Consider the following 57671-nt stretch of genomic DNA (forward strand, 5'->3'; position numbering starts at 1 on the left):
TCTCCAGCGGCAGACCAAAAAGAAAACCCGAACCCTAAACGAGGGTTCGGGCTATTCCTATGTCCTGAGACATCACAAAGTAGCCCCGATGGGATTCGAACCCACGCTACCGCCGTGAGAGGGCGGCGTCCTAGGCCGCTAGACGACGGGGCCAGAACCGATCCGAGCTGCCAGCATAGCTCACAGAGGTATGCCCACCTAATTGCTTGCGGTGGGCAAACTTTGCTGGGGTACCAGGACTCGAACCTAGAACGGCTGAACCAGAATCAGCTGTGTTGCCAATTACACCATACCCCATTGGCTGGCTAAAACAGCTGGTCAGACAGGGTGAGCCCGCTGCTGCCAGCTGCCCGAGGGCCGACGTGCAGACTACCAAAGATCCGCACCACCATGCTCACGGCTGCCAGTTCCTGGCCGCCCGCAGCCGCTGCAGACTGCGCTCGCGTCCGAGCAGCTCCAGTGATTCGAACAACGGCGGGCTGACGGATGATCCCGTAACCGCGACCCGAATCGGGCCGAAGGCCTTGCGTGGTTTGAGCCCGAGGCCGTCGAGCAGTGCGGCTTTGAGGGCAGCCTCGATATCGGCCACCGCCCACTCGGCCAAGCCATCCAGCGCCGCGACGGCGGCATCGAGCACGCCGCCGCCTTCCGCACCCAGCTCCTTGGCGGCGGCCTTTGGGTCGATCGTGTACTCGTCGTCGTTGAGAAACTTCAGCAGACCCCACGCGTCACCCAGCACGACGATGCGCGTCTGCACGAGTCGGGCCGCCGCCCCGAACTGCGTGTCGTCAAGCCCGATGCGATGGCCGTGCGCATCGAAGTAATCCCGCAATCTGGCGGTGAAATCCTCGGCGTCGAGGAGCCGGATGTGCTCAGCGTTGATCGCGTCTGCCTTCTTCTGGTCGAACCTGGCGGGGTTGGCGTTGACGTCGACGACATCGAACGCCGCCACCATCTCCTCGAGACTGAACACGTCGCGGTCGCCGGCAATCGACCAGCCCAGCAACGCAAGGTAATTCAGCAGCCCTTCGGGGATAAAGCCCCGGTCGCGGTGGGCGAAAAGATTCGACTGCGGGTCACGCTTCGACAGCTTCTTTGTGCCTTCACCCAATACCGTTGGCAGATGGGCGAATTCCGGCACACGCTCAGCCACGCCGATGCGGATCAGCGCCTGATACAACGCGATCTGACGCGGAGTCGACGGCAGCAGGTCCTCACCGCGCAGTACGTGGGTGATCTTCATGAGCGCATCGTCGACCGGGTTGACCAAGGTGTACAACGGATCTCCGCTTGCCCGGGTCAACGCGAAATCGGGCACGGCCCCCGCTGCGAACGCGGTCGGCCCGCGCACCAGATCGTCCCAGCCGAGTTCGGTGTCGGGCATCCGTAACCGCACCACGGGGATTCGACCCTCGGCCAGGTACGCGGCCCGCTGCTCGGCGGTCAGATCACGGTCGAAGTTGTCGTAGCCCAGTTTGGGACTGCGGCCGGCCGCGAGGTGGCGCGCCTCGACCTCTTGGGCCGTCGAAAAGGCCTGGTACGCCTCGCCCGCGGCAAGCAGCCGATCCACCACGTCGCGGTAAATGTCGCTGCGCTGCGATTGGCGGTATGGGCCGTACGGGCCGCCCACCTCGGGGCCCTCGTCCCAGTTCAGTCCCAGCCAGCGCAGCGCATCGAGCAGCGCGAGATAGCTTTCCTCGCTGTCACGTTCGGGATCGGTGTCTTCCACCCGGAAAACAAAAGTCCCGCCGGTGTGCCGGGCATAGGCCCAGTTGAACAGTGCGGTGCGGATCAATCCGACGTGCGGTACGCCGGTTGGCGACGGACAGAACCTGACCCGAACGTCACTAGTCACGACTTTCCTTTGCGGACAACGGGATTGGTCAATGTGCCGATTCCCTCGACGGTGACGCTGACGGTGTCGCCGTCATCGATCGGTCCGACGCCTTCGGGTGTGCCGGTGAGAATGAGATCACCCGGCAGCAGGGTCATCACCGCGGAGATCCATTCCACGATCGCACCGACATCGTGAATCATCGACGACGTGCGGCTGCGTTGTTTGACTTCGCCGTTGACGTCGGTGCGCAGCTCCAGGTCGGCCGGGTCGACGTCGGTGACGATCCACGGTCCGACCGGGCAGAAGGTGTCGTGGCCCTTCGCGCGTGTCCACTGCCCGTCGGAGCGTTGTTGATCGCGGGCAGTCACGTCGTTGGCGATGGTGTAGCCCAGGATGCTCCCGGCGGCCTGGTCGGCGGTGACGTCCTTGCAGGGCCGACTGATGACCGCCGCGAGCTCACCCTCGAAATGCACCGGCGATGCGTTGGCCGGCAACCGAATCGGCACATTCGGCCCGATGATCGCGGTATTGGGTTTGAGGAAGATCACCGGGTCGGCTGCCGCCGAGCCCTTGTCGCCGCCCATCTCGGCGATGTGCGCCGCGTAGTTCTTTCCGACGCAGACCACCTTGCTGGCCAGCATCGGGGCCAGTAATCGGACATCGGCGAGCGGCCAGGAGCGGCCGGTGAAGGTCGGTGTGCCGAACGGGTGCTCGGCGATCTCCCGAGCAGTCATCTCACCGGGCACACCTTCGATGCTGACGAACGCAACGCCGTCGGGGCTGGCGATTCGGCCAAGGCGCATTCGCCAGAGCCTAATGAATCGGTACCGTCGTCGCGGTGACCGATATCGCCAACCTCGATCTTCGAGCTCCCACGGTGACCGACGGGCCGGCGCTGTGGCGAATGGCCGCAGACAGCAAAGCGCTCGACGTCAATTCGCCATACGCCTACCTGCTGTGGTGTCGGGATTTCGCCGAGACGTCCGTGATCGCGCAGGTCGACCAACGTCCGGCCGGGTTCGTCACCGGCTATCTGCGTCCCGACGAGCCGACCACGGTGTTGATGTGGCAGGTGGCTGTCGACACCGCGCACCGCGCCGCCGGGATAGCAGGCCGCATGCTCGACCACCTGACCCATCGCCTGCTCTCTGCGGGCGTTACGCACGTGGAGGCGTCGACCACCCCCGACAACATCGCCAGCCAGCGGCTGTTCGGTACCTTCGCGCGGCGCTGGCACGCTCCTCTCGAGCGTCACGAACTCTTCGGCAACGAGCTGTTTCCCGACGGCCACGCCTCCGAGGAACTGCTACGAATCGGGCCACTACGAGCCGACTTGAGACGCGCGACGCATTCTCAGTAACGTAGCCAGGCGCGCGACGCGAGCCCCTACAGACCGTGTCGGGGGCCGTGCGAGCGGGATGATGAGCCGAGCGAGATCGATGAGCGCGATGAGTGTGCCCTGCTTGGTTCGCTGCTGGTGACCGCCGCAGCACCGGGTGCCCGTCCATGCTGACTCGACTGGTCGTTCCGTTTTGTTCTGTGGCACAGACAAACGGAGGAACACATGACGATTTTCGACGCGCTTGAATCCGAAGTTCGCAGCTATTGCCGATCGTGGCCGGTGCTGTTCGACCGGGCATCGGGCTGCCACATGTGGGATGTCGATGGGCGGCAGTATCTGGACTTCTTCGCTGGTGCGGGCGCGCTCAACTACGGCCACAATCATCCAGACCTCAAGGCGGCACTGCTGGATTACCTGACCGCTGACCGAGTGGTGCACAGCCTCGACATGAGCACCGTCGCAAAGGCCGCGTTCCTGGAGCGCTTCGACGAGGTGATCCTGAAGCCGCGAGGACTCGACTACAAAGTTCAGTTCCCCGGACCGACCGGCGCCAACTCGGTGGAGTCGGCATTGAAGCTGGCGCGCAAGGTCACCGGCCGGGAGAGTGTGATCAGTTTCACCAATGCCTTTCACGGCATGACGCTGGGCGCGCTGTCCGTCACCGGTAATTCGATGAAGAGGGGCGGCGCCGGCATCCCGTTGGTGCACGCCACCCCGATGCCCTACGACAACTACCTGGACGGCGCGCTGCCCGATTTCATGTGGTTCGAACGGCTGCTGGAAGACAACGGCAGTGGCCTCAACGAGCCGGCCGCCGTGATCGTCGAGACCGTGCAAGGCGAGGGCGGGATCAACGTGGCGCGCCTGGAATGGCTGCAGGGACTGGCCGAGCTGTGCCGCCGTCACGGCCTGCTGTTGATCGTCGACGACGTCCAAATGGGTTGCGGTCGAACCGGACCGTTCTTCAGCTTCGAGGCGGCCGGCATCGTTCCCGATATCGTCTGCTTGTCCAAGTCGATCAGCGGCTACGGCCTGCCGATGGCTCTCACTTTGTTCCGGCCCGAACTCGACCAGTGGGAGCCGGGTGAGCACAACGGCACCTTCCGTGGACACAACCCAGCGTTCGTCACCGCCACCGCCGCGCTCCAGTTCTGGACCGACAACCGGCTGGAGAAGGACGTGGTTCGCAAGGGCGAAGACGTCGAACGGGTGTTGACCGACATCGTCGGCGCGGTGGAGGGAGCCGAGGTCAGGGGCCGGGGACTGGCCCGCGGCGTGGCCTTCGAGAAACCCGAGTTAGCCACCGCGATATGCCGGGAAGCATTCGATCGCGGGTTGCTGATGGAGACGTCGGGCGCCAAAAGCGAAGTGGTCAAGCTGATGCCGCCACTGGTGATTGACGACGACGAACTCGCTCGCGGCTTGGCGGTGGCGGCCGAATCGATCGAAGCGGCCACCGCCCGCCAACTGATCGGGAGCGCGCAATGATCGTTCGTACCCTCACTGAGATCGAGGGCACCGACCGCGACGTCGAAGCCGCCACCTGGCGCAGCCGACGGCTGTTGTTGGCCCGCGACGGCCAGCCGTTTTCGTTGCACGACACCGTCCTTGCCGCCAACACCGAGACTGCGATGTGGTACGCCCACCACGTCGAGGCGGTGTACTGCATCGACGGCGAAGGCGAGCTCGTGAACGACGAGACCGGCGAGACGCATCCACTGCGCAACGGAACGCTCTACCTGCTCGACGGCCACGAGCGCCACCGGGTGCGGGCCCATACCGACTTGCGAACCGTGTGTGTGTTCACCCCGCCTGTTACCGGCCGTGAGGTGCACGACGACGACGGCGCATACCCGTTGGTCACGGAGGGTGAGCAAGCACCGTGACTGCCACCATGACAGACCGCTACCCGACCAGGAACACCTCCAAAAGCGACATGATGCCGCGCCCCGATCCGGTGGTGTGGACCAGCGACCGGTGCAGGGGCCCACTCGACCGGCATGCCGTCGACCGCTTCGAGACCGACGGCTTCCTGGCCGTCGATCAACTTCTCGACCCCGACGTCGTCGCCGACCTGTGTGCCGAGCCGCAAGCGCTGTTGAGCAACCCGGCGCTGGCCGACGACGAACGCTCCGTGCTCGAACCCGGCAGCCGGGAGATCCGCTCGATCTTCGAGGTCCACACAATAAGCCCGGTGTTCGCCGCGCTGGTCGCCGATCCCAGGCTGGTCGGCCCGGTCCGCCAGCTGCTCGGCTCCGACGTGTACGTGCACCAGAGCAGGATCAACTTCAAACCGGGCTTCAGCGGCGAGGGCTTCTACTGGCACTCCGACTTTGAAACCTGGCACGCCGAAGACGGCATGCCCGCGCCCCGGGCGGTCAGCGTCTCGATAGCGCTCACGGAAAACCGTGACTACAACGGGTCGCTGATGATCATGCCCGGCTCTCATCGGTGGTTTGTGCCCTGCCCGGGCGAGACGCCGGCCGACCACTATCGCTCGTCGCTGCGCCGCCAGGAGATCGGCACCCCGGACAAGGACAGCCTTGGCCGGTTGGCCGCGGAGAGGGGCATCCGCCAGTTCACCGGTCCGGCGGGTTCGGCGGTGTTCTTCGACAGCAACGCCATGCACGGATCGAACAGCAACATCACCCCGTATCCCCGCTCGAACGTGTTCATCGTCTATAACAGCGTCGAGAACACGCCCGTCGAACCATTCGGAGCTCCGGCGCGTCGGCCCGCATTCATCGCCAGCCGTCAGTTCGACCCGGTCTGAGCTGCGGACGAATCTCGTTGCGGCGCAGTCCTGTGGAACCATGGACAAAGTGGCCGCCGCGGAAATGGTATCGATCAGCAGCACGCGGCGCTGGTCGTTGCTCGTCATCTCGCTGACCGCGACGTTGTGCGCAACCGTCTTCGTCAACGGAATCGCGTTTCTCATCCCGGCGCTCGACGCCGAGCGCGGTATCAACCTCGCCGAGGCCGGTCTGCTGTCGTCGATGCCCAGCCTGGGCACCGTCGTCACTTTGATCGCCTGGGGCTACCTGCTGGACTTCGTCGGCGAGCGGATCGTGCTCGGGGTGGGCCTGGCGCTGACCTCGGCGGCGGCCTTCGCCGCGGCCTCGGTGCACTCCATGCTGGCGGTCGGGACGTTTCTGTTCGTCGGCGGCATGGCCGCCGCGAGCGCCAACACCGCCAGCGGCCGCCTGGTGACGGGCTGGTTCCCGCCGGGCCAGCGCGGCCTGGCGATGGGAATCCGCCAGACCGCCCAGCCATTGGGAATCGCGTTGGGCGCCTTGGTACTTCCCGAACTCGGCGAACGCGACTTCTCGGTGGCGTTGCTGTTCCCGGCGGCGGTGTGCGCGATGTCCGCGGTCATCAGCGCCGTCGGTGTCCTCGACCCGCCGCGCAACAAAAGGACCGCAGCCGGCGATGCCGAGCTGGCCAATCCCTATCGCGGAAAGCCGGTGCTGCTGCGAATCCACCTCGCATCGGCGCTGCTGATGGTCCCGCAGACCGTGGTCTTGACGTTCATGCTGGTCTGGCTGATCCGGGCGCACGGCTGGTCGACGGCGTCGGCCGGCGCCCTGGTGAGCGTCTCCCAGCTGCTCGGCGCCCTGGGCCGCGTCGCCGCCGGGCGGTGGTCGGACCGAGTCGGCTCGCGGATGCGGCCGATCCGGACGATCGCCGTCGCGGCCGCGCTCGTGATGGCGGGTCTGGCGTTCACCGACCACCTGCGATCGCCGCTTGCGGTGACGATGATGGTCGTCGCCTCGGTGATCACGGTGCTCGATAACGGGTTGGCGTTCACCGCCATTCCCGAATTCGCCGGACCGTTTTGGAGCGGACGTGCGATGGGTGCTCAGAACACCACCCAACGGTTGACCGCGGGCGCCGGGCCGCCGGTCTTCGGTGAGCTGATCGACGCGAGCGGTTATCCGCTGGCATTCGCGGTGTGTGCGCTGTTCCCGCTACTGGCAATACCGCTGGTGCCCGTGGGCGCGCGCCCGCGCGGAGAGGATCAGCCCCAGCGAGCCGACCGGTGAGTTCGTAAATGCCACCCTTGAGATCCGTATGGAAGCATGAGTAAATGGCGTCTGAGTCGATCAGTACGGCGGCACGCTGGTCGATGGTTGGCATCTCCCTGGCGGTGACGACAAGCGCCTTCGTCTTCATCAACGGTGTCGCGTTCTTGATCCCCGCCCTGGAAAACGAGCGCGGCACCCCGCTGGCCGAGGCCGGTTTGCTGTCGTCGATGCCGAGCTTCGGCATGGTGGTGACCCTGATCGCGTGGGGCTACCTGCTGGACCGCGTGGGTGAGCGGATCGTGTTGACGGCGGGCTCGGCGCTGACGGCGGCTGCCGCCTATGCCGCGACGACGGTTCACTCCCTGGTGGCGATCGGAGCGTTTCTATTTGTCGGCGGTATGGCGGCTGCCAGCTGCAACAGCGCAGGCGGCCGGCTGGTGTCCGGTTGGTTTCCGCCGCATCACCGCGGTTTGGCCATGGGTATCCGCCAGACCGCGCAGCCGATCGGAATTGCGATGGGCGCCTTGGTGATTCCCGAACTCGCCGAACGCGGGCCCGTCGCGGGCCTGATGTTCCCGGCGCTGTTGTGCGCGGTGTCGGCGGTGGCGAGTGCGCTCGGGGTGACCGACCCGCCGCGCAAGACCCGTGCGACGGCCAGCAAAGAGGAGTTGGCCAACCCGTACCGGGGGTCAAACGTGCTGCGGCGAATCCATGCGGTTTCGGCGCTGCTGATGGTGCCCCAGACGGTGACCGTGACGTTCATGCTGGTCTGGTTGATCAACGACCACCACTGGTCGATCACCGCGGCCGGGGCGCTGGTCACGGTTTCGCAGCTGCTCGGGGCCGTCGGCCGCGTCATCGCCGGCCGGTGGTCGGACCGCGTCGGTTCCCGACTGCGGCCGGTCCGCACCATCTGCATTGTGGGCGGTCTGGTGTTGATGGCCTTGGCGTTCACCGACCGCCTGGGCCCCTCGTATGTCGCCGTGGCCCTGATGGTCGCGGCGTCGGTGATCGCGGTGCTCGACAACGGGTTGGAATCCACTGCGATCACCGAATACGCCGGGCCGTTTTGGACCGGGCGGGCGCTTGGCCTGCAGAACACCTATCAGCGGTTGATGGCTGCCGGGGCGCCGGCGGTGTTCGGTGAGCTGATCACCGCGACCGGCTATCCGCTGGGGTTCGCAGTTTGCGCCCTGTTCCCCCTGCTCGCGGTGCCGGTAGTGCCGGCCGGCGTGCTGCCGCCCGGCCTGGAAACTAGAGCAAGGCTGCAATCCGTTCGCCGGCTTCGCCGGTGGAGATCGGTTGTGCCCCGCGAGTCGCCAGATGGGTCTCCACCGCCCGATCCACGCGCGCGGCGGCGGCGTCTTCGCCGAGATGGGACAGCAGCAGCGCCACCGACATGATCGCGGCGGTCGGGTCGGCAATACCCTGGCCGGCGATGTCCGGCGCGCTGCCATGCACGGGCTCGAACATCGACGGGTTGGCCCGGGTCGCGTCGATATTGCCGCTGGCGGCCAGCCCGATGCCGCCGGTTACGGCGGCTGCCAGGTCGGTGATGATGTCACCGAACAGGTTGTCGGTGACGATGACGTCGAAACGGCCCGGGTCGGTGACCAGGTGGATGGTCGCGGCGTCGACGTGCTGGTAGGCCACCTCGACCTCGGGGTACTGCTCGCCGATTTCCTGCACGGTCCGCCACCACAGAGCCCCGGCGAACGTCAGCACGTTGTTCTTGTGCACCAGCGTCAGGTGTTTGCGCCGCTGCTGGGCGCGTTCGAAGGCGTATTGGACGACTCGACGGACTCCGAACGCGGTGTTGACGCTGACCTCGGTGGCCACTTCGTTGGCCGTACCGACCCGGATCGCTCCCCCGGTGCCGGTGTAGGGCCCCTCGGTGCCCTCGCGGACGACGACGAAGTCGATCTCCGGGTTACCGGACAGCGGGCTGCTCACCCCGGGATACAGCCGGGACGGTCGCAGGTTGATGTGATGGTCGAGCTCGAAGCGCAGCCGAAGCAGCAGCCCCCGCTCGAGCACACCGCTGGGCACGGACGGGTCCCCGATCGCGCCGAGCAAGATCGCGTCGTGCGCCTGCAACTCGGTGAGCACCGAGTCGGGCAGCACCTCCCCGGTGGCGTGAAAGCGCCTCGCCCCGAGGTCGTAGCTGGTCTTCTCCACGCCGGGCAGCACCGCATCGAGAACCTTGACCGCTTCGGCCACCACCTCCGGGCCGATCCCGTCGCCGGCGACGACCGCCAATTTCACGACAGATCAACCACCTCAAGCTTGTTCGCCTCGACGGCCACGGCGATCTCCGACCGAACGTCGGCCGGGACGTCACGGTCCAGCCGCAGCAGAATCGTCGCGCCCGGACCCTCGGCGTCCTCGGACAGTTGGGCGGCGTGGATGTTCACCCCGGCCGCTCCGAGCAACGTGCCGATCTTGCCGAGCGCCCCGGGCCGATCGATGTAGTTGATCACCAGGTTGATGCCCTCAGCGCGCAGGTCGAAGTTGCGGCCGTTGATCTGCACGATCTTCTCCACCAACTGCGGTCCGGTCAGCGTCCCGGCCACGTTGACCACCGAGCCGTCGGAGGCCACCGCCCGCACGTCGACGACGCTGCGATGGTTGGGGCTTTCGGTGGCCGTGCTGATGTCGGCGGCCACCCCGCGTTCGGCGGCGAGCGCCGGCGCGTTGACGAACGTGACCGGATCCTCGATGACCGCCGAGAACAACCCACGCAGCGCCGAAAGCCGCAGTACCTCAACGTCTTCGGCGGCGAGCTCACCACGCACCTGCACCGACAGCGACACGGGCAGCTCGTCCGACATGGTGCCGGCCAGCAGACCGAGCTTGCGCACCAGATCCAGCCAGGGTGACACCTCCTCGCTGACCACCCCCGCGCCCACGTTGACGGCGTCGGGAACGAATTCGCCGGCCAGCGCCAGCTTCACGCTGGCCGCCACATCCGTGCCGGCCCGGTCCTGGGCCTCGGCGGTGGATGCCCCGAGGTGCGGGGTGACCACCACCTGCGGCAGGTCGAACAGCGGGCTGTCGGTGCACGGCTCGCTGGCGAACACGTCGATACCCGCGGCCCGAACATGTCCGCTCGTTATCGCCTCGGCCAGGGCCGCCTCGTCGACCAGCCCGCCGCGGGCGGCGTTCACGATGATCACCCCCGGCTTGGTCTTGGCCAACGCCTCCTTGTCGATCAGACCTGCAGTCTCGGGCGTCTTGGGCAGATGCACCGAGATGAAGTCGGCCCGATCCAGCAGCTCGTCAAGGCTCAGCAGCTCGATGCCCAGCTGAGCGGCCCGCGCCGGTGACACATACGGGTCGTAGGCGACGACGTGGGCGCCGAACGCGGTCAACCGCTGGGCGACCAGCTGCCCGATGCGGCCCAGGCCGACCACGCCGACGGTCTTGCCGAAGATCTCGGTCCCGGAGAACGACGAGCGTTTCCACTCGTGAGCGCGCAGAGAGGCGTCGGCGGCGGTGATTTGGCGGGCCGCGGCCAGCAGCAGCGCCAGCGCGTGTTCGGCGGCGCTGTGGATGTTCGATGTCGGGGCGTTGACAACCAGCACCCCGCGTTCGGTGGCGGCGTCGACGTCGACGTTGTCCAGTCCGACGCCGGCACGCGCGACGATCTTCAGCTTGGGCGCGGCGGCCAGCACCTCGGCGTCGACGGTGGTGGCCGAGCGCACCAGCAGCGCATCGGCTTCGGGGACCGCCGCCAGCAGTTTCTCCCGGTCGGGTCCGTTCACCCAGCGCACCTCGACCTGGTCGCCCAGCGCGGCCACGGTTGATTCGGCAAGTTTGTCAGCGATCAGAACAACGGGCAGGCTCACCCGGCCAGCCTAAGCGGCGATCGCGGAGGCGGCGGTGGGGGTACCACCCGCGTGCGGGGGACCGGGCGCGGCGGGTCGCCGCCATCAGCCCAGCGGCGATCGCTAGCGCGGCGGACTCGGGCGCGGGGAGTGTCGGTGCATGCGTGCATGGTGTCGGTAAATCCGACGAGAGAAGGGACGGCACCATGTGCTGGATGTGCGATCACCCCGACAGCACCGTTGACGAGTAGCTCGATGAGATTGAAAAAACAAAGTCAAAACACGGGTGGGCGATTCAATACGTGGAGAGCGAGCGCGCGCCTTACGCCTACACAGTCGGCTTGCATGAGCGCGGCCTGCCCGAGCTGGTGGTGACGGGCCTGCCGCCGCTGACGGCCGCGCGGCTGCTCAATACGGTCGCCGCGTATCTGGTGGATGGCGGACGACCGGTGCCCGGCGAATGGATTTCGATACCTGATGGGCCGATGCTGGCGGTCGTCCAGGTTGAGCATCCTGAAGCGCACATGAACGTGGCGGTGGCGTTCTACGGTCCTGAGCTGCGGGCGCTGCAGCTGGTATGGCCAGATGACCACGGCCACCGGCCGTGGTGCCCGGAATTCTCCAATGGCGGGGTGCGGCAACCGGTGCTCGGCGTGCGCCCTGACCTGACCGCCTAGCTGCGGGTCCCTACCATCGACCGATGGACATCACCGTCGTGGGCAGCGGGCCCAACGGGCTTACCGCCGCCGTCATCTGTGCCCGCGCGGGCCTTGCCGTACACGTCGTCGAGGCCCAACCGACCTTCGGCGGCGGCTCGCGCACCGCCGCCGACCCGGAGTTCCCGGGGGTGTCGCACGACATCTGCTCGGCGGTGCACCCGCTGGCGCTGGCCTCGCCGTTCCTGGCACAGTTCGATCTGCCCGCGCGCGGAGTGAGGCTGGCGGTGCCGGAGTTGGCCTACGCCAACCCGTTGCCCGACCGCCCCGCGGCGATCGCGTATCACGATCTGAAGCGCACCTGCGAGGGGTTGGAGCACGGCGCATCGTGGCGACGGCTGCTCGGTCCGTTGGTCGAGCATTCTGAGGCCGTGGTGGGATTGCTGCTCGGCGACAAACGCTCGGTGCCTCTCACCGTGCTGCCGGCGATGCAGCTGGGACTGCGGATGCTCGCGCAGGCGACACCGGCCTGGCGGACCCTGGCCGGCGAAGACGCCCGGGCGCTGTTCACCGGCGTTGCGGCCCATACTATTTCGCGTATGCCGTCGCTGGTGTCGGCCGCCGCGGGATTGATGCTGGCGACGCTGGCGCATTCGGTCGGCTGGCCGATCCCGGTGGGCGGCAGCCAGGCGATCGCCAACGCACTGATCGCCGACCTGCGTTCGCAGGGCGGCGAACTGACCGCAGGCGTCGAGATTACCGAGCCGCCGAGCGGTGTGGTGCTGTACGACACGGCTCCCACCGCGCTGTTGGGGATCTACGGCGATGCGCTGCCCGCGCGATACGCGAAAGCGTTGCACCGCTACCGATTCGGTCCCGGCGTCGCGAAAGTCGACTTTGTGCTCAGCGACGACATCCCGTGGTCGGACAACAGGCTGGCGCAAGTGCCGACCTTCCATCTGGGTGGCACACGTGACCAGGTGGCACATGCCGAGTCGGAGGTGGCAGCCGGGCGGCACGCGGAGTGGCCGATGGTGCTGGCGGCCTCGCCGCATGTCGCCGATCCCAGCCGTGTCGACCCAAGCGGTCGTCGACCACTATGGACCTACGCGCATGTGCCGTCTGGGTCGCCGATAGACCAAACAGAGGCGGTTACAACGGTATTCGAGCGATTTGCGCCCGGCTTTCGCGACATCGTGGTCGCTGTCCGCAGCGTGCCGGCGGCACGACTTGCCGACCACAACGCCAACTACGTCGGCGGCGACATCGGGATCGGCGGCAATTCCGCCTTGCGCGCGCTCATGGGGCCGACGCCGCGACTGGACCCGTGGACGACACCGATTCGGCAGGCATACCTGTGCTCGGCGGCGACTCCGCCCGGCGGCGGTGTGCACGGCATGTGCGGCTACTACGCCGCGCGCACCGTGCTCAAGCGCGAGTTCGGCATCCGCGAGCTGCCCGCGCTGGCGCCGGGCTAGGCCGTTTCCGTAATCGGGCGGTCCACCCAGCTCATCAAATCGCGCAGCTTCTTGCCGGTGACCTCGATGGGATGCTCGGCGTTTTCCTTGCGCAGCCGGGCAAGCTCCTTGCCGCCGCCCTCGACGTCGGCGACCAGTTTTTTGACGAAGCTGCCGTCTTGGATGTCACGCAGGATCGCGCGCATCCGGTCCTTGGTGTCGGCGTCGATCACTCGGGGACCCGATAGATACCCGCCGAACTCCGCGGTGTCGGACACCGAGTAATACATCCGGCCGATACCGCCCTCGTACATCAAGTCGACGATCAGCTTCAGCTCGTGCAGCACCTCGAAATACGCCAGCTCCGGCGGATAGCCCGCCTCGACCATCACGTCGAAGCCGGCCTTGACCAATTCCTCGGTGCCACCGCACAACACCGTCTGCTCGCCGAACAGGTCGGTTTCGGTCTCGTCTTTGAACGTCGTCTTGATCACGCCGGCACGGGCGCCGCCGATGGCCTTGGCGTAGGACAACGCCAGCGCCAATCCGTCACCGGACGGATCTTGGGCCACCGCAACCAGACACGGCACACCCTTGCCGTCGACGAACTGGCGCCGCACCAAATGCCCGGGGCCCTTCGGGGCGACCATCGCGACGGTGATCTCGGCGGCCGGCTTGATCAAACCGAAATGAATGTTCAGGCCGTGTCCGAAGAACAACGCGTTGCCGGGCTGCAGGTTGGGCTCGATGTCGTTGGTGAAGATGTCGGGCTGCGCGGTGTCGGGTGCCAGCAGCATGATCACGTCCGCCCACTTGGCCACCTCGGCCGGGGTGTCGACGTCGAGTCCCTGCTCGGCCACCTTGGCCCGCGATTTCGAGCCCTCCTTGAGCCCGACGCGCACCTGAACGCCGGAGTCGCGCAGGCTCAGCGAGTGCGCGTGCCCTTGGCTGCCATACCCGATGACGCCCACCTTGCGGCCTTGAATGATCGACAGGTCCGCGTCGTCATCGTAGAACATCTGCACTGCCACTGTGTGTTTCCTTTGCGTTCGATGAGTTATTTGGCGGTGTTGATGCCGCGCGGGCCGCGGGACAACGACACCAATCCGGACTGGACGATCTCGCGGACACCGAAGGGCTCCAGCACACGCAGCAGCGCATCCAGCTTGCCCGGCCCGCCGGTGGCCTCGATGGTCAACGACTCGGGAGAGACGTCAATGACCTTGGCCCGAAACAAGTTAACCGCTTCGATCACCTGACTGCGGGTGCCGGCGTCGGCCCGTACTTTGATCAACGCCAACTCACGAGCCACCGAGTTGTCGTCGTCCTGCTCGACGATCTTGATGACGTTGATGAGCTTGTTGAGTTGTTTGGTGACCTGCTCGAGCGGCGTGTCCTCGGCCGAGACCACGATCGTCATCCGAGACATGTCCTTGTGCTCGGTGGCACCGACCGCCAGCGATTCGATGTTGAACCCGCGCCGCGAGAACAACGCTGCGATCCGTGCGAGCACACCGGGTTTGTCCTCGACCAACACCGAAAGCGTATGCGTGCTCGGCGATCCCGTAATGCCCATCAGGCGTGCCCCTCGTTGCCCTCGTCGTCGAAGAGCGGCCGGATGCCGCGGGCAGCCTGAATCTCGTCGTTGCTGGTGCCGGCGGCGACCATCGGCCACACCTGCGCGTCGGCGCCGACGACGAAGTCGATGACCACCGGCCGGTCGTTGATCGCCCGGGCCTGGTTGATCACGTCGACGACGTCTTCCTCACGCTCGCAACGCAATCCGACGCAGCCCAGCGCCTCGGCCAGTTTGACGAAGTCGGGGATGCGGTGTGAGTGCGTGGCCAGGTCGGTCTGCGAATACCGCTCCGCGTAGAACAGCGACTGCCATTGCCGCACCATGCCGAGGCTGCCGTTGTTGATCAGCGCGACCTTGATCGGCGCGCCCTCGATCGCACAGGTGGCCAGCTCCTGGTTGGTCATCTGGAAACAGCCGTCGCCGTCGACCGCCCACACCTCGGTGTCCGGACGAGCCATCTTGGCGCCCATGGCCGCGGGGATGGCAAAGCCCATCGTCCCCAGGCCGCCGGAATTGATCCAGGTGCGCGGCTTCTCAAACGAGATGAACTGCGCCGCCCACATCTGGTGCTGGCCCACCCCGGCGACGTAGATGGCGTCTGGTCCGGCGATGGAGCCCAGCGTGGAGATCACGTATTCGGGGCTGAGGCTGCCGTCACTTTGCGGCCCATAAGACAGCGGGTAGGTGGCCTGCACACCGTCGAGGTACTCCCACCAGTCGCCGAGGTCGATGCTCTCGGGCACCCCATCGTGCCGCAGCGCCGCGATGAGATCGGTGATGACGGCCTTGATGTCACCGACGATCGGCACGTCGGCCTGACGGTTCTTGCCGATCTCGGCCGGGTCGATGTCGGCGTGGATGACCTTGGCCTCGGGTGCGAACGAGTCGAGCTTGCCGGTGACCCGGTCGTCGAAGCGGGTGCCCAGCGCGATCAGCAGGTCGCTGCGCTGCAGGCCGGCCACCGCGGCCACCGTGCCGTGCATGCCCGGCATGCCCAGGTGCTGGCGGTGACTGTCCGGGAACGCGCCGCGGGCCATCAGCGTGGTCACCACGGGGATGCCGGTCAGCTCGGCCAGATCGCGCAGCTGCTCGGTGGCATCGCCGCGGATCACCCCGCCGCCGACGTAGAGCACCGGTTTGCGCGCGGCCGCGATCAGCTTGGCGGCCTCCCGCACCTGCCGGTTGTGCGGTTTGGTGTTCGGCTTGTAGCCGGGCAAATCCATCCGCGGCGGCCAGCTGAACGTGCACTGGCCCTGCAGCACGTCCTTGGGGATGTCGACCAGCACCGCGCCGGGCCGTCCGGTGGCCGCGATGTGGAACGCCTCGGCGATCACCCGGGGAATCTCGTCACCGTTGCGGACCAGGAAGTTGTGCTTGGTGATCGGCATGGTGACACCGGAGATGTCGGCCTCCTGGAAGGCGTCGGTCCCGATCAGCGAGCGCCCGACCTGGCCGGTGATCGCCACCACCGGGATCGAGTCCATCTGAGCGTCGGCCAGCGGGGTCACCAGGTTAGTGGCGCCCGGACCGGAGGTGGCCATGCAGACGCCGACTTTGCCGGTGGCGTGCGCATAGCCGCTGGCGGCATGCCCTGCGCCCTGCTCGTGGCGGACCAGCACGTGACGCAGCTTCTTCGAGTCGAACAGCGGGTCATAGACCGGTAACACGGCGCCGCCCGGAATTCCGAAGATGATGTCGACGTCCAGTTCCTCCAACGACCTGATCACCGACTGTGCACCGGTGAGCTGTTGCGGCGCAACGTGTTTGGGCTTGTCCACTGTCGCCCCGTTGGCCGACTGCGGCGGCGCCGGGCGCTCCGGTGGTCGCGTGGTGGGTGCGCTCACGGTTTCCTTCTTGTCTCTGATTCGTCTCTAGTGACCTTTGGCAACAAAAAACCCTCGCCAGCTCAGCTGCTGCACGAGGGTTGCGCGTTGGTGCTCGAAATCTAGTCAGCCACCAACGCGCCGACCGAGTACTACGAGCATTTCGCGGCTGTACATAACGTCCGACCGTAGCCTCCGCACTGGTCAGCCGTCAAATCCGGGTCGATCGGACCCGTCAGAGCCGACTGTGCGGTTTCATACGCGACGCGCCGCTTAGAGCGTATGAGACTGCACAATCGCGGAAGGAAGGTGCCGGTATTCAGTGTCATGATGCACTGGTGGCTAGCGGCGCACCGGACAAACCGAGCCCAGTGGTGCTCAAAGTTTCGCCGATGGCGCACTTTGCGGTCGGCTTCTTTGCTCTGGGCCTGTTGGTGCCGGTGCTGACCTGGCCGCCCAGCGCGCCCGTGTTGGTGATCCCGATGATGTTGTCTGCGTTGATCATTCGGCTGCGAACCGTGGTCGACCGGCAAGGTGTGACCGTGCGGACGCTGCTCGGAAGCCAAACCGTGGGCTGGGAGGAAATCGACGGACTGAGGTTCACCAAGAGCCTGTGGGCGCGCGCCCAGCTCAAAAACGGCGGCCAGGTGCGCCTGCCTGCGGTCAGCTTCGCGACCCTGCCGTTGCTGGCTGAGGCCAGCGGCGGGCGAGTGCCCAACCCCTACAGCTGACGGGGTCAGGGCGTCAGGACACCGGGTTGGCGCCGTTGAGCAACACCCACAGGGCCACGCCGGCGCCGACCCCCACTACCAGCGCGGCAAACGACCCGATAAATGGGCGCCGCGCCCATCCGCGGCCGGCGTCGAAGCCGTAGCGTCCGGGCCCGATCAGGATGATCGCGGCGGTCATCACGATCAGGGTGATCTCGTATTCGTGGCCGTCCGGCAGAAAGAACGGAAAGGATCGCGAACCGTGCTGGGTCGACATCCCGGCGAGCAGCCCGTTGATCAGGTAGGCCAGTGCGCCCGCGGCGGCGAGCGGGGTGAACAGTCCCAGCACCAGCAGCACCCCCGCGGTGATCTCACCGCCCGCCGCGATGTAGGTGAGGATGTCGGCGTGCTGGTAGCCGACGTCGGACAGCGAGTTCTTGAATCCGGTCAGTCCCGGTCCACCCCACCAGCCGAACAGTTTTTGCAGACCATGAGCTACCAGCACGACGCCCAGTCCGACCCGCAGAATCAGCAGACCCAGATTCTGAGTGCCGCGACGGCCCGCCGCGCGCACCCGCTCGTCGTCGACGTCGTGCTCGTCGATCGCGTCAAACGTCGAGTCCCGGTCGGATTCGGGCTGATAGGGCAGCGGATCCTGGCCAGTGATCAGCCCGAACCCCGAGCTGGGCATGCGCATGCTGCCGGAATCGGCGGAGTCGTAATGAGGAATCGTGGTGGTCTCGAAATCGCCTGCATAGTTGGCTGACGGCAGGTCGTCCTCCGGGTCGACCAAGCTTGCTGAAGCCGGCCGCACCGGCGTCGGCGCGGCGGAATCGTCCGGCCGCTGCCAGTGTGCGTCATTCGATTGACTGGTCACCCGTGCCAGGGTAAGGGCAGTTGGGCTTGAATTTGGGATTTGAGCGGCGCTTTCGCGGAGCTGATTCGAGCATCGCCCCGGCAGGGCCGCCCGATGACGGGCGAATGGCCGCCACACGCGGCACCCTTTGCGGGCAGCAGAGCCGCGGAATCCGTAATCTGGCGGTTATGCGGTCGTCGTGGTCGGTTCGCTGCGGGCGGGTTGTGCTGTGCGCGGCGCTGCTCGTTTCTGCGGGTTGCGCTCGGTTCAACGATGCGCAGTCGCAGCCGTTCACCACCGAACCGGAACGCAAGCCGCCGCCGAGCTCTACACCTCCCCCGCCGCCACCCCTTCCCGACAAGCCGTTCCCCAAAGTGTGTCCGGCCCCCGGCGTGATGCAGGGCTGCCTGGAAAGCACCAGCGGGCTGATCATGCTCCCGGACAGCAAGTCTGCGCTGGTCGCCGAGCGCACCACCGGGGCGGTCAAAGAAGTCGCGGTCAGCGCCGAGCCCAAGGTGAAGACCGTCATCCCGGTCGACCCGTCCGGTGACGGCGGGCTGATGGACATCGTGCTGTCACCGACCTACTCACAAGACCGGCTGATGTACGCCTATGTCAGCACACCCAGCGACAACAGGGTCATCCGCATCGCCGACGACGACATCCCCAAGGACATCCTGACCGGGATTCCGAAGGGCGCCACCGGGAACACCGGCGCGCTGATCTTCACCAGCCCCACCACGCTGGTGGTGCTCACCGGCGACGCGGGCAATCCCGCGATGGCATCCGATCCGGGATCGTTGGCCGGCAAGGTCATCCGCCTCGAGCAGCCCACCACGCTCAACCCGGCGCCGCCGACCACGGCGCTGACCGGCATCGGCTCGGGCGGCGGCTTGTGCACCGACCCCGTCGACGGCTCGCTGTATGTCGTGGACCGCGCCCCCACCGCCGACCGGTTGCAGCGGATCACCAAGGACTCGAAGGTTTCCACGGTATGGACCTGGCCCGATCGGCCGGGTGTGGCCGGCTGCGCGGCCTTGGACGGCACGGTGATGGTCAACCTGATCAACACCAAGCAGACGGTGGCCGTCCATCTTGCCCCGGGGACGGGCGCGGTCACCGGTGAACCCGATGTCGTTCGTCAGGACACCCACGGCCACGCCTGGGCATTGCGGATGTCGCCGGACGGAAACGTCTGGGGCGCGACGGTGAACAAGACCGACGGCGACGCCGCCAAGCTTGACGATGTCGTGTTCCCGCTGTTCCCGCAGGGCGGCGGCTTCCCGCGGGCCAACGAGGACAAGACGTAACGGCCGTCAGGCCTCGTGCCCTGGCTCCATGTCGGCGACGTCGGGAAAGCTGACCAGATCATCGGCGCGCTCGGCGGCGTCGCCGATGACGGGTTCCAAGAGGTAGCCCAGATGGTCGCCGAGATCGAACCGCTTCAGCGTCTTGCCGACAAACCACGCGACCGCGTCGTCGAGGATCGGCATGCCTTCGGGACCGGTGTGCCACGAGCAGTGATCGAACTTGTTGACCTGGTCGCCGGTTTGGCCGCCGAACAGGTGGGCCAGGCCGATGTGACGACGTGCGAGCACGTGCACCGCAAGGTACTCCGACCGCGCCGCGACCCGGCAGGTGTGGTTGTTGCGCGACAGCCCGACCAGAAACCGCGGGGGGCGCAGGCTGGTTTGGGTGGCGAAGCCGACCAAGCAGCCTGACGGATGACCGTCCGCCTGGGTCGTGACGACGAACATCGTGTAGTCCAGCATCCCGACGAGCCGGTCGAACGATCCATCGCCCACCGCACCATGATGGCTCAGCGGTCGGCCAGCTCGCGCGGCACCACGAACACGTCGACCAGTGCGCCGTTGCGCCACACCGTCATCTCGATCCGGCGTGCGATCGCATCCTCGACCATCAGCTGCTGGATCGCGGTGGCGGTGACGATGTTCTTGCCGTCGACGCTGACCACGATGTCGCCGCGACGCAGGCCTGCTTCCGCGGCCGGGCTGCCGGCGACCACGCTGGCGATCTGCAAGCCATGGGTGGTGCCCAATTTCGCGGCAGCCGCCGGCGGCACCGGAATGTGCGCCCCGGCGATGCCCAGCCAGGCCCGGCGGACCCGGCCGGCATGCATCAGCGCCGCGATGATCCTGTGTGTTGACGCGTTGATGGGCACGGCCAGTCCAAGGCCGACTCCCGCGACCGCGGTGTTCACGCCGACCATTCGGCCGCGTCCGTCGGCCAGCACGCCGCCGCTGTTTCCCGGATTCAGCGCGGCATCGGTCTGGATCACCTCGTCGACCACACGGCCGGAGCGGGTGGGCAACGAGCGCCCGAGTCCGGAGACGATGCCTGCGGTCACGCTGCCGGCCAGGCCCAGTGGATTGCCGACCGCCACCACCAGCTGTCCGACCCGCAGATCCTCGGCACGACCCATCGCCACGGGCTCGGGAACAGCGCCGCGGGCCTTCAGGACCGCCAGGTCCGAGAGCTCGTCGCGGCCGGCGATGTCCGCGGCGACCTCGGTGCCGTCCGCGAATGTCGCCTGCGCGGACCGCGCTCCCGCGACGACGTGCGCGCTGGTCAACAGGTAGCCGTCTGCGGTGATGACACTGGCGCTGCCGCCGCCGTCGCCGCGCCGGCTGCGCACCGAAATGCTGGCGACGCTGGGCAACACGGTTTGCGCGACGGTCGTGACCACGGCGGAGTAGGCGTCTAACGGGTCCGGCATAACGGCCTCAGCGTCGCCGCGGTTTGCTGTATGCCCGTGTTCGCCGTCGGCTTAGACCCGTGTCAGCCGTTGATTGGTCACTTCGAGCTGGCGGGTGGTGGCGTCGGCCAGTACCCGGATCTGCTCGGGTCGCAGCCGTCCGCACAGCCGGTCCCAGTGGATCGCGACGTCGTCGCCGACGGCCACGTCGGGCACCGCGCTGTACCCGTCGTGCCAGACGTCCAGGCGGCGCGCCGAGGGTTCGGAGAGTTCCAGCGCATGGCCGTCCCAGACCAACCTTCGACACGACACCTCCAGATCATCCCCGTCGCGAGAAAGTACTGTGCCCCAAGTAATCCGGCAATTGTCCAGCACGCCCAAGGGATGCTCGTCCAGGCGTCCCTCGTTGAGGCCCAGCAGCCGCGACCACGGATATATCCCGAACACGTGGAAGCAGTGATTGGCGGCCGCCTCGCTCACCAGATCCGGCCCGAGATGCGACCAGTAGCGGCCCGCCTTCGGGCCAATGATGGCGAGCAGCTCGTCGACGAACTCGGCCGGGTCCAGGTCGGCGCCGACACCGCCGCCGAGCCAATACGATTCGACGAGCCGATGGTCCAACGGGTCGACGATGCCGGTCATCGCCGACAGCACTTGCAGATAGGGCCAGGCGCCGACAAACCTTGACGCGGCGGCCCGGATGTCGTCCACCGACCCATCTCGCAGCGTGGCGCCCAGCGACGGGCCGCAATAGCCCAGGGCGTTGGGCGCATAGGCGTAGCGGGCGAACATCTCCGCACCCTGCGCAGCCGACACCGTCATGCCCGCCCGGAGGTCTCCACCAGCTTGAGGGCATCGCGGTGCATCCGGCCGAAGTTGTAGTAGGCCGCGCACGCCCCCTCGGGGGATACCATGCATGTCCCGATCGGGGTTTCCGGTGTGCATGCGGTGCCGAAAACCTTGCATTCCCAAGGCTTGAGCACACCCTTGAGCACTTCACCGCATTGACATGCCTTCGGGTCGGCCACCCGTACGCCGGGCATCGAGTAGCGCAGTTCGGCGTCGAACGCGGCGAAGTCGTCGTTGAGCCGCAATGCGCTCTGCGAGATGAACCCCAGCCCGCGCCACTCGAAGTGCGGACGCAACGCGAACACCTTGCCCATCAACGCCAACGCAGCCGGGTTGCCGCGCTCGGGCACAACGCGGCTGTACTGGTTTTCCACCTCGCAGCGGCCCTCCCGGATCTGGGTCAACAGCATCGCCACCGACGCCAGGATGTCCAGCGGCTCGAATCCCGAGACCACCAACGGCTTTCGGTACACCTCCGGCACGAACCGGTAGGGCCGGTTACCGACAACCGTCGACACGTGCCCCGGCCCGATGAAACCGGAGAGCCGTAAATCCGGCGATTCCAGGATGGCCTTGATCGGCGGCACGATCGTGACGTGGTTGCAGAACACGCTGAAGTTGGTCAGACCGAGATCACGGGCCCGCACCAACGTCACCGCGGTGGACGGCACCGTCGTCTCGAACCCGATCGCAAAGAACACCACCTGTTTGTCCGGGTTGTCGGTGGCGATCTTCAGCGCGTCCAACGGCGAGTAGACGAATCGCACGTCGGCACCGCGTGCCTTGGCGTCCAGCAGACTGCCGGACGACCCGGGTACCCGCATCATGTCGCCGAAACAGGTGAAGATCACGTCGGGCTGCTCGGCCAGCCACATCGCATCGTCGATGCGGCCCATCGGGATAACACAGACCGGGCAACCGGGGCCGTGGACCAGTTCGACGTTTTCGGGCAGCAGGTGTTCGATGCCGTGCCTGTAGATGGTGTGGGTGTGCCCGCCGCACACCTCCATGAACTTGTAGTGTTCGCTGTCGCCGGCCAACCGTTTGATTGCGGCGATCAGTTTTCTGGCGGCCGCCGGATCCCGGAACTCGTCAACGAATTTCATTCCCGCTCCTTACCCGATTGCCGACGAATCGAAGGCTTCCATTTCGGTGGTATACGCGTCACCGAGCTTCTTGACGGCCGCCAGCGTGAGCAATGCCTCGGTTTCATCGATCTTGGCCATCGCGAAGCCGACATGTACCAGTACCCATTCGTCGGGTTCGGGCATGTCGTTTTCCAGCAGCCGCACCGAGATCGTGCGCTGTACACCGCTGACGTCGACCTTCGCCAGGTAGTTGTCGGCGTCGGTGATTTCGACGATCCGCCCCGGAATCCCAAGACACATTATTGGCTCCTTACTCTCTCGTGGCGACCCGCTGCGCCCGGCTTCGCCGCGCTTGCGATCGCCACGCCTCAGCAGATCCTCGGCAGCGGGTCGCCGACGAGCATGTCGACGATCCGGGTACCGCCGAATCCGGTTCGCACAACGACGGTTTCAGCGGGCTCGGCGACGATTTCGCCGACTTCGGCGGCCTCGGCGCCCAGGGGATGCGAGCGCAGCGCCGCCAGCCCCGCCTCGGCCTCATCGGGCGCGACGACGGCGATGAACTTGCCTTCGTTGGCGACGTAGAGCGGGTCGATCCCGAGCAATTCGCAGGCGCCGCTAACCATCGGCTGCACCGGAAGGCGGTCTTCTTCGAGCAGTACACCCAGTCCGCAGGCCTGAGCCAGTTCGTTGCAGACGGTGCCGACCCCGCCGCGGGTCGGGTCGCGCAGCCAGCGGGTCGACGGCGCTGCCGCCAACAACGATTCGACCAGCGGGCTCACCGAGGCGGTATCGGAGTGAATGTCGGCCTCGATGGCCAGGTCACCGCGGGCCAGCATCACCGCCATTCCGTGATCACCCATCGATCCCGACAACAGCGCCTTGTCGCCGGGACGCACCGATGCCGCAGACAGCTGCCGCCCCTCGGGAATGACGCCGACGCCTGTGGTCGTGATGAACAGGCCGTCGGCTGCGCCGTTGGGCACCACTTTGGTGTCACCGGTGACAATCTGCACTCCGCTGGCTTCTGCCGCCGCGGCCATGTCGGCGACGATCTCCTTCAGCTCGGCGATCGCGAAGCCCTCTTCGAGCACGAATGCAGCCGAAACCCATTGCGGCACAGCGCCGGCAACGGCCAAGTCGTTACAGGTGCCGTGCACCGCGAGTTCGCCGATCGAACCACCGGGAAACCGCCTGGGTTGCACGACGAATGAATCGGTGGATACCGCGAGCCGCTGTCCGCCGGGCAGGTCGATCACCGCGCCGTCGCCGAGCGATTCGAGCAGCGGGTTGCGGAATGCCTCCATGAACACCGCGTCGACCAAAGCGGCCGAGGCTTTTCCGCCGGCGCCGTGCGCAAGCGTCACGTGGTCGTCGAGTAACCGCGGCCGGCGCCGGCGAAATGACTCGATGCGCTCGATCACCTCGCCCTCGCCGAAACGCGGGCCCGAGGCCAGGTACTCGTTCGCCGATTTCGCCATCAGACAACCGCCCCCATCTGCTCATGGACCGTCAACCACAGCTGATAACCCAGTAGCGCTTGCGACTCCTGGATCCGGTGCACACTTTGCGAGCGAACGACGAAGCAAGCGTTGACATCCGGGCTTTTCGCAAACGCGCCGCCGTCGTATCCCGCGAAGCCGATCGTGTAGATGTCGCGCCTGCGCGCTTCGGCCAGGGCCGCCATCAGGTTGGGCGAACTGCCGCTGGTCGACATCGCGATGGCAATGTCCCCGGCTTTTCCGCGGGCGATCAACTGCCTGGCGAAAACCAGCTCGAATCCGACGTCGTTGCCCAGCGCGGTCATGATCGCCTGATCGGCCGTCAACGACCAGGCCGGCAACGGCGTGCCGTCCGGCGGGCGGGCGAACAGCCGCGCCAGCGTCGTGCAGTCGGTGCAGCTGCCTCCGTTGCCGAACGTGAAAAGCCTTCCCCCGGCGGCGAACCGGCGAGCCATCTCGGCGCCCGCCGTGGCGATGAGTTCGCTGTTTTCTTCCAGGGTGGAGCGGCGCAATGCCAGGCTCTCGGCGGCCTTGGCCTCAGCTGACGCGGTCAGGTCGGCCAGCAGCGACGTGGGGTCGTGTTCCTGCGCGTCGATGAACGGATACAGGAAATTGGTCGGTTCGTCAGTCATCTGCACCGCTCACTTTGCTGATGGCCGTCCCGGCATGTACGAGCACGAGCTCGCCGGCGGCGACCGGGTCGACCAACGTGGTCGCAACGGTCTCGACACCCTTGGCGGTGCGCACGGAGGCCATGCCGTCCGCCGATGCGCTGACCACCTCGCCTAGGCGGCCTTCGTCGCTGCAGGTGACGCAGACGTCGTCGGCGCATTCCTCCTTCAGCAGGCCCGGATGCTCGAAACACACATGGGTCAGCTCCCACAGCAGGTGGTAGAACAGCACGAACCCGCCGGTCGCCGGCACCTTGGGGTCGGGGTCGTCCAGCCACAGCACATGGTCGGCACTTCCCGCCGCGGGCCGCTCACCGCTACCGATCCAAACGGTGGTCCCACCCCAGGCCGGGCATCGACGCATCACGGACCGCACCTCCGAGTTGTCGGCACCGCCTACGCCGACCACGATGTCGCCCGGCCGCACCGAGACCCGCACCACGTCGACCACGTCGGGCCCGGTGATCGCCACGGCGGGCAGCGCCCGCTTGCCCACGATCACCGGATGAATGAACTCAACGGCGATGTGCAGGGCATGAGGCTCCCAGCCGGGAGCGATCGACCACATGGTGGCGCCCGCCGCGAACCGTTTGGCCAAAGTGAATGCGGTGGCAGCCAGATCGGCGGCCAGGTCGGCACCGAGCCCGCGGTCGATGGCGGTGATCGTCATGATCGCGCCTCCTCCAGCGCGGTCAGCATGGACACCGCCGCTTGGCCCAGCGCCAGCCCGCCGTCGTTCGGCGGAACCATTCGATGGGTCAGCACTTCGAACCCGGCCTGCTCCAACAGCCGACGGCAGGCGCGCAGCAGCAGCACGTTCTGAAACACCCCGCCGGTGAGGCCCACCAACCGCACGTCGCCGGCGACCGCACCGACCACGTCGGCGACCGCGACCGCCACCGCTTGGTGGAATCCTGCCGCCAACACCGCGGGCTCGGCGCCCGCGCGCAGCGCCGCGACCATTTCGCCGATCATGCCGCGCGGGTCGATCACCGCGTCGTCGCGCACCTGCAGGCGCAGCTGGAAAGGCTCGTCGACCGATTCGGCCAATACCTCGAGTTCGATGGCCGCCTGGCCCTCGTAATCGATCCGGTGGCGCACCCCGAGCAGGGAGGCGACGGCATCGAACAGCCGGCCCATGCTCGAACAGGACACGCAGCCCACGGCGGTCTCCAATTGCGAACGGGTGGCCCGTAATTCGGCAGACGTGCCGGCGGTGACCGGCGCCAGGTCGGGCGTCCAGTCGATGCCCGCCATCCACAACTGCGACAGCGCCATCCGCCACGGGTTGCGCACCGCGGCGTCACCGCCCGGCAAGGGCACCGGCAGCAGATGCCCGACCCGGCTGAAACGGTGACTGTCCTGCCCGAGTGCGAGAATCTCGCCACCCCAGATGGTTTTGTCGCAGCCGTAGCCGGTGCCGTCGAAGGCAACCCCGACGATCGGTTCGCCCAACCGTCCGTGCTCGGCCAGCAGCGAGACGACGTGGGCATGGTGATGCTGGACCAGATCAAGCGGGCGCTCACCGACATGGCGTTCCGCCCAACTGCGGGTCTGATATCCCGGATGCAGGTCGGCGGCCAATCGCACTGGCTCGCCGCGTATTTCGCTCAGCTGGCCGACCGCGCGCTCGAACGCGCGCAGCGTCTCCAGCGTTTCCATGTCGCCGATATGCCCGGACATATAGGCGCGGGAGCCCTCGGTGAGACAGAACGTGTTCTTTAGTTCGCCGCCGACCGCCAGCACGGCCGGGCTGTCGTGGCCCAGGTCGACGGGTAGCGGGGCGTAGCCACGGGAACGGCGGATCGGCAGTTCCCCGTCGTCGATTACGCGCACCACCGAGTCGTCGCACGGCACGTGGATCGGCCGGTCGTGGTCGAGCACGGCATCGCAGAGCATCGGAAGTCGTTGCGCAGCACCGTCTTCGGTGAAGCAAATGGGCTCGTCGGAGCGGTTGGCGCTGGTCAGCACCAACGCGTCGGGAGCCGGATCCAGCAGCAGGTGATGAATGGGCGAATACGGCAGCATCAGGCCCAGCAGTGGACTGCCGGGCGCGACCCCGTCGGCGACCGGTGCGTCCGGACGGCGCCGCAGCAACACGATGGGTCTGGCCGGACTGCACAACACCGCCGCCTCGCAGTCGTCGATATACGCGTAGCGGCGAGCGACATCGAGATTGGCGACCAGCATCGCGAATGGCTTGGCGCCGCGGGCCTTTCGCGTCCGCAGGACACCGACCGCCGCCTCGTCGTCGACGCGACATGCCAGGTGGTAGCCGCCGATGCCCTTGATCGCAACGACAGCGCCCTCGGCCAGGGCTCGCTGCGTGGCGGCCAAGGCGGCGCCGGCTCCGTCGATTCGCTCGGTTCCCGAGGAGAACCACAACGACGGCCCGCAGTCCGGGCAGGCGATCGGCTGCGCATGGAACCGGCGGTTGGCCGGATCGTGGTACTCGGCTGCACAGCGCGCACACATGGCGAACCCGGACATGGTGGTGGCGGGCCGGTCATAGGGCAGGGCGCGGATGATGGTGAATCGCGGCCCGCAATTGGTGCAGGTGATGAACGGGTGCCGGTAACGCCGGTCGGCCGGGTCGAACAACTCGGCGACGCATTCGTCGCACACCGCGATGTCGGGCGGGATCGGCGTGGTGGCTCCGGGGGCGGTTTGGCTGTCGACGATGCGAAAGCCGTTGCCGGTGCCGGTGTCAACGTCGGCGACGTCAACGACGTCGACGGCGTTGATCCGTGCCAGCGGCGGCGCGTCGGCGCGCAGCCGCCGGGCGAATTCGTCAATGCGGGCGAGCGGCCCCTGCACCTCAATGAAGACCGCGCCGGAATCGTTGCCGACGAATCCCGCGAGGCCCAACTCGCTGGCGATGCGGTGGACGAACGGCCGAAACCCCACCCCTTGGACGACGCCGGTCACGGTGAACCGTTGCCGAACGTCGTCCGGTCGCAGCATCAGCGAGGTGTCGGTCATATTGCCCGCCAAGCGCCCCCGGGCCGCATACAGCCGGGTGGCTCGACTTCGTCACCGCTTCGGTTGGTATCCCACTCAGCACACGTCGCGATCACACCGTTCTGTTAACCACGGCAAACCCCGACGAAACTCATCGTAGGCGCGCACGCTGGATAGTGCTGAAGGATTCGGCGCTCGGCAGCTACATGCCAACCGTTCGCGTGATGGCTGCTAGGCCTGGCCGCAAACTTTGAGCACGAGCTCGCGCACCCGCGCCGCGTCGGCCTGGCCCTTGGTCGCCTTCATCACGGCGCCGACTATTGCGCCGGCCGCCTGGACCTTGCCGCCGCGAATCTTCTCCGCAATATCGGCGTTGGCGGACAGGGCTTCGTCGACTGCCGCTTGGATCAGCGAATCGTCGCGCACGACGGCCAATCCCCGCGCCGTCATCACTTGTTCGGGTTCGCCCTCGCCGGCCAGAACGCCGTCGACGACTTGACGGGCCAGTTTGTTGGACAGCTTGCCCTCGTCGACCAGCGCCACCACCGCGGCGACCTGTTTCGGTGTGATCGCGAGCTCATCGAGCGCGACGCCGGCCTCGTTGGCCTTTTGCATTAGGAAGCTGCCCCACCAGGCGCGGGCTGCTTCGCTCGAGGCGCCGTGTTCGACGGTCGCGATCACCAGGTCGACGGCGCCGGCATTGACGAGATCGCGCATTACCTCGTCGGAAACACCCCATTCCTGCTGAATTTGCTTGCGGCGCAACCACGGTAGCTCAGGAATGGTGTGACGCAGCCGCTCGACGAGGTCGCGACTGGGCGCGATGGGCTCCAGGTCGGGTTCCGGGAAATAGCGGTAGTCCTCGGCGGTTTCCTTGGTCCGGCCGGGGCTGGTGTAGCCCGCCTCGTGGAAGTGCCGCGTCTCTTGGGTGACTCGGCCTCCGGATGCCAGAACCGCACCCTGACGGCGCATTTCATATCGCACCGCGACTTCAACGCTTTTCAGCGAGTTGACGTTCTTGGTCTCGGTGCGGATGCCGAACTGTTCGGCGCCGATCGGCTTCAGCGATACGTTGGCGTCGCAGCGCATGGAGCCCTGGTCCATCCTCACATCGGATACGCCCAACGCCCGCAACAGATCCCGTAGCGCAGTCACATAGGCCCGCGCGATCTGCGGCGCGCGCTCGCCGGTTCCCGTGATGGGTTTGGTGACGATCTCGATCAGCGGCACGCCCGCGCGGTTGTAGTCGATCAGCGAACCGGTGGCGCCCTCGATCCGGCCGGTTTCACTGCCCACATGGGTCAGCTTGCCGGTGTCCTCCTCCATGTGTGCGCGCTCGATCTCGACTCGCCAGGTGGTGCCGTCGTCGAGCGGCACATCGAGGAAGCCGTTGATCGCGATCGGCTCGTCGTACTGGGAGATCTGGTAGTTCTTCGGCATGTCCGGGTAGAAGTAGTTCTTGCGGGCAAACCGGCACCACGGCACGATCTCGCAGTTCAGCGCCAGCCCGATCCGGATCGCCGATTCCACCGCGGCCTCGTTCAGCACCGGCAGCGAACCCGGCAGACCCAGGCACACCGGACATACCTGGGTATTGGGTTCGGCGCCGAACGCGGTTGCGCAGCCGCAGAACATCTTGGTGGCGGTGGACAGCTCGACGTGCACTTCCAACCCCAGCACCGGCTCGTAGCGTGCGACGACGTCGTCGTAGTCGAGCAGCTCGGCCGCGGCAAGCGTCATGCGGTCGATCCTAATCGTGTGCCGTGGCCGACGCCGTTTCACCGCCTTCGACTGCGCGCGCGTGCGCCGTCAGCAAAAGATGATCGAAGCTGGACCGCGACCCGATGACTTTGTCGCGGACGGCGCAGAAGTCCTCGGCGATCTGTTCGGCGAGCCGCCGCAGCTTGACGTTGGTTTCTTGAGATCGCCACTTGAGTAGATCGAATGCGGCGTCAGCGTCGATGCCGTAGACCAGCATCAGCATGCCCTTGGCCTGCTCGATCACGGCGCGATGCTGGGCGATTTCTGCGACCTTGGCGGTGATGATGGCCTGGTCGGCTGTGGGCGTGATGTCGATGTAGTAGCCGTGAGTGCCGATGACGACATCGTTGTGGTCGGTGAGCTGATCGCCCACGACGACGACGTGATGCACAGCGCCGGCGGTGTCGATGATGCGGTGTCGCGTGCTGAATGCGCTGTGGGTGTGCAGCATTTCGTCGATGGTTGCGGCCACCTGCTGCCGATCTTCGGGGTGTTTGTGGGACAGAACCAACTCGGTGGTCGGTACGACGGTCCCGGGCTCATAGCCGTGCATGCGCTCTACCTGCTCCGACCATTCCCAGTGTTGGTCTTCGAAGTAGAAGCGGAACCATCCGGCGCGCTGTGGGGTGCCGGCGAGAGCCTCTTCGGCTGCGGCTGCTTGACCGTCGAGTTCGGCGGACATCACCCGCGCTCCGTGGCGGTCGGCGTCACCCATGGGCTGGCGATGACTCGGCGCTGCGACGCGACACTCTGCCGGAGCGCGTCGGCCGCCGCGCGACACAATTCGCGGGCTCGGCGCTGCTCCTCCCGAGCGCGTTGAACTGTGCGGGCGACCTCCGGTCGAACGGCCGACGCGGCAAGCCGCCGTGCAATCCGCGCCCGGTGCGCCTTCTGCCGACATGCTGCCGAGCAGTAGATGGCGTCGGATCTGGCGTGGAAGCCGACGCCACAAACGCTGCAGGTCACCAGCACAGCCATAGCCGTTACGTTACACGTATTCGTTACGCGACAGGACAACTTCTGAGCTGTTCACCCTCCTCAACGCCCGGCACTAGCCGAAGAAAGCCGCCGCGTCGTCGTAGCGGCTCTGCGGTACCAGCTTGAGCTGGCGCACCGCCTCGGCCAGCGGTACGCGTCCGATGTCCTGGCCGCGCAGCGAGACCATCTGGCCGTACTCGCCGGCGTGCGCGGCGTCGGCCGCGTTGACTCCGAACCGGGTGGCCAGCACGCGGTCGTAGGCGGTGGGCGTGCCACCGCGCTGCACATGGCCGAGCACAGTCACCCGCACATCCTTGTTGATGCGCTTCTCCACCTCGGTCGCCAGTTGCGCGGCCACCCCCGTGAACCGCTCATGCCCGAATTCGTCGAGCCCCCCTTCGCGCAGCATCATCGAACCCGGCACCGGCTTCGCACCCTCGGCGACCACACAGATGAAGTGCGAGTCGCCGCGCTGGAAGCGTCGCTTGACCAGTCGGCACACCTCTTCGACATCGAAGGGCTGTTCGGGGATCAGCGTCATGTGGGCACCGGAGGCAAGCCCGGCGTTGAGCGCGATCCAGCCGGCGTGCCGGCCCATCACCTCGACCAGCATCACCCGCTGGTGCGACTCGGCGGTGCTGTGCAGCCGGTCGATGGCATCGGTCGCCACCGTCAAAGCCGTGTCGTGACCGAAAGTCACGTCGGTGCAGTCGATGTCGTTGTCGATCGTCTTGGGCACGCCGACGACGGGGACGTTCTCCTCGGACAGCCAGTGCGCGGCGGTCAGCGTGCCCTCGCCGCCGATCGGGATGAGCACGTCGATGCCGTTGTCGTCCAGGGTCTGCTTGATCTGGTTGAGCCCGGCCCGCAGCTTGTCCGGGTGCACCCGAGCGGTGCCCAGCATCGTGCCGCCCTTGGTCAGCAGCCGGTCATTGCGGTCGTCGTTGTGTAGTTGGATGCGCCGGTTCTCCAGCAGACCGCGCCACCCGTCCTGGAATCCCACCACCGACGACCCATAGCGGGAGTCGCAGGTGCGCACCACCGCCCGGATGACCGCGTTGAGTCCTGGACAGTCGCCACCTCCGGTGAGAACTCCGATGCGCATGTCCTCATCTTGCCGGGTCGGTCGCGTCAGTGGCGACCACACGCTAAATCGCGCTGGGCAATTCCCCGCGGGCGGCCTCGTAGGCCGCGCCCACCCGGTAGAGCCGGTCGTCGGCCAGCGCCGGCGCCATGATCTGCAGTCCGACTGGCAGGTTGTCGTCCGGCGACAAGCCGGACGGCACCGACATTCCGCAATGGCCGGCCAGGTTGAGCGGCAGCGTGCACAGGTCGAACAGATACATCGCCAGCGGGTCATCGACCTTCTCCCCCAACCGGAACGCGGTGGTCGGGGTGGTCGGCGATATCAGTACGTCGACAGATTTATAGGCCTCGTCGAGATCACGCGCGATCAGCGTGCGCACCTTCTGCGCCTGGTTGTAGTAGGCGTCGTAGTAGCCCGCCGAAAGCGCGTACGTGCCGATCATGATGCGCCGCTTGACCTCCGGGCCGAACCCCGCGGCGCGGGTCAGCGCCATCACCTCCTCGGCGCTGTGCGTGCCGTCGTCGCCGATTCGCAGCCCGTAACGCATCGCGTCGAAGCGGGCCAGGTTGCTCGACACCTCCGACGGCAAGATCAGGTAGTAGGCGGCCAGCGCGTGATCGAAATGGGGACAATCGACTTCGGTCACCTCGGCGCCGAGCGCGGTCAACTGTTCGACGGCCTCGTTGAAGGATGCCAGCACACCGGGCTGATATCCCTCGCCGCTATGCAGCTGGCGCACCACGCCGATGCGCACACCGCGCAGCTCGCCTGTTGCGCCGGCTTTGGCGGCGCCGACAACGTCGGGCACCTCGGCATCCACGGATGTGGAGTCTTTGGCGTCGTGTCCAGCGATCACCTGATGCAGCAGTGCGGTGTCGAGGACGCTGCGTGCGCACGGGCCGCCTTGGTCCAGCGACGACGCGCAGGCCACCAGGCCGTAGCGCGACACCGTGCCATACGTGGGTTTGACGCCGACGGTCGCGGTCAGCGCGGCCGGCTGGCGGATCGAGCCGCCGGTGTCGGTTCCGATGGCCAGCGGTGCCTGGAACGCGGCCAGCGCCGCAGCACTGCCGCCCCCGGAGCCGCCCGGTACCCGTTCGGTGTCCCACGGGTTGCGGGTCGGGCCGTAGGCGGAGTTCTCGGTCGAGGAGCCCATCGCGAACTCGTCCATGTTCGTCTTGCCCAGGATCGGGATGCCGGCAGCTCGCAACCGCGCGGTGACCGTGGCGTCATAAGGGGAACGCCAGCCCTCGAGGATCTTCGACCCGCACGTGGTCGGCATGTCGACGCTGGTGAACACGTCTTTGAGGGCCAAGGGCACCCCGGCCAGCGGGGATGGCAGCGCTTCACCGGCGGCCAGCGCCTTGTCGACGGCTTGGGCTGCGGCCAGCGCTTTGTCGACTGTGACATGCAGGAAGGCGTTGTAGCGCTGGTCGGTTGCCTCGATCTGGTCCAGGAACGCCTGGGTGATTTCGACCGACGAGAGTTCCTTGGCTGCGATTTTGGCGGCCAGCGCGGCGGCGTCCAGCCGGATGATCTCCGTCACTGCTCTTCCCCGAGGATCTGCGGGACGGCGAAGCGACCGTCGACCGCTGCAGGCGCCTCGGCGAGCGCCTCCTGCTGGGTCAGGCACGGTGCGGTCTGGTCCGGACGGGTGACGTTGACGTCCTTGAGCGGGTTGTCGGTCGCTTCGACGCCGGTCACATCGACGGCCTGGATCTGGCTGACGTGCGTAAGGATCGCGTCGAGTTGGCCGGCGAAGCTGTCCAGCTCGGCGTCGGTCAACGCCAACCGGGCCAGCCGGGCCAGGTGAGCGACGTCGTCACGAGAGATCTGGGACACGAAGCAGAAGCGTACCGAGCCACGAGCGTGAAGCTGGTGTCACACTCGGCGCCCAGCGTGAAGCTGGCATCACACTCGGCGGGCGGACCGCCGAAATGCCGCGGCCGCGTTGCTGTGCGACAGTGTGCGCGTGGCTTCATATCTGCTGCGGGTGCAGCTGGCCGATCGACCGGGCAGCCTGGGCTCGCTGGCCGTGGCGCTCGGCTCGGTGGGAGCCGACATCCTGTCGCTGGATGTGGTCGAGCGCGGGTCGGGCTACGCGATCGACGATCTCGTCGTCGAGTTACCGGCCAGGGCGATGCCCGACACGTTGATCACGGCGGCCGAGGCGCTCAGCGGTGTGCGGGTGGATAGCCTGCGCCCCCACACCGGGCTGCTGGAAGCGCATCGCGAATTGGAGCTCATCGACCACGTCGCGGCAGCCGGCGACACCGCGGCCAAGCTGAAGGTGCTGGTCGGTGAGGCGCCCCGGGTGCTGCGGGTGGGCTGGTGTGCGGTGCTGCGCAGCGCACCGCCCGGCCTTCGCCTGGTGGCCGGCAGCGCAGGCGCGCCGGAAACCCAGCCGGCCGCGGCGCCGTGGATGCCGATCGAACATGCCGCCGCCCTCGACGGCACCGACGAATGGGTGCCCCAAGTGTGGCGCGATCTGGAGACCACGCTGGTCGCCGCGCCACTGGGCGCCGCGGACACGGCGGTGTTGCTGGGCCGGCCCGGCGGCCCGGTGTTCCGGCCGTCGGAGGTCGCGCGCCTGGGCTATCTGGCCGGCATCGTAGGGACGCTGTTGCACTAACGGCCGGCCACAGGCAATTCGGTCGTCGCCGTCTCGTCCTCGTCTTCCCAGAGCAGCAGTTGACGAACGGCGGGGCGCGATCCATAGGGCTGAAGCATCTGGCTGGCCGGGCGGGGACGCACTCGTAGAGGCCACCAGAACCAGCGACCCAAAAGCGTTGCGATCGACGGCGTCAGGAACGACCGCACGATCAGCGTGTCGAACAACAGCCCCAAGCCGATGGTGGTCCCGATCTGACCGAGAACCTGTAAACCGCTGAACACGAACGTACACATGGTGACGGCGAACACCAGACCGGCAGAGGTCACCACCGAACCGGAGCCGGCCATGGCACGGATGATGCCGGTCTTCAGTCCGGCGCCGATCTCCTCCTTGAACCGCGAGATCAGCAGCAGGTTGTAGTCGGATCCCACCGCCAACAGCAGGATGACGGCCAGCGCAAGCACGACCCAATACAACTGGATGCCAAGAATGTACTGCCAGACGAGTATGGACAGCCCAAACGAGGCGCCCAGCGAAAGTGCCACTGTGCCAACGATAACGAGCGCGGCGACCAGGCTTCGCGTGATGATCATCATGATCAGCAGGATCAGGCTGAGTGCGGCGACGCCGGCGATCATCAGATCGTACTTAGCCATGTCTTGGATGTCTTTGTAGGTCGCCGCGGTTCCGCCGAGATAGAACTTGGCGGTTGCCAACGGCGTGCCCTTCACGGCCTCGTGCGCCGCGTGCTTGATCGGCTCGACATGTGCCATGCTTTCCGGGGTCGCGGGATCACCTTCATGGGTGATGATCATGCGAGCAGCCTTGCCGTCCGGCGAGAGAAACAAATTCAGGCCGCGCTTGAAATCGGGGTTGTTGAAAACCTCCGGTGGGAGGTAGAACGAATCGTCGTTTTTGGCGGCGTCAAAGGCCTGCCCCATCGCGGCCGGGTTGTCGTTTGCAAACGCCGACTGGTTGTTGATCCCCGAGTTGGTGGCGTAGTTCGACAATATCAGTTCAAGATTCGTAAGTTGGCTCTCGATCTGGGGAGGTAGCAGCGAAACCAGTTGTGGCTGGAGCGCATCCAGCTTATCCAAAGATGCTGTGATGCTTTGGAATTGGTCGCTAAGCTGATCGATACCGTCGACCGCCTCAAAGGCAGATCTCAACGCGAAGCACACTGGAATATCGAAACAGTGCTTCTCCCAATAGAAGTAACTGCGAATCGGCCTGAAGAAGTCTTCGAAATCCGAAATTTTGTCGCGCAGTTCATTGATCGTGTCGATCGTGTTGTGAAAGCTTTGGGTCTGCTCGTGCGTAGCGGCGGCGGTTTGCTGCTGCAGGGCATATTGCTGCTGCAAGATGTTGATAGTTTTCCTCAGCTCGCCGGCCTGCCGGAGCAAGTCGGCCGCGCGGTCTTTCTGATATTTCAGGTTCATGACCTGGCTGACGCTTTGCTGGCTGATCTGAAACGCTACCGAGCTGTGGTCGAGCGGCGTTCCCAAGGGCCTGGTCATGGCCTGAACCTGGGCGATTCCAGACACGTGGAACACGCCCTTGGCCACCCTGTCCAAGATGAGCATGTCGGCGGGAGTACGCATATCGTGATCGGTCTCGATCATCAGCAGTTCGGGCTCCAACCGGGCCCGAGAAAAATGCCGCTCCGCAGCCGCATAGCCGATATTGGCGGGAGAGCTGGTCGGCAGGTACGGGCGAATGTCGTAACTTGTCTTGTATCCCGGCAGGGCGAGCAGCCCGACGAGTGCGATCGCGGACGCTACCGCGAGGATGGGTCCGGGCCAGCGGACGATTGCCGTGCCGATCCGCCGCCATCCCTGAGTCCGCATAGCGCGCGTCGGGTCGAGGAGCCCAAAGTAACTGCCGATGGTAAGCACGGCCGGCGCCAGGGTGAGCGAGGCCGCCAGAGCGATAAGGATGCCCAGCGCGGCGGGAACGCCCAGGCTGTGGAAATACGGGAGCCGGGTAAAGGTAAGACAGAACACCGCACCCGCGACGGTCAGCCCCGAGCCCAAAACGACGTGGGCGGTCCCGCGGTACATGGTGTGGTAAGCGGTTTCGCGATCTTCCCCGGCCTCGCGCGCCTCTTGATAACGGCCAACGAAAAATATCGCGTAGTCCGTCCCGGCGGCGATGACCAATAACGTGAGCAGGTTCGTCGAGTACGTCGACAACCCGATGATCCCGGCATTGCCAAGGAAGGCGACAAGCCCTCTCGCGGCAGCCATTTCAACGAGGACGGTGAGAAGAACCAGGACCGAGGTCATGACCGACCGGTAGACAAAAAGCAGCATCAGCAGGATCACCCCGACCGTGATCGTGGTGACCTTTGCGGTGCCTTTGCTGCCCTGTTGGAACTGATCTGCGATAAGAGGTGCCGCGCCGCTGACATAGGCTTTGACGCCTTTGGGCGGCTGCGTATGGTCCACGATGTCGCGGATGGCGTCGACGGATTCGATAGATTTGGCCTCGCCCTGATTACCGGCGAGGAACACCTGAACATACGCGGCCTTGCCATCGGTGCTTTGCGAACCGGCCGCGGTCAGCGTGTCCCCCCAGAAGTCCTGGACGTGCTGTACGTGCTTCGTGTCCTGCTTGAGCTTGCCGATCAACCTGTCGTAAAACCGATGGGCGTCGGCCCCCAAAGGCTTGTCGCCTTCCAGGACGATCATGGCCGAACTGTCGGAATCGAACTCGTGGAAGACTTTTCCGATGTGCTTCATCGCCTGCAGCGATGGCGCCTCCGGAGGGCTCATCGCCACGTTGTGAGCTTCGCCGACGGTCTCCAATTGCGGTACAAGAACATTCGAGATCGCGGCGAGGGCCAGCCAGAGCAGCAGGATCGGCACTGATAGCCGGCGGATGGTGTGCGCGACGAAAGGCCGCCGCTCGTGCTGGTTGCTCATCCGGATTTGTCCAGGCAGAAGGTATAGGCGTTCACCGCGTTGACGATCCTCTCGTCCTTGACGACATCATTGATGACGATCCGGCAGCCGAGTGTGCTGCCGTTTCCTTGCGCAACCAGGTTGGCGATGACCGCAGGGTCGGTGGTTGTTATCTCGTACCTCCACGGCAGGCTCGCATGGTCAACTCGCTGCGGTGCGGCATGAACGTCCTGGTAGTTGATCGTGGCCGTCGTTCCGGGATTGCCGAAGACCTCATAGACCACATGCTTGGGGTTGAAAGGGACGATCTCGTTGGAGATGCCATTGGCGGCCGACGTGGTGGCGTGTGAGCCGAAGACACTGTGCAGCCGATAGACAGCGAACCCCGCCAGCGTGACCACCGCCACAGCGACCAAGACAATCCAGCCTCGCCGGGCCAAGCTAGTAAGTGAATTCTTGTTCACCCGTTAGCCTTTCGATAGCTGGCCACGCGACATCTCGGGTCAGGTCAACGATCCTGCCCTTGGCGCTCAGCGAGACCGCTATAACAGTACGGTACGGGACCGGACACTATCAAGAGGATGACCGCGGCGCATCTCGAGCGGTGCTGGCGAGCAGCGAGGGCTTATCGGGCGGGCCGAGTCAGGCTTGGGATGACGACGTCGTCGACGAGGGCTTGCACGGTTCGCTGGGTGGGGGGCCGGCTGGGGATGATGGTCCGGAATATGAGGTAGCCGGGCAGCAGGTCCCAGAGTTCGTCGTTGATCGCTGAGGCGTTGATCTCACCGCGGTCGACCGCCTGGTGCAGGACATAGCGGATCAAGGCTCTCCGCTGGTCGATGAACTGGTGCTGCATCACGTCGTTGAGCGCGGGGTTGCGCGACACCTCGACAAGCACCGCGCGAATGGTGCTGGCGTGTTCGCGGGCCTCCTGACACACCAGCTCCCCCAGCCGCAGCAAGTCGCCTCGTAGGGTTCCGGTTTCGGGCGGAACCGCGACCTGGCGGATGCCTTCGATGAACGCCGCCAACACCAACTCGGCCTTCGACGGCCAGCGCCGGTACACCGTGGCCTTGCTGGCGCGGGCGGTGGCGGCGACCGCGTCCACCGTCAACCGGTCGTAGCCGTGTTGCTGCAGGAGCTGCAACGTCACCGCGAGCAACTCGGCTTCTCGCGGCGACCACGGCGAAGACTCCGCGGCCCGATCGGCAATCTGGGTCACAGCGCCCACGATAGCCCGGCAGCCGGGTATTTCACGGCCCGTCCGCACCGAGCAAACCAAAGGTGGTATCGATCAAGTGTGACCGCGTTATCCGATGCCCAGATCGCCGCGATGTCCCCGGAGGAGCGGCAGCAGCTGATCCGGCGACTCGAGCGGCCCCTCGATGACCTGATACCGCCGGCGCGGGCGCAGCGGCTTCGGTTGGGGTGGCTGGGACTCATGATCGGCGGCACCATCGTGCTGATCCCCTGGATCGTGTATCTCGCGCTGGCCCTGCCGGCGAACTACCTGGTGCGCGACTGGCCGGCCACCTGGGTGGGCTTCGACTTGCTGCTGCTCGCCCTCATGACGGCCACCATCGTTCTCGGCATACTTCGCCGACAACTGATGCTGCTCACAGCATCTGCCACCGCGGTGTTGCTGATCTGCGATGCCTGGTTCGACATCATGACCGCCGGGCCCAACGATTTCCGGCTCTCGGTGCTGACCGCCCTGCTGGGCGACCTGCCGATGGCCGCCCTGCTCATCATCGGCACACTGCGGCTGATACGCCTGACCGCGACCAGGCTGTGGCTGCTCGAACCCAGCATGCCGCTGTGGCGGCTGCCGCTGCTGCCGTGAATCAGCCTGGTTGCCCGTCGGGCCCTTCGGCCAACAGCTTTACGAATCCGTCCTCGTCGAGGATGGGCACGCCCAACTCGACGGCCTTGTCGTATTTCGATCCGGGCGAGTCACCGGCGACGACGTAATCCGTCTTCTTCGACACAGAGCCCGCGGCCTTGCCGCCCCGCGTCACGATGGCTTCCTTTGCGTCGTCGCGGGAGAAGCCGGTCAACGAGCCGGTGACCACGATGGTCAGCCCTTCCAGGGTGCGGGGCACGCTCGCGTCACGCTCGTCGGCCATTCGCACACCCGCCGCCCGCCACTTGTCGACGATGGCGCGATGCCAATCGACCGTGAACCACTCCTTGACCGCCTCGGCGATGGTCGGCCCGACACCCTCGACAGCGGCCAGCTGCTCGGTCGAGGCCGACGTGATGGCGTCCAAGCTGCCGAATTCGGTTGCCAGCGCACGGGCAGCCGTCGGCCCGACATGCCGAATCGACAACGCCACCAGCACCCGCCATAACGGCTGTTTCTTGGCCGTGTCCAGGTTGACCAGCAGCCGCTTGCCGTTGGCGGACAGTGTGCCGGCTTTGGTCCGGAACAACTCGGTGCGCAGCAAGTCGTCCTCGGTGAGGCTGAAAAGTTCACCCTCGTCGGCGATTACGTTTGCCTTCAGCAGCGCGATGGCCGCCTCGTAGCCGAGCCCCTCGATGTCCAATGCACCGCGACCGGCGACATGAAACACCCGCTCCCGCAATTGAGCCGGACAGGACCGCGCATTGGGGCAGCGGATGTCGGCGTCGCCCTCCTTGGCCGGAGCCAGCTTGGTTCCGCATTCGGGACACGTTGTGGGCATGACGAATTCGCGTTCGGATCCGTCGCGCAGGTCGACGACGGGACCCAGCACCTCGGGAATCACGTCGCCGGCCTTGCGGATCATCACTGTGTCGCCGATCAGTACCCCCTTGCGCTTGACCTCCGCGGCGTTGTGCAGGGTGGCCAGCCCAACCGTCGACCCGGCCACCGTCACCGGTGTCATGAACGCGAACGGCGTGACCCGGCCGGTGCGCCCCACGTTCACCCGGATGTCCAGCAGCTTGGTCTGCACCTCCTGCGGCGGGTACTTGTAGGCGATCGCCCACCGCGGTGCCCGCGAGGTGGATCCGAGCCTGCGCTGCAACGCCACCTCGTCGACTTTGACTACGACACCGTCGATTTCGTGGTCGATGTCGTGGCGGTGCTCACCCCAGTACTCGATGCGTTCCTGTACACCGGCCACCCCGTCGACCCGGGTGGTGTGCTCGGAGACCGGCAGCCCCCAGGCCCGCAGCGCCAGATAGGCGTCGTGCAGGGTGGCCGGCTGGAATCCTTCGCTGCGCCCGAGTCCGTGGCAGATCATCCGCAGCTTGCGGCGCGCAGTGACCGCCGGATCCTTCTGCCGCAGCGACCCCGCGGCGCTGTTGCGCGGGTTGGCGAACGGCGTCTTGCCGTCCTCGACCAGCGCGGCGTTGAGCGCCTCGAAGTCGGCCAGCCGGAAGAACACCTCACCGCGCACCTCGAGGACATCGGGTATCGGGTAATCGCCGGTGGCCGCGAGCCGGTGCGGAACGTCGTCGATGGTTCGCGCGTTCAGCGTGACGTCCTCGCCGGTGCGGCCGTCGCCGCGGGTGGCCGCCCGCACCAGGCGTCCGTCCCGATACACCAACGACAGTGCGACACCGTCGATCTTGAGCTCACACAGATAATGCGCGTCGTTGCCGATCTCGGCGCGGGTGCGTGCCGCCCACGCCTCGAATTCCTCTGCGCTGAACACGTTGTCCAGCGACAGCATCCGCTCCAGATGCTCGGCGGGCGTGAAATCGGTGGCGAAGCCTGCGCCACCGACCAGTTGAGTCGGCGAATCGGGGGTGCGCAGTTCGGGATGCTGTTCCTCGAGCGCGGTCAGCCGGCGTAACAGCTCGTCGAACTCGGCGTCGGAGATGATCGGCGCGTCGCGCACGTAGTAGCGAAACTGGTGTTCGCGCACCTCGTCGGCCAGTTCACGCCATTGGCGCCGAATCTCGGGCGCGACGGGGTCAGCCTCTGCTGAGCTCACCCTGGCAGGTTATCCAAGGACGGTGACAGCTACTCCTCGACGTAGGCGCGCAACCGGTCGACGGCGGCGTCCCAGCGACGTGACAGCTGGTTGAGGTAGTCGCTGGCCTGGGCCAGTGGGCGGGTCTGCAGTGTCCAGATCCGCTCCCGGCCGCGGCGGCTGCTACTGACCAGCCCGGCCGCCTGCAGCAGCTCCAGGTGCTTGGTCGCCGCCTGGCGGGTGACCGGGACCGCTTGTGACACTTGGGAAGTCGAGCTCGGACCACCGTCGCACAGCCGCACGACGATGCGCAGCCGGTTCGGATCCCCCAGCGCGTCGAATAGTGGTGCCGGCGCCAGCGTCGTCGTCACACCCGCTGCCCCAGCGTCAGATACTTCCGCACCAACTCGACCTGCTTGGCCCAGCCGCCGCTGTTGGCCTCGAACGCCGTGGAGCGCCGCACCTCGGGGATGGCGTCGAATCCGGATTCGACGATGGTGAGCAACACGCCGTCGGGCGTCTCCGACAGAGTGAACTCCACCAGTGTGGTGGGCTCGCGGTCATAGTCGACGCCCGGCTCGACCGCGTACGGGTGCCAGCGGTAGGCGAACCGACGCTGCGCTTCTACAGCCACGATCTGCCACGTGGCTTTCGCCCCGGCATGCGGCCGCTGCAGCTCGGCGACCTCGTCGTCGACGGTTGTCGGCGTGATCGTCGCGGTGACCGACGACCCGGCGACGAATGGCCCGTCGAACCGGGCGCCGAACCAACGGCCGAATTCATCCGAGTCGCTGATCGCCCGCCACACCCGGTCCAGCGGCGCACGCAACACCACCTGCTTCTCGATTCGATCGGTACTCATATGCAACCTCCTGGTTGCGTAACGTACAGCACGAGGCGCGCTTTGCGCAACCTTTCGGTTGCGCTTTCTAGATGGCGTCGGGGTCGTCGGCGAACGCCTCGGCGGCCCGCCGGGCCAGCGCGATCGCGGTGCGCGCCCACTGCGGGGTCGCCGCGGCCAGTCCACACGCCGGGGTAATGCCGATGCGATCGCGCAGCGCCGACCGGCTGAATCCGAGGCGGTCGGTGACCGCTACGACGGCGGCGGCGACCTCCTCCACCGACGGCCGCCGTTGTGGCGGGCTGGACGACACGACACCCAGCATGACGGTGCGGCCCGATTCGATTAATTCCGCGATGGCGTCCAGGTCAGCGGGCCGAAGCGTGGTGGCATCCACGGATACCGCCGCAATACCGCTGCGCTGCAATACTTTCCACGGTAGTTCCGCCGCACAGCTGTGCACCGCCACGTCGGCGCCTGCAGCGGCGACACAGGCGTCGAGCAAGGTGGTGGCCAACGCGTCGTCGATCGGCGGGACCGGGGTCAACGCGGTCACCCCGGTCAGCCGCCCGGCCACGGCCGCAGGCAGCGACGGCTCGTCGAATTGCACAACCACGGGCGTGTCGAGGCGGCGCGACACCGTGGCGCGATGCATGCCCACGCCTTCGGCCAGCGACGCGGCCAGGTCTCGCACTGCGCCCACATCGGTGATCGCCCGGTGCCCATTGGCCAGTTCCAACTCGGCGGCCAGCGTGATGGGCCCCGGCGCCTGCACCTTGACGGCGCGGCCGCTGCCGCCCAGGCCTGCCGTCTCCCACGCCTCTTCCAGCGCGTCGATGTCTTCGTCGAGCAGGCTGGCCGCTCGGCGCGTCACCGCGCCGGGTCGTGCCGTGATGCGGTAACCGCGGGGCACCGTGTCGATGGCCACATCGATCAGCAGCGCGCCTGCCCGTCCGATTGTGTCGGCGCCCACTCCCCTGGCCGGCAACTCGACAATGTGGGCCAGCGCGCCACCCAGCTCACCGACAACGACCTCGGCGGCCGCTCGTGCGACGGTGCCGGGCCATGATCCGGCGCCGCTGGCCGTTGCGAAAGCGCTCACCGGCCAAACGTACTGGCGCTGCGCGGCTACGCTCGATGCAGGGAACCCGGAGAGATATGTCGCGAGCGCTGCTGCTGTGTTGCGCGGCCCTGTTGGCCGCGGGCTGCACGCGGATGGTCGACGGGGAGGCTGTGCCGGCATTTCCGGGCACGATCAGCGCTTCGGCCGTCGACGTCGACCGGGTGCTGCTCGACCACTCCCGGATGCAGGCGATAACCGGCGGCGGCGAGCGCCTGACCATCATCCCGTCGATGGACGGCAAGTCCCCGGTGGACATCGACACTCTCGCGGAAACGACGCCGCCAGCCTGCCGGTTCGTGTACGCCGAAACCGTCACCTTCGGGCCCGACATCGACGAGTTCCACAAGACCACGTTCCAGTACCCGCCTCGCGGCGGGCTGATCTCGGAGGGCGTCGCCGCCTATCGCGATGCCGGCACCGCCCGCCGGACATTCGACGCCCTGGTGGCAACGGTCCGCGACTGCGCCACCACGTCGGCCGGGTACGCCTTCGTTGGCGACTGGAGCGCCGACCGCCGGTCGCTGCACACTCGACCCGGCGGCTGCGGGCGCGACTACCGGGTCAAGTCGATGGTGTTGATCGAGGTCACGTACTGCGGGTTTCCAGAGTCGGTGTCGGACATCGTGATAACGAACATCGCCGCCAACGTGCCGGGCTAGACCCCTTGCGCCTTCCCCCCTTGCGCCGAACGTGCACTGGTGGCGGAAATCCGGCCGAAATTTCGCCGTGGCTACACGTTCGGCGAACTACACGATCGTCGCGCTGCCGATGACTTCGTCGCCGGCCGGATCTGGGCGGTAGAGCACCAGCGTCTGACCGGGCGCCACCCCGCGCAACGGGACACGTAGCCGGACGCGCAGCTCGTCGCCGACCAATTCGGCCACCGCGTCGACGGCCTCACCGTGCGCCCGCACCTGAACCGCGCACTCGACGGGTCCCGACGGCGTCGTCCCCGACGTGAACACCGGCCGATGTCCGGTCAGCTCCCACACGTCGAGATCTGCCGCGGTGCCGACCTGCACCGTGCCCCTGTCGGCATCGATCGCCGTCACATAGCGCGGCCGGCCGTCCGGATCCGGCCCGGCGATACCCAGCCCCTTGCGCTGACCGATCGTGAAACCGTGCACGCCGTCATGGGTGGCCAGCACGGTGCCCCGCCCGTCCACCACGGTCCCGCGGCGCACCCCGATGCGATCGCCCAGGAACGCACGGGTGTCACCGGACGGGATGAAGCAGATGTCGTGGCTGTCCGGCTTCTCGGCGACCGCCAGACCGCGACGGGCCGCCTCGGCGCGGATCTGCGGCTTGGGGGTGTCGCCGATCGGGAAGGCGGCGTGGCGCAGCTGCTGCGACGTCAGCACGGCCAGCACATACGACTGGTCCTTGTCCCGGTCGACGGCCCGGCGCAGCTGCCCATCGGACAGCCGCGCGTAATGACCGGTGGCTACGGTGTCGAAACCCAACGCCAGCGCGCGTGCCGCCAACGCCGAGAATTTGATCCGCTCGTTGCAGCGCACACACGGGTTCGGCGTTTCCCCGCGGGCATAGGACGACACGAAGTCGTCGATCACGTCTTCTTTGAACTTGTCAGCGAAATCCCAGACGTAGAAAGGGATTCCGAGCACATCGGCGACCCGGCGGGCATCGCCGGCGTCTTCTTTGGAGCAGCAGCCGCGTGAGCCGGTGCGCAGCGTGCCCGGCGCCTGGGACAGCGCGAGGTGCACGCCCACCACGTCGTGGCCGGCATCGACCATACGGGCGGCGGCGACCGACGAGTCGACGCCGCCGCTCATCGCGGCGAGCACCTTCACCGTGCCACCCCCGCGGCGGCCAGCGCTGCCTGCCGGGCGCGGGCAACCGCACCCGGCAGCACCCGCAGTGCCGCATCGACGTCGGCCTCGACGCTGGTGTGTCCCAACGACAATCGCAGCGATCCGCGGGCACTGGCCGCATCGGTGCCCATCGCGATCAACACGTGTGACGGCTGCGCCACTCCGGCGGTGCACGCCGAGCCAGTGGAGCATTCGATTCCGTTGGCGTCCAACAACATCAGCAGCGCATCACCCTCGCAGCCGGCAAAGGTGAAGTGCGCGTTGCCAGGGAGCCGCCGCGAGCCGGTTGCACCGTTGAGGTGGGCGTCGTCGACCTCGGCCAGCACGCCGTCGATGAGCCGGTCGCGCAGCAGCCGCAGGCGCGCGCTGTTGGCCTCCAGTCCGTCCACGGCGAGTTGCATGGCCGTCGCCATGCCGACCGCACCGGCGACATCGGGTGTGCCGGAACGAATGTCGCGTTCCTGCCCGCCGCCGTGCGAGAGCGGCACACAGCCGACGTCGCGGCGCAGCAGTAGCGCGCCCATACCCGGTGGACCGCCGAACTTGTGCGCGGCCACACTCATCGCGGACAGGGTGCTTGCGGTGAAGTCGACCGGCAGCTGCCCGACCGCCTGAACGGCGTCGCTGTGTATGGGTACGTCGAATTCAGCTGCGACAGCGGCGAGTTCGGCGATCGGCATGATGGTGCCGACCTCGTTGTTGGCCCACATCACCGACACCAGCGCGACGTCGTCGTGGTGCTGGAGCACGTCACGCAGTGCGGCGGCGGATACCGATCCGTCGGAGGCGGTGGGCAGCCACGTCACCTCGGCGTTTTCGTGTTCGACGAGCCAGTTCACCGAGTCCAGTACGGCGTGGTGCTCCACCGCGGTGGTGACGATGCGCCGGTGGCGCGGCTCGGCGTCTCGGCGTGCCCAGTAGACGCCCTTGACGGCGAGGTTGTCGCTTTCGGTGCCGCCCGCGGTGAAGATCACCTCGGATGGACGGGCACCGAGCTTGGCGGCGATCAGCTCGCGGGATTCCTCCATCCGCCGCCGGGCGGCACGCCCCGTGGTGTGCAGCGACGAGGCATTGCCGACGGTGCCCAACACAGCCGTCATCGCCTCGATGGCAGCGGGGTGCATCGGGGTGGTGGCGGCGTGATCCAGGTACACCATGACCCGCCCAGGATACCGACGGGGGCCTGCGGGTCAGCCAGCCAGGACGTGTCCGGGCAGCGGCTGACCCGGAGCCGCCGTGCGCACCGCCGCCTGACAGCGACGGGCCAGCTCCCGCCGATCGGTGCCCGGTAGCTCGAGCGATTCGACATAGACCCGCGCCAGGGTGCGACGGCTGGCGAGCAGCCGACGGATCGAACGCAGCAACGTGTCGTCGCCGACAAAGGCCGGCACGGTCGACAGGTTCCCGTCCTGGTGGTGATATCGCAGCCGCAGCGGCTGGATTGGCCGGCCAGCGTCGATCGCGGCCTGAAACATCGCCGGGTAGAACGGCCCGCATGCCAGACCGCACCAGGTGGTGCCTTCGGGGAATGCCACCACTGTGTGACCGGCGCGCAGTCGGGCGGCGACGATGCCCACCACACCGGGCAGCTGCCGCAGGCTGGCGCGGTCGATCGGGATGGCCCTGATGATCCGCGCCATCATCCTGACGGCGAACTGGTCGGCCACATCGGCGCGGGCGACAAACGAAAGCGGTTGTGTCCGCCACCCGCTTCTGGGGAGGACGGCGCCGATCGTGACGACATCGAGCCAGGACATGTGATCGCTGACCACCAGGACACCGGGCAGGTTGCGAACCGGCCCACCGGACACCGTGATCCGGACGCCGAGACTGCGCAACAGCAGCCGACAGTAGGTGCGCTTGGCCGCCGACCGCCCCGGTAGCGGGACCGCCAGCAGCGGCAACGCCAGCGCCAACAGCAGGGCCAGGATGGCGCGCAGCGTCATTCGCAGCCCCACAACGAACCGTCGGGGCGCGTCCGAGCAACTCGCGCGCAGACATTCCGCGTCGCAGGACGCCCGCGGCAACCAGGCATGGTCGCGCAACGTCGATCTGCTCATCAGGCGACCCTGCCGGGCACCGCGGCGACACCAGACATCGATCGCAGGCGCCGCAGATAGCGCGTGTCGGCGCGGCGCTTGTCCAGCAGCGCAGGGAAATCGGCGACACCGAAATCGGCGTCGTAGGCCGGCTCACCGCAGATCTGGGCTCCCAGTCGCAGATAGCCGCGCATCAGTGGCGGGATGACCGGTCGTGCGGGGGCGGGGATGTCGTCGAGCGGGCGTCCGTCGATGACCACCGGCCGATACGGGTGCACCCGGTAGCCATCCGGGGCGGCGTGGCGGCGCAGCACGAAGTCGCGCACGCCGCGGATCTGGCTGCCCGGTGGTGCACCCTCGCTTGCGACGGGCACCGATACGCACCCGGCAACATAGTCGTAGTCGCGTCGGTCGAGATAGGCGAGGATGCCGGCCCACATCAGCAGTACCACGGCGCCGTTGCGATGATCTTTGCGAACCACCGCGCGTCCCATCTCCACCAGCGAAGGCCGCAGCGGATCGAGTGCCCGCACGTCGAATTCCGTTGCGGTATAAAGGCCTCCGGCCGCAGCGGCACCGGCCGGCGACAGCATCCGGTAACAACCCACCAGTTGCCCGGAATTGTCCTCGCGGACCAGCAGGTGGTCGCAGTGCTCGTCGAACCGGTCCACGTCGAGACCCGGTGCCCTCAGCGCGAAGCCGGGCTCGCTGCTGAACACCTCGTAGCGCAGCCGCTGTGCAGCCTCGATCAGCGTGGCGTCGGAGGTGAGCAACAACGAGTAACGCGGCTCGCGCGGCGAACGGGTCGCCGCGGGCGGGTCGGCAGGTATGAGGATTGACTCAACGCTCATGCCACCACCGTTGCGGTACTGGTCAGCTAATTGGCGTCGACGTCGTGACGTGTTGATGCACGGCAGGTGACGAGTCGCAGCGAACTTTGTCCAGTATTCTGCGAGCGTGGCTGAGGTCGGCGACGCGACATTCGACCCAGCAGCGCTGCGCGCCAAATACGCCCAAGAGCGTGAGCGGCGGTTGCGCCCGGACGGCATCGACCAGTATGTGCAAATCACCGGTGTGTTCAGCCGCTTCGGCCACGACCCATGGGCCGACCCGAACTTCGCCCGAGACCCGATCGCCGATGCGGTTGACGTGGCGATCATCGGGGCCGGGTTCGGGGGGCTGCTCATCGGGGCACGGTGCAAAGAACTCGGCGTCGAAAACGTCCGACTTATCGACAAGGCCGCCGACGTCGGCGGGACCTGGTACTGGAACCGCTATCCGGGCATTGCCTGCGACGTCGAGTCCTACGTGTATATGCCGTTGCTTGAAGAGCTCGGCTACATCCCGACCGAGAAGTATGCCAAGGGAACCGAGATCTTCGCCCACTGTCGTCGCATTGCCGAGCACTACGATTTGTACCGTGACGCGTGCCTGCAAACCGAAGTGCAGGAAATCCGTTGGGATTCGGCTGCATCCCGCTGGGTGATCTCCACCGATCGCGGAGACAGGATCTGTGCCCGGTTCGTGGCGATGGCCAACGGCTATCTGCAGAAGCCGAAACTACCGGGGATTGCGGGTATTACGACGTTCACCGGTCATGCGTTCCATACCAGCCGATGGGATTACGATTACACCGGCGACGACCTCGGCAGGTTATCCGACAAACGCGTGGGCATCATCGGAACCGGTGCGACCGCTATTCAGTGCGTTCCCCGTCTCGCGGAGTCGGCGCAGCGGCTCTTCGTCTTTCAGCGCACCCCGTCGACCGTCGACGTCCGAGCCAACCGGCCGACCGACCCGCAATGGGCCGCGTCGCTGGAGCCGGGCTGGCAACGCCGTCGCATCGAGAACTTCCAAATCCTCACCGCGGGCGGCCAAGCCGACGAGGACTTGGTCGACGACGCATGGACCAGCCTCACCAAGAAGATGCCAATCGTGAACAGCGATGGGCCAAACGCCGCGGAACTTGCTGACTTCGCGAAGATGGAGGAGATCCGGGCCCGTGTCGACGCGCTCGTCGCCGACCCAGCCACCGCCGAGGCGCTCAAGCCGTGGTACGGCTATTACTGCAAACGGCCCTGCTTCCATGACGAGTACCTGCAGGCGTTCAACCGCGACAACGTCACGCTCGTCGACACCCACGGCCGCGGGGTAGAACGCATCACCGAACACGGTATCGTGGTCGACGGCGCCGAATACCCGCTCGACTGTTTGATTTTCGCCACCGGGTTCGAAGTCGGCACGGATTATCGCCAGCGCACCGGCTTCGAGGTGATCGGTCGCGACGGCCGCACACTCACCGACAAGTGGGCCGACGGCGTGCGTACCCTACACGGCTTGCAGGTCAACGGTTTTCCGAACTGTTTCATCGAAAGCATCGCTCAGTCCGGCTTCACCGTGAACTTCCCCTACCTGATCGACACCCAATCGCGTCACGTCGCCTGGGTGATCGCCTGGGCGTTGCAGCACGGCGCCACCGAAGTCGAAGCGACGGCCGAGGCGGAAGCGGCCTGGGTCGGCGCCGTCGTCGAACGGTCGAGTGTCATCGCCGGAAGACGCGAGTCGTGCACCCCCGGCTACTACAACCGCGAAGGCCACGCGAGTGCGCGACTGAACCGCGACAGCTTTTTCTTCGGCAGCCCAACCGAATACGCCGACATCCTGGAGGCCTGGCGCGCTGACGGCACGCTGGACGGCCTTGACGTCAAAGCGACGGCGCCGCTCAGCCCTTGCGGGCCTTGACCGCCTCGGTCAGCTGCGGTGCGACCTTGAACAGGTCGCCGACCACGCCGTAGTCGGCGATCTCGAAGATCGGCGCCTCTTCGTCCTTGTTGACCGCGATGATCGTCTTCGAGGTTTGCATGCCGGCGCGGTGCTGGATCGCGCCGGAGATCCCCAGCGCGATGTACAGCTGCGGCGACACGGTCTTACCGGTCTGGCCCACCTGGAACTGGCCCGGGTAGTAGCCGGAGTCCACCGCAGCGCGGGACGCGCCGACCGCGGCGCCCAGTGAGTCGGCCAATTCTTCGACCACGCTGAAGTTCTCGGCGCTGCCCACACCACGGCCACCGGAGACCACGATGGTGGCTTCGGTGAGCTCCGGGCGATCGCCGGCGACCGCCGGCTCGCGTGCCGTGACCTTGGCCGCGTTCTCGGCGGGCGCCGGTACGTCCACGGTGACCTGCTCGCCCGCGCCGTCAGCCGGTTCGGCCTCGATCGCGCCGGCGCGCACGGTGATCACCGGGGTGTCGCCGTTGGCCTGCGCCTCCACGGTGAACGCGCCGCCGAAGATGGAGTGCACGGCCTTGGGCCCGGCCTGTACGTCGACGACGTCGACCAGCAGACCCGAACCGATGCGGGCCGCCAACCGGCCCGCAATCTCCTTGCCGTCGGCGCTGGCAGCCAGCAAAACGGCGGCAGGAGTGGCCGATTCGGCCAGCGCGGCCAGCACGTCGACCGCCGGGGTGATGAGGTAGTTCTCGGCGGCGTCGGATTCGGCGACGTAGATCTTGGCGGCGCCGGCCGACTTCAGGCCGTCGACCAGCGGCGCCGCGGTCCCCGGCGCGCCGACCACGACGGCGGCGGGCTCGCCCAACGTGCGGGCGGCGGTGATCAGTTCGTTGGTGACTTTCTTCAGCGCGCCTTCGGCGTGCTCGACGAGCACCAGTACTTCAGCCATGGGTGTATTCCGTGTCTTTCGCGTCGGGGGATCTAGATGATTTTCTGTGCGACCAGGTACTCGGCGATCTTGGTGCCGCCGTCGCCCTCGTCGGTGACCTTCTCGCCGGCGGTCTTGGGCGGCTTGGGGTTTGACGCCAGCACCGTCGACCCGGCGTTGGCCAGGCCCACCTCGTCGGACTCCACGCCGATCTCGGCGAGCGTCAGCTTGGTGACTTCCTTCTTCTTGGCGGCCATGATGCCCTTGAACGACGGGAAGCGCGGCTCGTTGATCTTCTCGTTGACGCTGACCACCGCCGGCAGCGAGGCCTCAAGCGTGAATACACCGTCGTCGGTCTCGCGTTCGCCGATGATCTTGCCGCCCTCGACCGAGAGTTTGCGCAAGTGGGTGAGCTGCGGAAGGCCCAGGTACTCGGCGATGATGGCCGGCACCGCCCCGCCGACACCGTCGGTGGACTCGTTGCCGGCGATCACCAGCTCGGTGCCCTCGATGGTGCCCAACGCCCGCGCCAGCGCCCACCCGGTCTGGATGACGTCAGAACCATGCATCCCGTCGTCGAGCAGGTGGACGGCCTTGTCCGCGCCCATCGACAACGCCTTGCGAATGGCCTCGGTGGCCCGCTCCGGGCCCGCGGTCAGCACGGTCACCGATCCCTCGGTGCCGTCGGCGGCCTCTTTCTCCCGGATCAGCAGCGCCTCCTCGACAGCCCGCTCGTTGATCTCGTCCAACACGGCGTCGGCTGCCTCCCGGTCCAGGGTGAAGTCACCCTCCGTGAGCTTGCGCTCCGACCAGGTGTCTGGGACCTGCTTGATCAGGACCACGATGTTCGTCATGAGTGTGGTTCGTCCTCCTCGAATGGGCCCTGCAGCGGTCAGCCACACGACCTGGGTCACGTCTTACGCAACCGCACACGCATGTTACTGACCGGTAACTTTGTACGGTTCGCTCTCACACCATAGCGGGTCGTGCTGCAGGTTCTTGCGCCTGTCTCGGTGAACCGTTCGCCTCTGCGGCGCAAGGGGCTAGCCTGCCTATTCAATGAGCACATACCACCCGCCCGCCGATCCCGGGTTGACGCTGACCGGCGAACGCACCATCCCGGGCCTCGACGTGGAGAACTACTGGTTCCGCCGTCACGAGGTGGTGTACCAGCGGTTGACGCCGCGCTGCGTGGGGCGCGAGGTGCTCGAAGCGGGCTGCGGCGAGGGCTACGGCGCCGACCTGATCGCCGGGGTCGCCCGCCGGGTGATCGCGGTGGACTACGACGAGAGCGCGGTGGCGCACGTGCGGGCCCGCTACCCGCGGGTGGACGTCATGCACGCGAACCTGACCGAGCTGCCGCTGGCCGACGGATCGGTCGACGTGGTGGTCAACTTCCAGGTCATCGAACACCTGTGGGACCAGGCCAGGTTCGTCCGCGAGTGCGCCAGGGTGCTGCGCTCGTCGGGGCTGTTGATGATGTCCACTCCCAACCGGATCACGTTCTCGCCGGGCCGTGACACCCCGATCAACCCGTTTCACACCCGCGAGCTCAATGCCGAGGAGCTGACCCAGCTGCTGGTGGAGGCAGGTTTCACCGTGGAGGGTGTTTACGGGATTTTTCATGGGCCGCGGCTGGCCGAGATGGATGCCCGCCACGGCGGTTCGATCATCGACGCCCAGATCGCCCGCGCCGTCGCCGATGCGCCGTGGCCGCCGGAGCTGTTAGCCGACGTCGCCGCGGTCAGCGCCGCCGACTTCGACATCGTCGACGCGGGAGACAGCTGTGATATTGATGCCAGCCTGGATCTGGTCGCGATCGCGGTGCGCCCGTGAACCAGACCACCGAGAGCCGGGTACCCGGCCTGTTCACGCTGGTGTTGCACACCCATCTGCCGTGGCTGGCCCATCATGGCCGCTGGCCTGTCGGCGAGGAGTGGCTCTACCAGTCATGGTCGGCGGCATATCTGCCGCTGCTTCGAGTGCTACACACCCTGGCCGGCGAGGACCGTCATCACTTGATCACGTTGGGCATGACGCCCGTGGTGACGGCCCAGCTCGACGACCCGTACTGCCTCGACGGGATGTACCACTGGCTGGCGAACTGGCAACTGCGCGCCACCGAGGCCACCACGTTACCGGCGTTGCGCGCGTTCGGGATTCGCGAGAATGCCGAGGCGCGCCGGGCACTTGAGGACTTCGCCACCTTGTGGCGTCACGGTGGCAGCCCGCTGCTGCGCGGCCTGATCGACGCCGGCACGGTCGAGCTGCTCGGCGGGCCGCTCGCCCATCCGTTCCAGCCGCTGCTGACGCCGCGGCTGCGCGAGTTCGCGCTGCGCGAGGGCCTGGCCGATGCGCGTTCTCGGTTGGCGCATACCCCGGCCGGGATCTGGGCGCCCGAATGCGCGTACGCCCCGGGCATGGAGCATGACTACGCCGCGGCCGGCGTGGGCCACTTCATGGTCGACGGCCCGTCCTTGCATGGCGACACCGCGCTGGGCCGGCCGGTCGGCGACACTGACGTGGTGGCGTTCGGGCGCGACCTGCAGGTCAGCTATCGCGTGTGGTCGCCGAAATCCGGCTACCCGGGTCACGCCGCCTACCGCGACTTCCACACCTACGATCACCGCACCGGCCTCAAACCCGCCCGGGTCACCGGCCGCAACGTGCCGTCGGACGCCAAGGCGCCCTACGATCCCGAACGCGCGGATCGCGCGGTCGACGTCCACGTCGCCGATTTCGTCGACGTGGTACGGGGCCGGCTGCTGGCCGAATCCGAGCGGATCGGTCGCCCGGCACATGTGGTCGCCGCTTTTGACACCGAGTTGTTCGGCCACTGGTGGTACGAGGGACCGGTGTGGCTGGAACGGGTCCTGCGGGCGCTGCCGGAGGCCGGGGTGCGGGTGGGCACGTTGAGCGACGCGATCGCCGACGGTTACGTCGGCTCAACGGTCGAATTGCCGCCCAGCTCTTGGGGTTCCGGCAAGGACTGGCAGGTGTGGGCCGGCGACAAGGTCGCCGACCTGGTGCAGCTCAACTCCGAAGTCGTCGACACCGCGCTGAGCACGGTCGACAAGGCGCTGACCCAGACCGCGTCGCTGGACGGGCCGATCCCCCGCGACCAGATCGCCGATCAGATTCTGCGTGAGACGTTGCTCACGGTGTCCAGCGATTGGCCGTTCATGGTGAGCAAGGACTCCGCTGCCGACTATGCCCGCTACCGGGCGCACCTGCATGCGCACGCCACCCGCGAGATCGCCGGAGCGCTGGCGTCGGGCCGCCGGGAAGTCGCGCAGCGGCTGGCCGACGGCTGGAACCGGGCCGATGGCCTGTTCGGCGCGCTGGACGCGCGAAGGCTGCCCCGATGAAAATCCTGATGGTGTCGTGGGAGTACCCGCCGGTGGTGATCGGTGGCCTCGGCCGACACGTCCATCATTTGTCGACGGCGCTGGCGGCCGCCGGCCACGAGGTCGTGGTGCTGTCGCGTCGCCCGTCGGGAACCGATCCGAGCACCCACCCGTCGTCCGATGAAATCAACGAGGACGTTCGCGTGGTAGCGGCTGCCCACGACCCGCACGAGTTCACCTTCAGCGACGACATGATGGCCTGGACGCTGGCGATGGGCCACGCCATGACCCGCGCCGGATTGTCGTTGGACTTCACCCCCGACGTCTTGCACGCTCACGACTGGCTGGTGGCCCATCCCGCCGTCGCGCTTTCGGAATTCTACGACGTGCCAATGGTTTCCACTGTTCACGCGACGGAGGCAGGCCGGCATTCGGGATGGGTTTCCGGATCGCTGAGCCGCCAGGTGCACGCCGTCGAGTCGTGGTTGGTGCGCGAATCCGATTCGCTGATCACCTGTTCGAGCTCGATGGCCGACGAGATCACCGAGCTGTTCGGGCCAGGGCTGGCCGAGATCACGGTGATCCGCAACGGAATCGACGCAGCCCGTTGGCCTTTCGCGACTCGCCGGCCCCGCACCGGGCCGCCCGAATTGCTCTATGTGGGCCGGCTGGAGTACGAGAAGGGTGTGCACGAAGCGATCGCCGCACTGCCCCGCATCAGGCGCGTCCATCCCGGAACCACGTTGACTATCGCCGGGGACGGCACCCAGCAGGACTGGCTTATCGAACAGGCCCGCAAGCACCGGGTGCGCAAGGCGACGAAATTCGTTGGGCGGCTTGACCACGAGGAACTGCTGCACGCCTTGCATCGCGCAGACGCCGCCGTGCTGCCCAGCCATTACGAGCCCTTCGGCCTGGCAGCGCTGGAGGCCGCCGCGGCAGGCACTCCGCTGGTGACCACCAATATCGGGGGCCTGGGCGAGGCGGTGATCGACGGTGAGACCGGGATGTCCTGCCCGCCACGCGATGTGGCGCGACTGGCCAAAGCGGTCTGCGCCGTGCTCGACGATCCAGCCGCCGCGCAGCGCCGCGCGCGGGCCGCACGGGAAAGACTCACCTCTGATTTCGATTGGCATACCGTGGCCGACGAGACCGCACAGGTATATCTGGCGGCCAAGCGTCGCGAACGCCAGCCGCTTCCCCGGCTACCGATCGTCGAGCACGCGCTGCCGGACCGCTAGCCAGCTCAATGGAAGTAGTCTTCCAGCATGCGCGCCACCTCTGCTGAGCTGACGGCCGCGGAACTGGACCTGCGTGACCAGGTTCGCGCTTTCCTGTCCAAGGAGCTGCCTGCCGGCACATTCGAGCCGGGCCTCGGGATGAGTAGCCAAGCTGATCCTGAGTTTTCGGCGTTGCTCGCCGAGCGCGGATGGGTCGGCATGGCGGTGCCGGCGCGCTACGGCGGTCACGACGCCACGGCCGTGGACCGGTTTGTGGTCGTCGAGGAACTGCTGCGCTGGGGAGCGCCCGTTGGACATCACTGGGTGGCCGACCGCCAGATCGCCCCAGTGCTGCTGCGTTTTGGCACCGAGGAACAGAAGCGCTGGTTGCTGCCGGAGATCTGCCGGGGGAAGTTGTGCTTCTGCATCGGCATGAGCGAGCCGGATGCCGGAAGTGACCTCGCGTCGGTGCGCACGAAAGCGGTTGCCGGCGACGGCGGTTGGCGTGTCTCGGGCACCAAGGTGTGGACGAGCAACGCCATGCGCGCCGACTTCATGATCGCGTTGTGCCGCACCGGCGGCGGCGCGCGCCATGAGGGGCTCAGTCGGTTGCTGATCGATATGCATAGCCCGGGCGTGACGGTCAACCCGATCCCCTATCTCGACGGCAGCACCGACCACTTCGCCGAAGTGACACTCGACGACGTGCTGGTTCCCGATGACAGGGTGATCGGTGAGATCGGACAGGGATGGGCGCAGAACACCAGCGAGCTGGCCTTCGAGCGCGGCGGGCCGGACCGGTGGATCTCCACTTTCCTGCTCGTTCAGGAATTCATGCGCGCTGAACCGGATCTTGCTGCCAGCCCCGCCGGACGCCGCTGGATCGGCGAACTGGCCGCCCAATACTGGGTGTTGCGCCGGCTCTCGCTCGCGGTGGCGAGGAGTATCGACGCGGGCGGCACCCCTTCGGCGGAAGCGGCGCTCATCAAGGAGATGGGCACTCGGTTCGAACAAGACGTGGTGATCGCATTGCGGGAATTGCTGGACCGAGAGCTGCTGTGCGGCTTGGAATCTGCTGAGCCACCTTCATTGTTCGACCGGCTGCTGCGTCGCGCTGTGCTGGATTCGCCCTCGTACACCATTCGCGGCGGAACCACCGAGGTGCTGCGTTCGGTCGCTGCGAAGGGTCTGACATGAGCGATAACGAACTGCACAGCGCCGCAACGAAATTCTTCGATGACCACTGCCCCTGGGAGGTCGTCGCCGAGACCGAAGTGACGGGCTGGGCCGACGCGCTGTGGCAGGCACTGACAGAAACCGGGTTCGCCGATGTGCCGATGCCGGAGGAATTGGGCGGATCGGGCGGTGACGTGGCCGATGCGGTCGAGCTGCTACGGGCAGCGGGAGCGCACGCGGCGCCAGTGCCGCTCGCTGAGGCGGGCCTGGTCGCCGGTTGGCTGCTGGCGTCTGCGGGTCTGGTGCTACCAAACGCGATTCGCACCGTGCTGCCAACCGCCGGGCAGTTGCATCTCGACGATGATCGACTGTTCGGCACGGTGCCGGGGGTGGCATGGGGTCACCGCGCCGAGCATGTTGTCGGACTCGTCGACGGCCTCGTGCTGATAGCGCCGGGTCCGGCCGCACCGGGACCGCATCCGGCGGTCAGCCGCGCCGTCAACCTGGCCGGCGAGCCACGTGACACCGTGCATTTCGACGGCGTGCCGATCACCGCGCGAGCCAGCGCGCCGGATGGAGTCAACGACCAAACGCTGGCGGAGCGTGCCGCTTTGGGGCGGACGGCGCTGATGGCCGGCGCGTTGAACGCCGTCGCGGCGATGACGCTGCGGTACAGCCGCGAGCGAGAGCAATTCGGGCGCCCCATCGGCCGGTTCCAAGCCGTGCAGGCTCATCTCGTCACCATTCATCAGCAGGCGACGGTGGTGGCCGCGGCCGTCGCCGGTGCGGTCGCCGCGCTCGAACGCGGCCACGGCGGCTTCGAAATCGCCTGCGCCAAGCTACTTGCCGACCAAGGTGCAAAGTTGGCCACGCGATCCGCCCACCAGGCACACGGCGCGATCGGCATGACGAAGGAGTATCCATTGCACTATCTGACCCGCCGGCTATGGGCCTGGCGAGACGAAGCGGGCGGCCACCACCGCTGGGCGGACCGGCTCGGCGCGACGTTGCTGTCCGCGGGCCCCGACGCGCTGTACCCCGCGATTCAGTCCGGATCGGACGTGATCCAGTGAACCGGCTGCGGCGCCCGGACGGCGTCGAGGTCGCGTACCGGGTGCAGAACCCACAGGCGTCGGGTGTGCCGATATTGCTCACCCACGGTTTCGCCGCCACCGCAGCCATGTGGGATCCCAACATTGACGCGCTGTCGACGGACCGGCCGGTGATCGTGTGGGACCAGCGCGGGCACGGCAACAGCGACGCCCCAGAGGATATGGCCCGCTACGGCCAG

The 57671-nt window shown here is 66.9% G+C and carries 54 protein-coding genes, 2 tRNA genes and 1 pseudogene (1 of these 57 running past the window's edge); 20 read left to right on the top strand and 37 right to left on the bottom strand.

What is annotated here, in order from left to right; genetic code table 11:
• Positions 1–80: 80 nt before the first annotated feature.
• From AWC06_RS00010 to AWC06_RS00025, 4 genes are all read right to left on the bottom strand, one after another.
• Positions 81–153: transfer RNA gene (locus AWC06_RS00010), tRNA-Glu, on the bottom strand.
• Positions 154–225: 72 nt separating this feature from the next.
• Positions 226–297: transfer RNA gene (locus tag AWC06_RS00015), tRNA-Gln, on the bottom strand.
• Positions 298–394: 97 nt separating this feature from the next.
• Positions 395–1855, bottom strand: a complete 1461-nt coding sequence (gene gltX, locus AWC06_RS00020) for a glutamate--tRNA ligase (protein ID WP_085193160.1) — start codon at positions 1853–1855, stop codon at positions 395–397.
• The gene (locus AWC06_RS00025) at positions 1852–2640 is read right to left on the bottom strand and encodes a fumarylacetoacetate hydrolase family protein (RefSeq protein ID WP_085193162.1); all 789 of its coding nucleotides are present in this window, start codon (positions 2638–2640) and stop codon (positions 1852–1854) included. The genes gltX and AWC06_RS00025 overlap by 4 nt, the downstream gene beginning before the upstream one ends.
• Positions 2641–2675: 35 nt before the next feature.
• Between AWC06_RS00025 and ectA the strand changes: the two genes are divergently transcribed.
• From ectA to AWC06_RS00055, 6 genes and pseudogenes are all read left to right on the top strand, one after another.
• Positions 2676–3197 (top strand): diaminobutyrate acetyltransferase, encoded by a 522-nt coding sequence (gene ectA / locus AWC06_RS00030; protein ID WP_085193164.1) that lies wholly within the window; start codon positions 2676–2678, stop codon positions 3195–3197.
• A 204-nt stretch (positions 3198–3401) separates the two neighbouring features.
• Positions 3402–4667 carry a diaminobutyrate--2-oxoglutarate transaminase gene (ectB, locus tag AWC06_RS00035; protein WP_085193166.1) on the top strand — a complete coding sequence of 422 codons (1266 nt, stop codon included), beginning with the start codon at positions 3402–3404 and terminating at the stop codon, positions 4665–4667.
• Complete coding sequence (locus AWC06_RS00040) at positions 4664–5065, top strand: ectoine synthase (protein WP_085193168.1); 402 nt, start codon at positions 4664–4666, stop codon at positions 5063–5065. The genes ectB and AWC06_RS00040 overlap by 4 nt, the downstream gene beginning before the upstream one ends.
• 8 nt (positions 5066–5073) lie before the next feature.
• Entirely contained in the window at positions 5074–5952 is an 879-nt protein-coding gene (gene thpD / locus AWC06_RS00045) for an ectoine hydroxylase (RefSeq protein WP_085193390.1), read from the top strand.
• 40 nt (positions 5953–5992) lie between these two features.
• On the top strand, positions 5993–7222 hold the full coding sequence (locus AWC06_RS00050; RefSeq protein ID WP_139819825.1) for an MFS transporter: 1230 nt from the start codon (positions 5993–5995) through the stop codon (positions 7220–7222).
• Between the two features lie 83 nt (positions 7223–7305).
• A pseudogene (locus AWC06_RS00055) lies at positions 7306–8325 on the top strand (MFS transporter); the annotation flags it as partial.
• Between the two features lie 133 nt (positions 8326–8458).
• Here the strand turns inward: AWC06_RS00055 and AWC06_RS00060 are convergent.
• Positions 8459–9469, bottom strand: coding sequence for a 3-isopropylmalate dehydrogenase (locus AWC06_RS00060; protein ID WP_085193170.1), 1011 nt, complete (start codon positions 9467–9469; stop codon positions 8459–8461).
• On the bottom strand, positions 9466–11052 hold the full coding sequence (gene serA / locus AWC06_RS00065; RefSeq protein WP_085193172.1) for a phosphoglycerate dehydrogenase: 1587 nt from the start codon (positions 11050–11052) through the stop codon (positions 9466–9468). Before serA ends, AWC06_RS00060 begins: the two co-directional genes overlap by 4 nt.
• 239 nt (positions 11053–11291) lie before the next feature.
• Between serA and AWC06_RS00070 the strand changes: the two genes are divergently transcribed.
• Entirely contained in the window at positions 11292–11708 is a 417-nt protein-coding gene (locus tag AWC06_RS00070) for a DUF4262 domain-containing protein (protein ID WP_227371026.1), read from the top strand.
• 23 nt (positions 11709–11731) lie between these two features.
• A complete protein-coding gene (locus tag AWC06_RS00075; protein WP_085193174.1) occupies positions 11732–13165 on the top strand; it encodes a phytoene desaturase family protein in 1434 nt (477 codons plus the stop codon).
• On the opposite strand, the gene ilvC is transcribed toward AWC06_RS00075, so the two are convergent.
• The 3 genes from ilvC to AWC06_RS00090 are packed head-to-tail and all read right to left on the bottom strand — an operon-like array spanning position 13162 to position 16567.
• Positions 13162–14205 (bottom strand): ketol-acid reductoisomerase, encoded by a 1044-nt coding sequence (gene ilvC / locus AWC06_RS00080; RefSeq protein ID WP_227371025.1) that lies wholly within the window; start codon positions 14203–14205, stop codon positions 13162–13164. The two genes, AWC06_RS00075 and ilvC, sit on opposite strands and share 4 nt — an antisense overlap.
• Positions 14202–14720, bottom strand: coding sequence for an acetolactate synthase small subunit (gene ilvN, locus AWC06_RS00085; RefSeq protein ID WP_085193178.1), 519 nt, complete (start codon positions 14718–14720; stop codon positions 14202–14204). Before ilvN ends, ilvC begins: the two co-directional genes overlap by 4 nt.
• A complete protein-coding gene (locus AWC06_RS00090; RefSeq protein ID WP_085193180.1) occupies positions 14720–16567 on the bottom strand; it encodes an acetolactate synthase large subunit in 1848 nt (615 codons plus the stop codon). Before AWC06_RS00090 ends, ilvN begins: the two co-directional genes overlap by 1 nt.
• A 371-nt stretch (positions 16568–16938) precedes the next feature.
• On the opposite strand from AWC06_RS00090, the gene AWC06_RS00095 reads away from it, so the two are divergent.
• Positions 16939–17277: a PH domain-containing protein gene (locus AWC06_RS00095; protein WP_085193394.1), complete on the top strand. Its 339-nt coding sequence runs from the start codon at positions 16939–16941 to the stop codon at positions 17275–17277.
• A 13-nt stretch (positions 17278–17290) separates the two neighbouring features.
• Here AWC06_RS00095 and AWC06_RS00100 read toward each other — a convergent pair whose 3' ends face one another.
• On the bottom strand, positions 17291–18133 hold the full coding sequence (locus tag AWC06_RS00100) for a DoxX family protein (RefSeq protein ID WP_085193182.1): 843 nt from the start codon (positions 18131–18133) through the stop codon (positions 17291–17293).
• Positions 18134–18300: 167 nt separating this feature from the next.
• On the opposite strand from AWC06_RS00100, the gene AWC06_RS00105 reads away from it, so the two are divergent.
• A complete protein-coding gene (locus AWC06_RS00105) occupies positions 18301–19422 on the top strand; it encodes a PQQ-dependent sugar dehydrogenase (RefSeq protein WP_139819827.1) in 1122 nt (373 codons plus the stop codon).
• Positions 19423–19428: 6 nt separating this feature from the next.
• Here the strand turns inward: AWC06_RS00105 and AWC06_RS00110 are convergent, their stop codons facing one another.
• The 14 genes from AWC06_RS00110 to gatC all read right to left on the bottom strand — a co-directional run bounded on the left by AWC06_RS00110 (position 19429) and on the right by gatC (position 33567).
• Positions 19429–19884, bottom strand: coding sequence for a flavin reductase family protein (locus tag AWC06_RS00110; RefSeq protein WP_085193396.1), 456 nt, complete (start codon positions 19882–19884; stop codon positions 19429–19431).
• A 47-nt stretch (positions 19885–19931) separates the two neighbouring features.
• Positions 19932–20849 (bottom strand): S1C family serine protease, encoded by a 918-nt coding sequence (locus AWC06_RS00115; protein ID WP_085193186.1) that lies wholly within the window; start codon positions 20847–20849, stop codon positions 19932–19934.
• Between the two features lie 51 nt (positions 20850–20900).
• The gene (locus tag AWC06_RS00120; protein WP_085193188.1) at positions 20901–21650 is read right to left on the bottom strand and encodes a DUF6390 family protein; all 750 of its coding nucleotides are present in this window, start codon (positions 21648–21650) and stop codon (positions 20901–20903) included.
• On the bottom strand, positions 21647–22783 hold the full coding sequence (gene hypD / locus AWC06_RS00125) for a hydrogenase formation protein HypD (RefSeq protein ID WP_085193190.1): 1137 nt from the start codon (positions 22781–22783) through the stop codon (positions 21647–21649). The genes AWC06_RS00120 and hypD overlap by 4 nt, the downstream gene beginning before the upstream one ends.
• Positions 22784–22792: 9 nt before the next feature.
• Entirely contained in the window at positions 22793–23065 is a 273-nt protein-coding gene (locus AWC06_RS00130) for a HypC/HybG/HupF family hydrogenase formation chaperone (RefSeq protein ID WP_085193192.1), read from the bottom strand.
• 68 nt (positions 23066–23133) lie between these two features.
• Positions 23134–24246: a hydrogenase expression/formation protein HypE gene (hypE, locus tag AWC06_RS00135; protein WP_085193194.1), complete on the bottom strand. Its 1113-nt coding sequence runs from the start codon at positions 24244–24246 to the stop codon at positions 23134–23136.
• Positions 24246–24899 carry a D-sedoheptulose-7-phosphate isomerase gene (locus AWC06_RS00140; protein WP_085193196.1) on the bottom strand — a complete coding sequence of 218 codons (654 nt, stop codon included), beginning with the start codon at positions 24897–24899 and terminating at the stop codon, positions 24246–24248. The genes hypE and AWC06_RS00140 overlap by 1 nt, the downstream gene beginning before the upstream one ends.
• A complete protein-coding gene (locus AWC06_RS00145; protein ID WP_085193197.1) occupies positions 24892–25608 on the bottom strand; it encodes a HypC/HybG/HupF family hydrogenase formation chaperone in 717 nt (238 codons plus the stop codon). The genes AWC06_RS00140 and AWC06_RS00145 overlap by 8 nt, the downstream gene beginning before the upstream one ends.
• Complete coding sequence (gene hypF / locus AWC06_RS00150) at positions 25605–27920, bottom strand: carbamoyltransferase HypF (RefSeq protein ID WP_085193198.1); 2316 nt, start codon at positions 27918–27920, stop codon at positions 25605–25607. Before hypF ends, AWC06_RS00145 begins: the two co-directional genes overlap by 4 nt.
• Before the next feature lie 210 nt (positions 27921–28130).
• Positions 28131–29639, bottom strand: a complete 1509-nt coding sequence (gatB, locus tag AWC06_RS00155; protein WP_085193200.1) for an Asp-tRNA(Asn)/Glu-tRNA(Gln) amidotransferase subunit GatB — start codon at positions 29637–29639, stop codon at positions 28131–28133.
• Positions 29640–29649: 10 nt separating this feature from the next.
• On the bottom strand, positions 29650–30342 hold the full coding sequence (locus tag AWC06_RS00160; protein ID WP_085193398.1) for a PAS and ANTAR domain-containing protein: 693 nt from the start codon (positions 30340–30342) through the stop codon (positions 29650–29652).
• Positions 30343–30711: 369 nt separating this feature from the next.
• Positions 30712–31743, bottom strand: coding sequence for an ATP-dependent 6-phosphofructokinase (locus AWC06_RS00170; protein ID WP_085193400.1), 1032 nt, complete (start codon positions 31741–31743; stop codon positions 30712–30714).
• A gap of 43 nt (positions 31744–31786) precedes the next feature.
• Complete coding sequence (gene gatA / locus AWC06_RS00175) at positions 31787–33271, bottom strand: Asp-tRNA(Asn)/Glu-tRNA(Gln) amidotransferase subunit GatA (protein WP_085193204.1); 1485 nt, start codon at positions 33269–33271, stop codon at positions 31787–31789.
• Positions 33268–33567, bottom strand: coding sequence for an Asp-tRNA(Asn)/Glu-tRNA(Gln) amidotransferase subunit GatC (gene gatC, locus AWC06_RS00180; protein WP_085193206.1), 300 nt, complete (start codon positions 33565–33567; stop codon positions 33268–33270). Before gatC ends, gatA begins: the two co-directional genes overlap by 4 nt.
• 130 nt (positions 33568–33697) lie before the next feature.
• Here gatC and AWC06_RS00185 point away from each other — a divergent pair, with 130 nt between their 5' ends.
• Positions 33698–34357 (top strand): ACT domain-containing protein, encoded by a 660-nt coding sequence (locus AWC06_RS00185; RefSeq protein ID WP_085193208.1) that lies wholly within the window; start codon positions 33698–33700, stop codon positions 34355–34357.
• Here the strand turns inward: AWC06_RS00185 and AWC06_RS00190 are convergent.
• From AWC06_RS00190 to AWC06_RS00200, 3 genes are all read right to left on the bottom strand, one after another.
• Positions 34354–37263, bottom strand: a complete 2910-nt coding sequence (locus tag AWC06_RS00190; RefSeq protein WP_085193210.1) for an MMPL/RND family transporter — start codon at positions 37261–37263, stop codon at positions 34354–34356. The genes AWC06_RS00185 and AWC06_RS00190 overlap by 4 nt on opposite strands.
• Positions 37260–37706 carry an MmpS family transport accessory protein gene (locus AWC06_RS00195; RefSeq protein WP_139819828.1) on the bottom strand — a complete coding sequence of 149 codons (447 nt, stop codon included), beginning with the start codon at positions 37704–37706 and terminating at the stop codon, positions 37260–37262. Before AWC06_RS00195 ends, AWC06_RS00190 begins: the two co-directional genes overlap by 4 nt.
• 161 nt (positions 37707–37867) lie before the next feature.
• The gene (locus tag AWC06_RS00200; RefSeq protein WP_139819833.1) at positions 37868–38476 is read right to left on the bottom strand and encodes a TetR/AcrR family transcriptional regulator; all 609 of its coding nucleotides are present in this window, start codon (positions 38474–38476) and stop codon (positions 37868–37870) included.
• Between the two features lie 99 nt (positions 38477–38575).
• On the opposite strand from AWC06_RS00200, the gene AWC06_RS00205 reads away from it, so the two are divergent.
• Positions 38576–39085, top strand: coding sequence for a hypothetical protein (locus AWC06_RS00205; protein ID WP_085193404.1), 510 nt, complete (start codon positions 38576–38578; stop codon positions 39083–39085).
• A gap of 1 nt (position 39086) precedes the next feature.
• Here the strand turns inward: AWC06_RS00205 and ligA are convergent, their stop codons facing one another.
• The 4 genes from ligA to AWC06_RS00225 all read right to left on the bottom strand — a co-directional run bounded on the left by ligA (position 39087) and on the right by AWC06_RS00225 (position 43087).
• On the bottom strand, positions 39087–41165 hold the full coding sequence (gene ligA, locus AWC06_RS00210; RefSeq protein WP_085193214.1) for an NAD-dependent DNA ligase LigA: 2079 nt from the start codon (positions 41163–41165) through the stop codon (positions 39087–39089).
• 29 nt (positions 41166–41194) lie between these two features.
• On the bottom strand, positions 41195–41515 hold the full coding sequence (locus AWC06_RS00215) for an ArsR/SmtB family transcription factor (protein ID WP_085193216.1): 321 nt from the start codon (positions 41513–41515) through the stop codon (positions 41195–41197).
• On the bottom strand, positions 41512–42006 hold the full coding sequence (locus tag AWC06_RS00220; protein ID WP_085193218.1) for an SRPBCC family protein: 495 nt from the start codon (positions 42004–42006) through the stop codon (positions 41512–41514). The genes AWC06_RS00215 and AWC06_RS00220 overlap by 4 nt, the downstream gene beginning before the upstream one ends.
• 67 nt (positions 42007–42073) lie before the next feature.
• Positions 42074–43087: a uroporphyrinogen decarboxylase/cobalamine-independent methonine synthase family protein gene (locus tag AWC06_RS00225; protein ID WP_085193220.1), complete on the bottom strand. Its 1014-nt coding sequence runs from the start codon at positions 43085–43087 to the stop codon at positions 42074–42076.
• 56 nt (positions 43088–43143) lie between these two features.
• Here AWC06_RS00225 and AWC06_RS00230 point away from each other — a divergent pair, with 56 nt between their 5' ends.
• Positions 43144–43767 carry a sensor domain-containing protein gene (locus tag AWC06_RS00230; protein WP_085193222.1) on the top strand — a complete coding sequence of 208 codons (624 nt, stop codon included), beginning with the start codon at positions 43144–43146 and terminating at the stop codon, positions 43765–43767.
• Between the two features lie 87 nt (positions 43768–43854).
• Here AWC06_RS00230 and mnmA read toward each other — a convergent pair whose 3' ends face one another.
• Genes mnmA through AWC06_RS00250 form a run of 4 tightly spaced genes read right to left on the bottom strand, consistent with a single transcriptional unit; the run spans position 43855 to position 47830 of the window.
• Positions 43855–44919 (bottom strand): tRNA 2-thiouridine(34) synthase MnmA, encoded by a 1065-nt coding sequence (mnmA, locus tag AWC06_RS00235; protein WP_085193224.1) that lies wholly within the window; start codon positions 44917–44919, stop codon positions 43855–43857.
• The gene (locus tag AWC06_RS00240) at positions 44916–46097 is read right to left on the bottom strand and encodes a cysteine desulfurase family protein (RefSeq protein WP_085193226.1); all 1182 of its coding nucleotides are present in this window, start codon (positions 46095–46097) and stop codon (positions 44916–44918) included. The genes mnmA and AWC06_RS00240 overlap by 4 nt, the downstream gene beginning before the upstream one ends.
• Before the next feature lie 33 nt (positions 46098–46130).
• Positions 46131–47000: a lysophospholipid acyltransferase family protein gene (locus AWC06_RS00245; protein ID WP_085193228.1), complete on the bottom strand. Its 870-nt coding sequence runs from the start codon at positions 46998–47000 to the stop codon at positions 46131–46133.
• A complete protein-coding gene (locus AWC06_RS00250; protein WP_085193230.1) occupies positions 47000–47830 on the bottom strand; it encodes a GNAT family N-acetyltransferase in 831 nt (276 codons plus the stop codon). Before AWC06_RS00250 ends, AWC06_RS00245 begins: the two co-directional genes overlap by 1 nt.
• A 106-nt stretch (positions 47831–47936) precedes the next feature.
• Between AWC06_RS00250 and AWC06_RS00255 the strand changes: the two genes are divergently transcribed.
• Positions 47937–49721 (top strand): flavin-containing monooxygenase, encoded by a 1785-nt coding sequence (locus AWC06_RS00255; RefSeq protein ID WP_085193232.1) that lies wholly within the window; start codon positions 47937–47939, stop codon positions 49719–49721.
• On the opposite strand, the gene AWC06_RS00260 is transcribed toward AWC06_RS00255, so the two are convergent.
• On the bottom strand, positions 49702–50658 hold the full coding sequence (locus AWC06_RS00260) for an electron transfer flavoprotein subunit alpha/FixB family protein (protein ID WP_085193233.1): 957 nt from the start codon (positions 50656–50658) through the stop codon (positions 49702–49704). The genes AWC06_RS00255 and AWC06_RS00260 overlap by 20 nt on opposite strands.
• A gap of 32 nt (positions 50659–50690) precedes the next feature.
• Positions 50691–51491, bottom strand: coding sequence for an electron transfer flavoprotein subunit beta/FixA family protein (locus AWC06_RS00265; RefSeq protein ID WP_085193235.1), 801 nt, complete (start codon positions 51489–51491; stop codon positions 50691–50693).
• Positions 51492–51696: 205 nt separating this feature from the next.
• On the opposite strand from AWC06_RS00265, the gene AWC06_RS00270 reads away from it, so the two are divergent.
• The 6 genes in view from AWC06_RS00270 to AWC06_RS00295 are tightly spaced (at most 27 nt apart) and all read left to right on the top strand, a layout consistent with a single transcriptional unit that may run on beyond the window.
• Entirely contained in the window at positions 51697–52473 is a 777-nt protein-coding gene (locus AWC06_RS00270) for a class I SAM-dependent methyltransferase (RefSeq protein ID WP_085193237.1), read from the top strand.
• Positions 52470–54005, top strand: coding sequence for a 1,4-alpha-glucan branching protein domain-containing protein (locus AWC06_RS00275; RefSeq protein ID WP_085193238.1), 1536 nt, complete (start codon positions 52470–52472; stop codon positions 54003–54005). Before AWC06_RS00270 ends, AWC06_RS00275 begins: the two co-directional genes overlap by 4 nt.
• Positions 54002–55225, top strand: a complete 1224-nt coding sequence (locus AWC06_RS00280; RefSeq protein WP_085193240.1) for a glycosyltransferase family 4 protein — start codon at positions 54002–54004, stop codon at positions 55223–55225. The genes AWC06_RS00275 and AWC06_RS00280 overlap by 4 nt, the downstream gene beginning before the upstream one ends.
• 27 nt (positions 55226–55252) lie before the next feature.
• Entirely contained in the window at positions 55253–56401 is a 1149-nt protein-coding gene (locus AWC06_RS00285) for an acyl-CoA dehydrogenase family protein (RefSeq protein WP_085193242.1), read from the top strand.
• Entirely contained in the window at positions 56398–57453 is a 1056-nt protein-coding gene (locus AWC06_RS00290; protein WP_085193244.1) for an acyl-CoA dehydrogenase family protein, read from the top strand. Before AWC06_RS00285 ends, AWC06_RS00290 begins: the two co-directional genes overlap by 4 nt.
• Positions 57450–57671, top strand: partial view of an alpha/beta fold hydrolase gene (locus AWC06_RS00295; protein ID WP_085193246.1) — the start only. Its footprint extends 543 nt past the window's final position; only the first 222 of its 765 coding nucleotides appear in the window; its start codon is at positions 57450–57452; its stop codon lies beyond the right edge, outside the window. The genes AWC06_RS00290 and AWC06_RS00295 overlap by 4 nt, the downstream gene beginning before the upstream one ends.

The sequence above is a fragment of the Mycobacterium fragae genome, assembly GCF_002102185.1.
GTDB lineage: Bacteria > Actinomycetota > Actinomycetes > Mycobacteriales > Mycobacteriaceae > Mycobacterium > Mycobacterium fragae.

Bases quoted from the DNA above. Each gene is read 5' to 3' on its own strand.
- AWC06_RS00050 (WP_139819825.1), top strand. From the start codon at position 5,993: ATGGACAAAGTGGCCGCCGCGGAAATGGTATCGATCAGCAGCACGCGG.
- AWC06_RS00280 (WP_085193240.1), top strand. From the start codon at position 54,002: ATGAAAATCCTGATGGTGTCGTGGGAGTACCCGCCGGTGGTGATCGGT.
- AWC06_RS00095 (WP_085193394.1), top strand. From the start codon at position 16,939: ATGGCGCACTTTGCGGTCGGCTTCTTTGCTCTGGGCCTGTTGGTGCCG.
- AWC06_RS00240 (WP_085193226.1), bottom strand. From the start codon at position 46,097: ATGGTGTACCTGGATCACGCCGCCACCACCCCGATGCACCCCGCTGCC.
- hypD (WP_085193190.1), bottom strand. From the start codon at position 22,783: ATGAAATTCGTTGACGAGTTCCGGGATCCGGCGGCCGCCAGAAAACTG.
- AWC06_RS00110 (WP_085193396.1), bottom strand. From the start codon at position 19,884: ATGCTGGACTACACGATGTTCGTCGTCACGACCCAGGCGGACGGTCAT.
- AWC06_RS00265 (WP_085193235.1), bottom strand. From the start codon at position 51,491: ATGACGAACATCGTGGTCCTGATCAAGCAGGTCCCAGACACCTGGTCG.
- thpD (WP_085193390.1), top strand. From the start codon at position 5,074: ATGACAGACCGCTACCCGACCAGGAACACCTCCAAAAGCGACATGATG.
- AWC06_RS00290 (WP_085193244.1), top strand. From the start codon at position 56,398: ATGAGCGATAACGAACTGCACAGCGCCGCAACGAAATTCTTCGATGAC.
- gatB (WP_085193200.1), bottom strand. From the start codon at position 29,639: ATGACGCTTGCCGCGGCCGAGCTGCTCGACTACGACGACGTCGTCGCA.
- AWC06_RS00145 (WP_085193197.1), bottom strand. From the start codon at position 25,608: ATGACGATCACCGCCATCGACCGCGGGCTCGGTGCCGACCTGGCCGCC.
- AWC06_RS00245 (WP_085193228.1), bottom strand. From the start codon at position 47,000: ATGAGCAGATCGACGTTGCGCGACCATGCCTGGTTGCCGCGGGCGTCC.
- AWC06_RS00160 (WP_085193398.1), bottom strand. From the start codon at position 30,342: ATGTCCGCCGAACTCGACGGTCAAGCAGCCGCAGCCGAAGAGGCTCTC.
- hypF (WP_085193198.1), bottom strand. From the start codon at position 27,920: ATGACCGACACCTCGCTGATGCTGCGACCGGACGACGTTCGGCAACGG.
- AWC06_RS00075 (WP_085193174.1), top strand. From the start codon at position 11,732: ATGGACATCACCGTCGTGGGCAGCGGGCCCAACGGGCTTACCGCCGCC.
- ectB (WP_085193166.1), top strand. From the start codon at position 3,402: ATGACGATTTTCGACGCGCTTGAATCCGAAGTTCGCAGCTATTGCCGA.
- AWC06_RS00260 (WP_085193233.1), bottom strand. From the start codon at position 50,658: ATGGCTGAAGTACTGGTGCTCGTCGAGCACGCCGAAGGCGCGCTGAAG.
- AWC06_RS00170 (WP_085193400.1), bottom strand. From the start codon at position 31,743: ATGCGCATCGGAGTTCTCACCGGAGGTGGCGACTGTCCAGGACTCAAC.
- AWC06_RS00205 (WP_085193404.1), top strand. From the start codon at position 38,576: ATGTCCCCGGAGGAGCGGCAGCAGCTGATCCGGCGACTCGAGCGGCCC.
- AWC06_RS00025 (WP_085193162.1), bottom strand. From the start codon at position 2,640: ATGCGCCTTGGCCGAATCGCCAGCCCCGACGGCGTTGCGTTCGTCAGC.
- AWC06_RS00270 (WP_085193237.1), top strand. From the start codon at position 51,697: ATGAGCACATACCACCCGCCCGCCGATCCCGGGTTGACGCTGACCGGC.
- AWC06_RS00120 (WP_085193188.1), bottom strand. From the start codon at position 21,650: ATGACGGTGTCGGCTGCGCAGGGTGCGGAGATGTTCGCCCGCTACGCC.
- AWC06_RS00105 (WP_139819827.1), top strand. From the start codon at position 18,301: ATGCGGTCGTCGTGGTCGGTTCGCTGCGGGCGGGTTGTGCTGTGCGCG.
- AWC06_RS00250 (WP_085193230.1), bottom strand. From the start codon at position 47,830: ATGAGCGTTGAGTCAATCCTCATACCTGCCGACCCGCCCGCGGCGACC.
- AWC06_RS00285 (WP_085193242.1), top strand. From the start codon at position 55,253: ATGCGCGCCACCTCTGCTGAGCTGACGGCCGCGGAACTGGACCTGCGT.
- AWC06_RS00130 (WP_085193192.1), bottom strand. From the start codon at position 23,065: ATGTGTCTTGGGATTCCGGGGCGGATCGTCGAAATCACCGACGCCGAC.
- ilvN (WP_085193178.1), bottom strand. From the start codon at position 14,720: ATGGGCATTACGGGATCGCCGAGCACGCATACGCTTTCGGTGTTGGTC.
- AWC06_RS00140 (WP_085193196.1), bottom strand. From the start codon at position 24,899: ATGACTGACGAACCGACCAATTTCCTGTATCCGTTCATCGACGCGCAG.
- AWC06_RS00040 (WP_085193168.1), top strand. From the start codon at position 4,664: ATGATCGTTCGTACCCTCACTGAGATCGAGGGCACCGACCGCGACGTC.
- AWC06_RS00220 (WP_085193218.1), bottom strand. From the start codon at position 42,006: ATGAGTACCGATCGAATCGAGAAGCAGGTGGTGTTGCGTGCGCCGCTG.
- hypE (WP_085193194.1), bottom strand. From the start codon at position 24,246: ATGGCGAAATCGGCGAACGAGTACCTGGCCTCGGGCCCGCGTTTCGGC.
- AWC06_RS00230 (WP_085193222.1), top strand. From the start codon at position 43,144: ATGTCGCGAGCGCTGCTGCTGTGTTGCGCGGCCCTGTTGGCCGCGGGC.
- AWC06_RS00190 (WP_085193210.1), bottom strand. From the start codon at position 37,263: ATGAGCAACCAGCACGAGCGGCGGCCTTTCGTCGCGCACACCATCCGC.
- AWC06_RS00115 (WP_085193186.1), bottom strand. From the start codon at position 20,849: ATGCCGGACCCGTTAGACGCCTACTCCGCCGTGGTCACGACCGTCGCG.